This window comes from Candidatus Nitrosocosmicus agrestis (genome assembly GCF_008389435.1).
GTDB lineage: Archaea > Thermoproteota > Nitrososphaeria > Nitrososphaerales > Nitrososphaeraceae > Nitrosocosmicus > Nitrosocosmicus agrestis.
In genome coordinates, this window is the sequence record NZ_VUYS01000022.1 from 1 (window position 1) to 57,671 (window position 57,671).

The window sequence follows — 57,671 nt, forward strand, 5'->3', positions numbered from 1 at the left end:
GTAAATAAATTAGGAAGAAGGGTCAAGTTTCAATTATTACTTCTTCCATGTAAGAAGAACATAAAATCTGATATGATAAATTGGTGCAATCCATCGGTCGACTATTACAACTAGGAGTTTAAATCCCTTAACTGTATAAAGCCATTTGAACTAATGTAGATCTTTTATTAGCACATCAATGCTACAGCACTATATAGAATTGTATCTTACTAGAAATAAAACGATATTAGCCCAGCCATTTGTTATAGGAGATAAAAAAATAAAAAAAATAGAATTAAGGGAATATGAGATAGATAATTTCAGAGATAAAAGACATAAAGAATACTCCATTAAGATCTATCTTGAAACAGAGAATAATCAAATAGAAATGGATTATCTCGGTCATACTACAACTCAGTGGAATACATATGATGAAATTTCCAATTTTCTTGTCAACTATAACGGACTCACTTCCACAATTAACAGGATTCTTATCGAATTGGATGGAAAAATAAGACCACACATTGAGCATGGTTCATAAGAGACTAAACAATTGGTTAAGACTCATAATTCTAGGGAATGATTCAAGCCCTCTATTCCAGGGCTGATCAAAAACAACGATCCGTTTCGGAAACATTATCTCTTTGGCGTTTATAGGAGAATCATCTACTAGTAAGAAGAAAGGAAAACAACTCTTTGGAGCATCATCAAAGATAAAAATAATATCATTGAAGGAGATCTTATGAAGATCCAACCAATATGATACAAAAGGCATAGTTACACGCTCTCTTTTAGTAATGATAGAAATTCTAAATCCTTGTTCCATAAGACCATTTATTACTTTTGATACATCATTACTAGTTGGTGGAATATCCCTCCATCGGTTTTTCCATACGGATATAAACAATTCAGAAATCTGATTTTTACTTATAGGTAATACGTTGTGAATATGCCAATCAAAAATATCTTTCTTTCTAATGTTGGCATGGAAGACGATGTTATACTCTTCAACCCAAATTAACATTACATCTGCCAACACCGAATCAAGATCAAGAGCAATAGTTTTTTTGGGAAGCATCAACAATTAATGTATATTTTGATTAAATAAATTTTCAAAACACTAGTTTTTATATAATCACCATTAACCAACAGTTAGTTTAGCATCGGTTTTATAATTAACCGAGCTATTATGAATACCACCATTTCAAGATCATCGATATTTGTTAGATTTAAGACTCATAAGCATCAATCATGAGGACAAAGTGTTAGTTCAAAGTTTAAACATTTTATACAAACACAATCAAATCACTTATTTCAATCATAACAAATAAGATCATCAATATGGAATAATCTTGATAGGTTTTCTAATTCTCCCTTTAGTCGAAGCTTGCCCTTTTGGTCAAAACCACCTTCTTTTAAGTCTATCTCTTGAATAATTACCCATGGAAAGTACTAAACAAACAAGGAAGGCGGAATGCGAAGTATATAAATTTAGGAATCTGTTACGGTAAAGTTAATAACTAGATCAAATTTATGAATTTCATTTTTTAGGAATTAAAGATAACCGAAGAATTTGTCATATTTGGAACAATGTTTAACAATAAATAAAGTTATTAAGTGAATAATCATTTGATTATAACTATTGTTCAATTCATTGTTTAAACTCAGTGTGATTTACAAGAGTCCTGCCACTTTAGTTAAATGTAATAAGATTGATAAAATCTGAGGTTAACACAGTTCTCTGATTCTAAGGGTATAGAATCACAATATGAATGGAGAGATGACATTTTTTGGTATGACGATTGAATTTGCATTAACTAAATAACAGATCTTAATGCATTAATAACTAAACAAAAAATTGGAAAAAGGCTAAATCAAATCCAACAATGATTTTGCAGCGGTATATGCTCAACTTCAAATTTTTAAGAGGAATTGTGGATGTTGATGTCATTTTTGATACTTTCTGGATTAATAGTTATATCTTTTCCATAATGATAATTTCCTCTGTAAATATTACTTTGATTCAATAGAGTCCTATATCAGAGAATGTTCATCAGAAGAGAAGACATGGCAACTGAGGTCGGATCAGGCTCGGCATACATAGAATGCAAATATAGAAGAAAAAGACATAGGTAAAGGAAGGTAAGATAGTTTCCAATCTATTTCAAAAAGTAACCTTATCAATCATGTTCTTTTTACTCTATTGTAGAAGAGGGTTTAGGATTCCAGTTAATAACCACAAAATACAATTCAATAAAGATATATTTAATTTTGTAATAAAGACATTCAACCATAGAATGACAAAGAAAGAGATTCTAAAGATTTTTTTTATTGCCTTTATCACCGGTAATATCATGGGTATTGTAATAATCCAAATTTTTGAAACACTTACATTGATTAGTGTTATAATTCTAGAAATTTCACTTGTAATTACAATACTTTTGTTGTTTATCGCTAGTAAGGCTTGGAATAAGCACCTCGAAAAAACAAAACATGAAAGAAATAGTCAATAAGAATAAATAGTCTATAGTTTATAAGTTTTGGATCACATTTCAATTTTTCAGCAAGCATAAATTGACTAATTTGTCAATCAAGTATTATATACACAATTAATGGAAGAGCTTTCAAATCAACAGTTATTCTTGAGGTATTCTAAAATAAAAGGTTGCCCCAGAGTCTACGTTATTTTCAGCCCAAATCTTCCCACCATGAGCAATAATAATACTCTTTGAAATAAACAGTCCCAAACCTGTACCTTCAAAAGATTTAGAAGCAAATTTAGTAAAGAGTCTTGGTATTATTTCTGGATCAATACCATGCCCAGTATCCCTGATACTAGTAGTAACATAGTTATTACCATGTATGTCGTTCCCTAATTCTACAGAAATACTGATAGAACCTTTTTCAGTAAATTTAACAGAGTTACTAAGGAGATTAAAGATAACTTGAGTAATTCTGTTTTTGTCAGCAAATATAAAAACATCTTTTTGGACATAGTCAATAGATATATTTTCGAGTTGATCCGGATCACTACTAATAATTTGAGCTTTTATATCACTAATACATGAAATTATAATATCATTTAGATTGAATCGCTCTTTATTGAGTTTAAGAGATTGACTTTCAATTTTGGTGATGTCCAAGATGTCCGATGCTAATCTTCTCAATCGTTTGGCATTACGTATAATCGAACTTACTTGTTCCCTGTCAACTTTAACTTCAGTTTTCCCATCTTCAAATTGTTTTTCAAGAAAAATAGCATCACCAAGGATGGGCATGATAGGTGTACGCAGTTCATGAGCAGCTATGTTAATAAATTCCTTCTGCATTCTATCATGGATACTTAATTTTTCATTAGCTGATTCCAATAATTTATTATAATTTATCAATGAATTATTTGCATCTCTTAATTCAATTGTCCTTGCATTCACTGCTGATTCTAGCCTCTTGTTCCAAGACAATATCAAAAATGCTATCCCAAGTGCAACTGCTCCAATTATTAAAATCATCAAAGTGCTAAAATTCTTTTGATTATTGATTAGTACTCCGACTTCTGCGGCAAGTTGATGCGGTGAGCTAACAAATAAAGTCCAAAGATATTTACCACCAATAAATACAGGTTGATAGGTTATCGTAGTCTTGTTTCCACCCATTAAAATTAGATCTTCAGCTCCTGCAAATCCTTTCAAGGATCTCGCAAGAAGAGAATTATAAGGACCTCGAATTTCTTCAGGAACAAGTGATTGAAACTCCTCTCCGAGATAGTACTTTCCTATTAAAGATGGATTACTACCATAGATAATAACACCATTTTTATCCATCAATCCTACGTTACCAGCTACTTGAGGTGCTAATTCGCTCTGTAAAAATCTTCCAAGTTCATGGATTTTTATCGAAGCCACAATAACTCCCTTAAAATTATCAGCATCAGAATTATCCAATATTGGGAATGATATATATAATCGTGGAATCTTATCTATCGATTCAATGGCACTACTATAGTAACTTGCATGTGTCTCTTTAGGAATAACAAAATACTCCCTATTACTTAAATCAATATTACTATACGATTTTACGATACTAGAGTTAACATTGCTAATTGATACGATTCGCCCATTTTCATCTATCCAATAATATCCCTCCGTGAGTGATTTTGTGGAGTTTTGAACGGCATCGATTATAATTTTGGTTTCGTCGATATTACTATAATTTACTATCTTCGAAAGGATCTCCAAATTTGTAGAAACTGGATCTATAATGTGTAAGAGTGTCTTTGAAAGACCATCAGTTTCGATAATAGCATTTGATCGAATGTCACTAGATGCAATCTCACTTATCTGATCTGCTGTGAGACCAGAATAATGATAAGAAAGTATAGATAGGGATACACCTACGCCAATGACAAGTATTAATAAAAAGACATTATTCCGCGATAGTATTATGCTGAGCATTTAAAGTGATTTATTACCATTATACAGATCGGTATTTAAGATGCTAACATCGATTTAATCTTAAAAATTAAATCGTTCATATCTATTGGTTTAATTATAAAGTCTTTGACATCTATAGAGGGAAGTACTTTTGTAAACTCGTCTTTATTTATTTCAAAGGCAGTAATAAATGCAATTTTTGTGTCAGGTCGCATTTCTTTTATATTTCTATATAATTCAAATCCATTCATTCGGGGCATACGAATATCGGTGATTATTACATCATAATATCCAGACTCATGAGCCCTAAATGAATTTAATGCATCATGTCCACTAGAAAATATTTCAACTTGAAATTCGTTAGTTATCTCAAGATCTCTCTTAATAATCCTAAGAATATCTTTTTCATCATCTACGACCATAATTCTGGCCAATTTATTCTTGGAAGGATTGTTAATTTCAACTTCGGACGTCATGGATACTATTTTTACACTAATATTTAAGTAAATGAAATATATTAATTAGCATTTCTGAAGAATTAATAATACCTTTATTTAAGTGAAATAGCTACAAGTATTTAGTAATTTAATTCTAACAGTACAAGGTTTGGAAATCAAATTTTGATGTCAAAAAAAGTTGAAAAACATATCCAATCAAAAATGAAATAAATTTTGAATTACTTCTGATTAGATAATCCTACATCTAATATTGAAGATCAAATGTAGTTAGAACCTCAGGTTACAGCAGAATTTGATAATAAGTCACTGTTATTGACGAATTGCATATATATAAGTTAAACTCTAAACGAAATTAAAATTATAGATAAATGGCAAAGAATAATTTGATTAAAAAATATTAAATCGCTATATGATATCATTCTTAGTTAGAAGAATTAAGGAGGCAGATTTTGAAAATGGATTTTTTGAAACTCTTTCTAATTTAACTACAGTTGGAGATATTCGATTCAATGAGTATAGGATGGAGATAATTAATAGGATCTTAGGTGATCAAAATTATATTATCATAGTAGCTGAAGAGCAAGAAAATCACACTATAATTGGTACCGCGACTTTACTAATTGAGCAAAAATTTATTCATAACGGAGGTAGGGTTGGTCATATAGAAGATGTTGCTACGAGGGCAGGCTTTGAAGGAATTGGTGTAGGTAAGAAAATAATCCAAAAATTAATAGAAACATCTAAAGAACTACAGTGTTATAAGATAATCTTAGATTGTGATGACAAAGTAATTGGATTTTATGAAAAATTAGGGTTTAAGAAGAAAGCAGTTATGATGAGACTAGATTTATGACGCCAAATTTGGCGCAATTTATTTATAAAATGAATTCCTTGTTAATATATGGACGAAAAAGGGATAGAATTCACAAAGAACAGGCCACTTGAAAGGATCTTTAGAAATAATATAGCAAGAATAATTGATTTTTTCATCATTAATCAACAATTCCAATTTACTTCAAAGGAAATTAGTGATATTACCGAAATGCCTCTAAGATCGGTGCAAAGAATATTACCTCACTTAATTCAAACCAAGATTGTTAAAGCCAATAGATGTAATGGCAGAATCTTGGGTTACGAATTAAACAAGAATTTTCGATTGGTAGAGATCTTGAGTTCATACTCGATAGAAACAGTCAATATCTTCATAGATGAAGCAATTGATACAAACAAGAATGAAATACAACAAGTGAACAGCAAATTAATGAGTTAATTTATGGATTAATCAACGAAATCATTTAACCACAAAATATATAGAATATCGCTAAAACCTCTATCCAAGATGTCTTAAAATATACACATTGATTTGATAGAATAGATATGGAAGTCTAAATAAAGATTCATATGATTTGTTTCGAGCTTTGTACAACAAGTATTATAGTTTACTATACAGATTATTTTATAATGATTAGGATTAAGAATGCGACCTTCATGTGTCCGATAGAATTAAGTTTTTTACAACTTCAACACCGAATCATACCCTGTTAAACCACATTGGACTGTCATCATCCAAATGAGATTCTGTATATACATTGTCATATAGCCATATTAACACACATAACTTGGCTTTTGTGGTTATGGAACATATTACAATGTTTTTGGTATTCGAGTGGTGAGATTTTGTTATGCAGAATTTCCTTATATTGATAATTTAAACGAGGACATTGGATTTGATCGATTTTAAAAAATTTATTTTAGAAGCAAAATTCATCTACAGAGTCGCATTGATTGTGATATCCAGCGAACGTAATCCAATAATACTAATAGTTGTATGTTATTTGGTTACCATCATTCAAACCTATTTACCATTATTTCCTAATCCTTTGCATGCTTACACTCTTTTGGGGAAAATAGATGTAGTGAATAGTCAAATAACTCTTTTGGGAATTAAGATATGAGATACTTGCAAGTTCCTTACAAACGACAATATTCACCAGTATGTATACAGCATGGCATTAAGAATATGTTACATAAAGTAGATGTCATTACAATTTACTTCCTGGAACAGGATGGAATCAATGTCTAGAATAGTTTTCGCAATAGCAACCCTATTAACGATGACGTTGATATTCGGTTACATTAACAGCATTTCCATCGTGTTTGCTCAAAGTGAAATTGACAACAGCACTTCAACTGAAGCCGTAACCTCATCGTACGATGCCATAATTAAGGCAATTCTTATAATCTCCCAGCTCGTCATAGCAGGTTTGGCTTTTAATGAAATTTTATATATGTATTTGAAACAGAGTAGGATTACATTATTTAACAATAATGATACTTCAACATGGACAAGTCATTTTCAAGTGTCTGATCGATATTTGAATCTGATTATAATATTTTCCATCGTCATGGCAGCATCATCTACAACAATATTGCTAATCCAGGTTATTGATCTCGAAAAAGAATTAGGGATAGATATAACCACCGCTTTTAATATAATAACTTCTACTTCAGTGGGTGGGGTATGGATTACTAGGATAATTTGTTCGATAGTAATAATCTTGGCGGCGATAATTTATTATACATTGCTATTTAAAATAAAAAAAATCAAAAATAAAGAATACAAATTATCATTTACAAAAGGAAAGGGCCAAAAAGTAATTAAATATTTATTCCCAAGTTTAATTCTTTTTTCCATTTTGGTTAGCTTATACTCCAACAGTATGATAAGCCATAGTAACGCTCTATCTTCGTATTCAAAATTAGCAGTTTTTGTAGACTGGATTCATCTCACTGCTGTAGCCATATGGATTGGCGGATTATTCTATATTTACAGCATAATACTAAAAGACTGGAAAGTAAATTATGATGGTAATAGAAGTAAAAGAAAGGGAATCAGTTCTTTGGTCAGACTAGGTGAAATAAATGGCATAGATCGACAAACCATAGCGGCTAAATTCATTATGAATTTTTCATATGTTGCAATACTCTCACTGATTATAATAGGAATTACCGGCTTAATACTGGGAAGAATACATCTACAGAATATCTCTTCATTATTCCTTACTGTTTATGGAAATATTCTAATTTTAAAAATATGTCTTACATTACCCATGATAATTCTAGGAAAATATAACCAAGATAAAGTTGCGCATATGTCGAATCTGGAAATAAATCACGAGAATATCAATTTAGAAGAAAATTCTAAAGATATTGAAAACATCAGAAATTTTATCCTCAAAAAAGTCAAGAAATCTATTGGGATAGAATTATTGCTAGGCATAGCAATTGTAACGGTAGCTTCTTTTTTGTCAGTAACATCCCCCCCTTCACTTTCAACATCTAATGATAGTGATGCCTATCTGAATGTCAATCAAGAACCCATGTTAGCTTTAAGTTTTGGTGATGGCAATATGTTCACCTTGATTACAATACTGCTATCCAGCACAATAATTATAGCAGGTTTTGTCAATTTACGAAAGAACGCAAGGAAAATCAAAATAACATGGAAATAAGTTTCTTTAACAATTTATGTCATACGTAATCTCAAGATTCTATCCAAAACTTCTGTAAAAATACAGAAAAGTATAATCAGCACAAAATTTCCAAGACTTTTTGTGTTTAATTTTCAAACAACTACAATGTGAAATCCATATAATACATAAAAATATTAAAGTCGTTACAATATGATTCAAATATAATTCAAGATGATTCAGATAGATGAGCACAAAATTTTTGAAATTATTAGAGTTAAAAAACCAAAATCTGTTGCATTGAATGGTCCAGAGCCTTTATTACCAAAAATACAAAAAGTTTGTTGCAATATCGAGAAAGAATTCAATATAATTTCTTATATTATCGGCGATCGGAGCTGGGGTTCTTGTGATTTAAACACACAAGCAATGGAAATGCTTGATGCTGATCTACTATTTAATATAGGTCATACCATTAGTTTAGAAAGCTTTGGGAACAAAGTTTACATGATAAATGCCTATGATACAGTCAAGTTTGACTCGATAGCACTAAAATGTGCAAAGGAATTAGCGGGAAAATACAAAACAATCTCACTCGTTACAGACAGTCAACATCTTCATGAAATCGAACCGGTCAAAAGAATTTTTGAAGAGCAAGGATTTACCGTCGAGGTTGGAAAAGGAAAAGGGCAATTAAATGATGCACAAGTTTTTGGTTGTGAATTCCATCCAGTACATAGGATCAAAAATAGTATCGAAGCTTTTGTATTTCTTGGCCAGAGTAGATTCCATTCCATCGGGATTGCATTATCTACTGAAAAACCAACTTTTATGCTTGATCCTTATTTTGAGGAATTTATACCTATAGATAAAGAAGCTGAAATAGTCAAAAAAAGGGCAATTTTGTCAGTTTATAAGGCACTAGACGCAAGAACTATTGGAATTGTTATTGGTCTTAAAGAAGGGCAATTTGCTAAAATCAAGGCAATAGAATTTAGACGTGATTTAAACAAACTAGGAATTAATACCCAATTAATTGCAATGACAGAAATTTCCAATGAAAAACTTGAGAATTTTAAAGAAATAGACGCTTTTATACAATTGGCATGTCCACGTCTCGGAACGGATAACTTCTTTTCAAAACCAATGTTATCTGTTCCCCAGGGCCTCGCTTTGATCAAGTTACTTAAAAAAGAACCTATTGAGGAATTCTTTAGAATCCAGCATTGGTTATGAATCCAACCTAATGTTTCCATTCAAGTATAAACAGATAAAGATGAAATAAGGATATTATCGAGCGACATCCTTGTAAGAATTATATTTAATCTAATGTTAATATAAGCCAATTAATGGTAACTATATCAAAAAGGCTTTCATTGGTGATATTTTTTGTCGCGGGATTCATATTCATCGGAATAGGAATTGCCTCAATAATTGATTCAAATATTCCTAGGTATGTAGAGATATCAGAGAAGATAAACCCAAATCAATCAGGAATATTTACACCCGATATGAATGTAGGCAACATTGCAAACATTTATTTAAATGGCTCGCAGGCCACGGTTTTGGTAGTAGATCCTAACAACAAACTTATACTCAACAAGACAGATGTTTCAGGCATATTCAATCACACCATTAAGGCAGAGGTGAACGGTAAGCTTAAAATCCAAATTATCAATGATGGAGGATCAAGCCTAAATTTGAATTTAGGAGCATATTCAAAAGCAAGTCCTCTAGCATTTAGTGGTCAGATGATGCTCATCATTACTGGAATAGTTGTGATAGGTCTTGGATTGAGGACAAGAATGCAATCATAATCAGAATATTTCTGCTTTTTTATAAGATCCCAATAACTTAAAGAACTTGACTGAGGCCTTTATTGCTTGTAGAGAGTCCACAATGCTTTCTTCACTTGGATTGCCTTCAAAATCTACGAAAAAGTAATATTCCCATGGAATATCTTTCGTTGGTCTAGACTCAATTCGAGTTAGATTAATCTTTCTTAAAGCAAATTCTTTGAGTATTAAATATAGGGACCCAGGTTTATGGGCAATCGAAAATATGATGGAAATTTTATTATGGGTTTCATTGGGCTCATACAATCTTGAAATAATCAGAAAGCGAGTAAAATTATTGGAATTATCTTCAATATCCTGATCCGCTATTTTCATATCGTATATTTCAGAAGCGCGTTTACTGGCTATTGCGGCAGCTTGATATTTTGAATTTTCTTTGATAAATTTGACTGAACCAGCAGTGTCGTACATTGGAATAGCATCCAGATGTTTTGATTGAAGATATCTTCTACATTGAGCTAGAGCTTGTGGATGCGAATATACTAAAGAGATATCGTCCTCTTTCGAATTCTTATTTATAATAAGACAATGATGAATTTTTTGATAGATCTCTCCGATCACAAATAATGATTTTTCAACCAGAAGATCATATGTCTCGTTTATACTACCCTCGGTAGAGTTTTCTACAGGTACAACAGCTAAATCAATTATAGAATTTTCAACACCTTCAAATAATTCACGAAACGATCTAAAAGGAATAAATAAATTTCCTGGATCCGGAAATTTAATACTTGCAGCCGTTTCACTATATGATCCAGATTCTCCCTGAAAACCTATTCGTATAGAATTCATATTCTAAAACTGCATATCATATAATTGTGTAAATGATTGCTTGCCATAGTCAATCGAAACTTTCCTATCTTCGAAATTTCCACAAAAGTTACACTTCAATCCACCAGGAACTTTTGTAAACTCATTTCCACAGGAAAAACAAATAGTATACACCACGCCAAGATCTTTGTCTTCGAGTGATAGGTGGATAGAGGAGTTCAATAAGCTACAAACTCTTCCTCTGATAATATCCCCTACTTTGAACACATATTTTCCCTTATATCCCCTTTCACGCCAACTTGAACCATATCCTCCACTAGAAGCAGAAAAGCGTGTTGATGCAATAGCAGAAAATCCAGATTTTGAATATTTTTCATTGATATATACTATCCTCACAGAAATCATATTACCAAATAACATATCAATATATCCAACGACGATATCACCGATTTTTGGTATCATAGGAGGATTCTTTTGTTTAACATTTAATATTCTGTCTTGGAGGTTAATTGATGATCCTCCTATGGCAGATGATCGGATATCACCATCATCCACATATGTATTCTTACCCGCGTCATATTCCTCAATAACAGACAATAATTCACCAGGAATAATCTTATTAGTTTCACGAGTTTTCTTCAATTTGAATCAATCAATTTTAGAAGATTAAGGTTATAATTGTTACAATTGATTTATTTATTCTTATATAATAATTCCATCATGTCCAAAGCTTGTCGGGTCTCTTTTACATTATGGGTCCTAAGTAATGACGCTCCATTGATAGCACAGTGCATTTCCGCAATAATTGATGGGATAAGCCTCTCTTCGGCATCCAAATTAAACAAGGATTTGAGAAAGGACTTTCTTGAAATGGAAACACAAATAGGCATTCTTAAAAATTTTAATTTTTGAAAATTGGATATAATTTCCATATCCCGAACGTACCAATCTAATCCTTTTATTCTAGAATAAAATGGATTATTTCCAGTATTCCTAAAAAAACCGATAGAAGGATCAATTATTAGATTTTCGGTTTTTATATTAAATGCTTGAGCTATCCTGATGCTAGATCCTATTAGAGACAAAGTATCATGTATGTCCCCAAATATCGAGTATTGTTCAGTTTCGGAAGCATATGAACAGATAATAACTGGTAAATTATTCTCAAATGCAAGTTTTGGCATTTTTTTATCATATTTTAGTCCAGTGACATCGTTTATGGCATTAATGTCTAGGTTCAATAATCCCCGAACAACAGATGACCTCATTGTGTCTACTGAAATAGGAATATCACTAATTTGTCTAATAGCTGATATGGCCTCAAACAAGCGTTTTTGCTCCACATCTGCTGGAATCAATGTGTTTAGATAGGGAGCGGTAGACATTCCTCCGACGTCGATAATATCAACTCCAGAATTCTCCATTTCAATCACAGTATCCTGAATTTCATTTTCTTTTAGTTTAATTGAATTCCTATAGAATGACTCGGGGCTCAAATTAACAATTCCCATTATCTTTACATTCTTTTCATCATAAGTAATGGAGGTCTTGCCTATTGTTGCCAACAAACATGAGTACAAAATTAGTTTTAAAAACGTTAATGAATTTAATGATATATGGTTGTAAATTAATCAAATATAAAATATAACTTTTAGTTAACGATTTATAGTTCTCCAATATGGTATTCGACAAAAAGATCCAGCTATTTCCATACACGTTTGGTTTACAATTCTTTGACCTGAAAGGAAAGCATCATACTTTCAATTCTATCCTCTATACTACATCTTTCTCCTTTCTTTTTTCTAGGTTACTTTTCCTCTCCCTCTCTTTCTCTCTTCCCCCTTCTTCTGCTACTCTGCCTCTTTACCAAGTTTTTCTCTAGAATAGTGAATATGGTAGTAATCTATTTTAGAATTCGGCGTGCCTTTGGATACCAAGAACCACCACGTCCATTCTTAGAAACTGAATGCTTTTATGGGTCTTGACGAGGTCTGATAGAAAACTCTGGACAACAAACATGTTTTTTCTCTTTTTAGGTTTTTTAGCAAAAGTAGTGCAAGGTTCCACTTATTTTCTGATTCTATTGATAGCTATCTATAGCCGTATATATGACGAATCAACATGAGTAAAGTCTCGTCTAATATAAACACTGATATCTTTCTTTTTATATCCCAAAAAACTGGTCTTTGTACTTTTGTTGAATCCAGTTTTAGTGCGACATATTTCGTTTAATAAAACAGGTTGTTATCTTTCAGATGTTTTTCTCAAAGATGGGGCTGAAAAGGTACAAACAAAGACTTGATACATATGTACTTTTGATACGTTATGTTTATAGTATCCACAATTGGAATACCGTGTTTCTTCGAGCTATAGGTTTATCGTTAAATTAGCAGGACCGATCTTTGTACTGATAGTACAAAATTAGTTTTTAGCCGCTTAAGGGTTATAGATAAAAATAGGATATAAGGTTATTTGTTTTGAAAAAACTTTGAAATAATAGGCATAGCTTTTTCCGTAACTAAATAATCAAAGTCATCTGTTTCTGGATCCAAGGTGAAGATTAACAAAAACTCCAATCTATTTTTTTGATTGGTAACTGGTATAGTGATTCTCAGAATTTTTTCGTACAAAGAACAGGTATAGTATAGCTTTCCTAATAAATCCTGCCACCTTAATCTGGTATATTGCCTAGTTGAGGCTGTAATGGCATACTGTTCTGTTTCTTCGTCGTTTAACAAAGGGACTATATCTTTTCTTTCAGCAGTAGTAAGCATCATACCATGTTTATCTGCAACACCTACAAATCGTATCCTAGAATCAATTCCGACTAGATTATCACAAAGGCTCCTGAATTCAGCAACATGTTTCTCCATGACTATTGTTACTGGTATATAGACATGGCATTATTTTAATATTTTTCATAAAGAATCTCTCCATTTAACTCTATTCGTATAATCCTAGATGCCGGAATTTTCTGAAAATTCTCTGAAAGGACAATGAATTCATCCAATGAGACTTTCTTGTGGTTTTCAAAATCTCTGAATGTCAACTTGTACAGTTTAGGGTTATCAGCATACAAGGCCCTACTAAAGATCTCTTCTATTTTACCTTTTCCAACCATTATTTTAAAACTCAAAGTAAATAGGCTTGTCAGAGTATGATAAATTTTTTTGATACTGCACATGGTCTTGTCGATTTATTTACTATTCTTAAAGTATAACATGGACATCAAAACAGACCTTTATGATTGCAGAAACATCTAAAATACAATAAAGCGAATATACTCCTTATTTAATTAAATAGCAACAGGTTATTTGGCACCTGTCATCTAGGTTATTGCACAAGCATAAAAAACCGGATAACTATGTCACAAATTCAAAAGATTTAATATTCAACTTTGAAGAAAGATAACAGGCACACCTAGTATGACTCATTGTATAGCAATTCATTCTTATAAGGGGGGCACTGGCAAGACAACAATCGCTGCGAATGCAGCAGCATTACTTGTTATGATGGGTAAGCGAGTTGCTATACTAGATCTAGATGTATATGCCCCAAGCTTGCATAATTATTTTAAGATTAATCCAAAAAAATGGATTAACGATTTTTTGGATAATAATGCAGACATTGATGAAGCTATTGTAGATCTTACAGATACTCACCTTCCTCAATTAAGAGAAAAATCTCATTCAGAAGGCAGATTGTTTACAGGATTTTCTAATCCTAGCAGAGACGCCATATTCAAATTTGAGATGGGTAACGGCACAGACTATTGGAAAAAACAATTTAGAAAACTGGTTTTTCTCAGAGAACAGATAATCACCAAGCTTGACACAGATTTTATAATCATTGACACCAGCCCGGGAATTAGACATTGGTCAATTAATGCACTCTCAATAGCAGACAAGTTGATTCTTACAATGAAAATGGATGATCTAGATATAGAAGGAACTAAGAAACTCTTATTTGAGATTTATACAACGTTTGTCAGATTTGGCGCCATTTCATATATATTGCTTAATAGAGTATCAGGCTATTGCATTCCAGGTACTACTATGGATTCAGGTATGGAAAAAAATCAAGATCATAGGATGGTATTGGAGGAATTACACAAAGAGACTGGAGCTAATTCGTTAACTCCTTTGCCATGTTATTGCGATATACAGTTCAGTCCAAGGGAATTTCTAACGGTAATCAATAACCCCACCCATCCATTTTCACTAAAGCTAAAAAATATAATCAATGAAATGATAAACAATCAATAAGATTCACTACTATTAATTTTAAATTAGAGAAGAATGCATTTGAGTGTAATAGCATGAGTAAGAAGAAAAAAAACGCGGATAATGATGGTATCAAGAAAGATTCGATGAGCAAAGATAAGAGCAATGAGAATAGCTATTTTGCACGTGGAAGAAAGAAAAGAAAACAATATTTGAAGATTATAATTCCCAGTATTGTAGCAGTAATTATAGTTGGTATAGTATTGGCCATTCTCTTTCCAAGCGAGAACGTGGCAGCTAAATATGGCGCTTTAGGATCCGCACATGATCACGGTGCATTATTAATTAGCCTAAATGGTACGGACTTGGACCTTGCGCAGCAGAAATACATGGTTAGATCAAATTACATTCATGTAGAGAGTTATAACGGTACTCTTGATGGTAATACTATTCATAAGCATTCGATTAATGCACCATTGGGAGAATTCCTTAAAAGCCTAAGAATGGACATTTCAAATGGTTGTTTTATAACGGATACTAATCAGCGCTACTGTGATAACCCTGTTGATAAACTTAGCTTTTATGTAAATGGCAACAAGACAGATGATATTATGAACTATGTCTTAAACGATGGTGATAGGATGTTAATAACTTATGGAAAACAAAATTCAACAGAACTTGATAGAGAGTTCCAAAAACTAAATGAATTGCCAATAAACAGAAAATAAGATTGTAAACCTCACATCTTAGAGCACTTCAATGGGCAATTGCGGGTTATTTCCCCATTCATCCCATGAACCAGGGTACATTTTTACATTTTTGTATCCAAGATTTTTTAATACAATAATGTATTAGAAGTTCGACATCCCCCTTGACAATTAGTAATTATCCCGGTTTGTTTGGGTATGAAAAAATACAGTTCCTTTAGTTCACTAAAGTTTAAAAACTTTTTTGCAGGTTACGGACCCATCAATGTTTATTGATGTAGGAACATGTCCTCTATGATTTGCATGGGCTATACGACCACTATATTCAGCTTCGGATCTACAGTCAATAATAATAACCTCTTTTTCCCTCTTGATGCAATTAGCACATAATTAAAATTGGCTAAAACGCTATAATCTATAGTAAATTTGAATTTTTTATATTTAAATCGATTAGTAGATAAATCGATAGGTTAATCGAGATTCAATCAGTGCTTATTTTATCAGTCCAACATATATGCCCTTTTGAGGAAAAAAATATGTCAATAGTCAAACTCCACGAAAAGTAGAAGGTCCAGAAATCTTGTCGCAAAATACCACAGGATCAGACAAATCAACACCAATACAGTTTAATAACATATTCATGTGTCTATTGAATTGCAGGATTCCTTTTCGTGGTGTATCAATCTAATGAAATTGCATCAAATCAATATTAATTGCGCCTGATAAATGACCAAGCAAATAATCTTGAAAAGAGAGTATCGACGATTAGTAATTTAGGAGTCTCTACATATTGTATCTACTAAAGATTCAGCACTCATTGTAAAGCTCAAAGATGTAAATAATCAATGGTCAATAATTAAGAATTCTGTCACCTCCATTGAATTGAAAAAGTTTTTAATAAAAAGTATAAGAGTACATAGTAGGGCAAGATATGACTAAGAAAACAGCGAAGACTAAAACTGATGATAATGGACTCCCCGAATGGGCAGACAATGAATTGAAAAATGCAAACTTCCAAGAGCTAGATAGTATAAATCGAACAGGTTATTTTCTTGATATTAATTCACAAAACAATAAAGCTGACATTCAACTATACGAATCTTTGCCGGATGGAAGAACAATTGTTGAAGAAATAGAGTTGACAGACAATATAAAAACATCAAAATTAATGAAAGGATTTGTATATGAGTTTAAAATTAAGATCTCTAATGCAAAATTAAGTGATCAACTGCGGGAATTGTTGAAAACAAAGTACCAAATTGACATGGATGAGATTTTCAAATTCGATTTAGAAGGTGCACAAATGATGGATGTGGAATCGGACTACAGTCCAAGTACCAAAGAAGGGGATGAGGAGGAAGATGTTTAGGACAAAATTCAATTTTGTAATTTACGGAATTGGCGTTCGATTATAAAATTAACAATTGAGGGGAAAAAAAATTTGAAAGGCAACGCCAACCCCGCAATTGCAGGTACATACACTTGAAAAGAGCCCGACATCAAAGACTTTAGTATCGCTTTTGAGACCTGTTCAGGCTTTAATACATATTTCATTGGAATTTTATAATTAAAAGACTCGTTGTTAAAGAAATTAGTCTTCACCCCAATAGGGTTGACGACAGACACTTTTATACTTGTTTTCTTTAATTCTTGATTTAATGATTCAGAAAAACCCAGCATTGCGAATTTAGAACCACAGTAAGCGGCCATACCAGGTATGCCAAAGCTAGCAGCCAGAGATGCTACATTAATTATATGTCCACTATTTCGCTTAATCATGCAATCCAGAAAAACTTTTGTAAAATATATCATACCAAAGTAATTAGTATAGGTGATTTTTTCTATTTCCTCAATAGAGGTTTTTTCTACACTATTAAAGATACCAATGCCTGCATTATTAATTAGGCAGTCAATATAGCCAAACCGCTTGAGTATTTTGTCACCTAAATGCTTAACATCTTCCTTGTTAGATACATCACAAGACATAGTAATAACCTCAACGTCTTTTCTCTTGACTTCTTCAGAACATTTATCTAGACGATACTGATCTCTTGCAACCAAAATTAGCGATTTAATTGGATATTGAGACAAGTCATTTGTAATACACTTACCTATTCCACTTGAGGCACCAGTGACTACAAAGATCTTATTTTTGAGTAGACTGTGTAGAGCATCCATTCATAATAAGTATCATTATATTTATTTAAAATATAACTAGTAATAAGAAATCCAGACTTTTTTATGAAGTAGTTGAAGTTGATGAAGAGGAGGTGGAGGAGGAGGAGGAGTAATTGATCTTTAAAGTTAATCTCATTAATGCAATCCACATAATTACAAGTGGAATATAATAAGAAGCAATTCTCCATGCAATTATAACGTTTAATTGATCTGTATCATGCATTATATTCCCAATTTGTGAAACATCGTTAAGGTGATTGATATAGCCCCATAATCCCCATTCAGCTAGTCCAGAACCACCAATTGTAATTGGTAGTGTACCTAAGATTGTGGATGACGATGTAGCCATAAACGAGAGGAACAAACCTATAGTGGTGTCAACCGAGTGCGTCAAAACCAGAAAAGAAAATCCATGAAAAACAAATGCGATTAACGTAATCGCTATTCCTACCGAAAATATTTTCACAGATTTTAGCGACCCAAAGTTTTCCCTACTCATTACACACAAGTCATCTAAGGCCTTATTAACAGAGTTAATTCCACGTTTGGCTTTATCTTCAGAAACAAATTTCCTTGTCAGATTATAAGAGAATGCAGGTAATTGAATATTTTTCTTTGCAGAATAAGCCAGTATGAAAAACCAAAACCCAAATGTCGGGGTAGCAATAGATATGACAATCAAACCAATTAGTAAAGATCCATTAAATATTGCTATGAAGCCCGCTATAAAGGCTAAAATGGTCCCTACGAACACATCGGCTATAATTTCCATCGTTGTTACCCAAGCAGCTCTTCCTGCGGGAACACCACTTTTAGTTAAAAAGGCTATTCGAACAAGTTCTCCCCCGATATATGAAGGAGTTGTTTGTGTGACAAATTCACCTGCCAAGCGAGCATATATAATTTTCCAGAATGAACTAACATTCTTACCAATAAATTTTCTAACAAAATAATAAAATCTAACTGCTTGAAGAAAGATCCTCGCCATAGTGGCGATAAATGAAATCAAAAATGGAATTATACCTACAGACAAAACATCGTTAAGGGAAACGGGAGTAAATAGAAAAATGAGCAACATTGGTATAACACTTACCGTTATGAAAATCACCCGCCAATTCAAGGTATAACAAGTAATTCAAAAGAAGGAATATAATAATCATACAAATATAACAATAAAATTAGAATAAAGTATAAAATGTACGATAATGTATGCTATTTTCGTTACTGGAACTGCAGGCTCAGGCAAATCACTTCTAACCGCTAGATTATTAGAATGGTATCATAGCCATGATGTTTCACCAATTTCCGTCAATCTGGATCCTGGTGTATCCAAATTACAATATGATCCGGATGTAGACGTCAGAGAATTAATTGATTACTATTCTATTATGGAAGATTATAATTTAGGACCAAATGGTTCGCTCATTCTAGCAAATGATCTGATATCAACAAAAATAGGCGAAATTCAAGACAGAGTTCAAGAATTAAATCCAGACTATGTTATAGTCGATACGCCCGGTCAAATAGAATTATTTGCATTCAGATCTAGCGGACCGTATTTTATCTCGAATTTTTACTCAGACATCAAAGTTGCTTTGTTTACTATGGATGGAACATTGGCTACCTCTCCAATAAGCTTTGTTTCGCTAATGTTTTTGTCACAATCAATTAAATTACGTTTGAACATCCCTCAAATTAACGTACTAACTAAAAGAGATAAAATTATTGAAAAGTTGCCCGAAATATTAAGATGGTCTAACTCGATTATCTCTCTTCAACAATCTTTAGATTTGGAAAAGGAAATTGAACAATCATTGATAAGTAAGGATTTAATCCGAACACTTTACAAGAGTGGAAATATGATATCCCCCATTGCAGTGTCAAATATGACCATGAATGGAATGATAAATTTATCTGCAGCATTATCAAGGATACTAACTCATGGAGAAAAGGAGTAGACAACAAGTGAAATTGAATCAGAACGGAAATGAGTCAAATTATGAAGAATGTACCGCTAGTGCGTCTGCTTCTACAGCAAATTTGGGTCCGGGGTATGATATATTTGGATTGGGTTTGGACGTATTAGAAGACATCGTTACTGTGAAAATCAAAAAAAGAGCGGTAAAAAGTAAAAATAATTTAAAAATAATAATCAAAGGTGATGAAGCTGAAAGTATTCCAAAAAAACCCGAAGCGAATACTTCAGGATTAGTAGCAAAAAAAATGATTGCAGAATATAACCTTTATAATTACAACTTTCTAATAGAAATTGAAAAAAATATTCCCGCAGGTTATGGGATGGGAAGCAGTGCCGCATCAGCGGTAGCAACAGCAGTCTCAATAGATTCTTTGTTTGAGTTCAATCTTGATCAAATAAAGTTAATGGAATATTCTGCCGAAGGGGAATTGGCCAGTGCAGGGGTAAAGCACTATGACAACATTTCAGGTGCACATTTTGGAAACTTCGTCATTGTAAAGACATATCCAAAGCTAGATTTCATTAATATTAAATCACCCAAGGAATTGATCTTGGTTGTTTGCGTTCCTACAATCAATGTTCCTAAGAAAAAAACAGAAATTTCACGTGCAGTTCTTCCCAAAAAGATACCATTACAAAATATAGTTTATAATATGTCCAATGCATGTTCTTTAGTTGCAGGATTTTACAAGGGTGATGTACAGATGATTTGCGATAGTATTAATGACTGCATAATAGAACCATACAGAAAAAAGATGATTCCAGGTTATGATATTATCAAAAATGCATGTTTACAAGAAGGTGCAATGGCGTTCACAATAAGCGGAGCTGGGCCATCCACCATCGCATTCATGAATACAAAGAAAACAGCACTTCATATATCAAAAGTGATGAGAGAAGAGCATGAAAAGTTAGGCATAGGGTGCAAAACTTTCTTAACAAAACCTAGCTCTGGTTCAAGAATACTTTCTTTAAAATAAAAGGGTTAAATCATTATTTCTTTGAACTTTTGTTAAGAAATGCAGACATCATGGTATGTCGATCTTCATGAGCAAAGCAAAGTGCCCAACCATATATTTCTAGCCGTAGCCCCGTATCTATATCGGCATCCATACCCTTATTAATTAACATTTTACTAATTTTTACAGCATTAAAGCTATTTCTTGTAATCTCTTTGGCAAAATTTATTGAATAGTCCAAAAGTTTTCGATTTAGTAGTTTCGAAAGAGCAATATTTCTTTCCTTTTCATTATTTTCATCAACAGAAGAATTCAAGTTTGATTTTTCCTCGTCAGTCAAAGAAATCACATTATTAACCAAACCAATATCTGCCGCTTCATGTGAAGAGATCATCTTTCCAGTAAAAATCATTTCTTTTGCTTTTGCAGGTCCTACTACTCTCAATAATCGCTGTGTTCCTCCCCATCCAGGCGGGATACCAATAGTAGCTTCAGGTTGACCAATTTTTGCGTTTTCGGAAGCGAATCTAATATCACAAACCAGAGAAAGCTCACACCCTCCACCTAACGCAAAACCGTTTATTGCAGCGATTACGGGTTTTTCCATTTTCTCAATCTTGTTTAACATATTTTGAGCAGATGATGCATATCTTTCGGCAGTTACTGCATCAATATTGACCATATACGAAATATCAGCACCTGCACAGAATGAACGTTCCCCTGCTCCGGTTATTATCAATACTTTAATTCCCTCGTCGGCAGAAATTATGTCTATTGCACGGCTCAATTCAGATATTACATCAAGGTTCATTGCATTTAGAGCCTCAGGCCGATTAATTTTAAGAACTGCAATATCGCTGGATAAATCTATTTGAACATACTTCATCGAAGACATAAACAGAGTTTTATAGTCCTTTAAATTAAATCTTATTAAATTCTACTCCATAGAGTCATATTCGTCTTTGATTTCATCGCCTTTCTGTAAGAATTCTCTTCTAGCATTATTCATAAGTTTGAATAAGGATTCGAGTGATTTGATGTCAACACTAGGACTATTAGGATTCTTCATTTCCCTGAGCTCTTTTGTAAATTTTTTTGCAATATCATATAGGTTTATCTTCTCTGCAAGGCTAATGAATTCCTCCTTTTCAAAAGGTTTTGGTAGTACTTCAGGAACACTTTTTAAGGTGGATACATACTCAACGAATGCTTTTTTTGGCCATGCAGAGGCAAACATTATTCTTTGATCATTTTTTAATTCCAAGATCTCTTTGGCAATAAGTAATCCGTTCTGATGCGCTGCCGCTACATTCTTGGAGGGTAGATCATAATCCAGCACAACTAAATCGAACGAACCATTGTAAGGTTCATATTCATCATTAGTTTTTTGGATGGATTTCTCATATTCTTGAATTCCATCTTCATAATTTTTCGCAATAGTGTAATCATGTCTATTTTCTTCCAACCATATAGAATATAATTGACAAATGTCATCGTCATCTTCGATGATTAGAATATTCAAGATAACCCAGTTGAACCGAACAAATAATAAAATTTTACTATTTTCGTTTTAAAAATTAAGTAGACTGTTCGTTTCTGAGAATCTTCACAAATGAGCTAACAGAAAAGGGTTTGAATATGAAGTGATCATACATTAAATTATTGTTCAGTGTTTCCATTGCATCTCTATTTATTTTATTTGAGGACATAAAATATCCTTTTATCTTTTTATCCCTCTTTTTGAGATCATCGTATAGATCAAATCCATCTAACCCTTGAACATTAATTCCGAGAAAAACCAGAGAATATTTTCCAGGGATAAAGCTCTCAATTGCTTTGTATGGGTCGTCAAAATAATCGACTTCGTAGCCCAAATCTATGATTTCCTGTTTAATGGATTGCAAGTTTTCGGAAAAATCTTCTATAATCAATAGTTTGGTATTGCTTACAGAATCAAGTTCAGTTAAATGATAAGATATATCGGGGGCTTTTAATGGTATTTTAATTAGAAACTTTGCACCAATATCATCAACTCTATTTTCAACTACTATACTACCACCATGAATTTCAATTATTTTTTTTGAGATAAATAATCCAAGTCCTGCACCGCCAGAATTTGGATAAAACTTGGTAAATATTCGTTCAGGGTTTTCATCAGGTATGCCTGGACCTTCATCTTCTATTAAAACAGTTGCTTCGCGATCTTCGTCGTGTCTAATTGCACTAATCATTATTCTGTTACCCCCATTTTTCTTTGTAAAAAAGTATGAATTGTTGAGGATATTCTCAAAAGCTTGTTTGACATATTCTTTATCGGCTTCTATAAAAAGCTGACGAGAAGATTCCTGAAATAAAAATCGAATTCCAGACGAATCCTTACTTGAAAATTGATTATAATCCCTGGTGATATTGTCAAGTAGTTCACACAAATTGAAATTCTCAAAAAAAAGTTTTGATGGATTTGCCTCAATTTTAGAAATATCGAGTATATCATTAGCGATATTTTTCAGTTTTTCTGCATTTTTTATTATAATGTTAAGATAATCTACCATATCAGGATCGCTAATTTTGGATTTCAAAGTCTTAGAAAATCCAATTATGGGCAATATCGGATTCCTTAGTTGATGGGAAGCAATGTCGACAAAGTCTTGTTGAAATATATTTCGTTTTTCAAGAATGCTATTTTTGTCCAAAGCATTCCAAGCATTATCAAATAACCAACAAAATAATCGGACTTCTTCTCCTTCCAATGGATCTGATAATTTACCCGAAAAAATACGATCACTTGTTTCGTTACTTATCTTATAGAAATAGATTCGAGATCGTTGAGATATTATTGTTATCATGTGGTCATCGGAATCGAAAAACAAAATAGCATTTTTGATAGAAATATTTTTGAATGGTTTAAAAAAATCTACTATAGATTCATACTGATCACTGGTTTTGCAATTAATCAATATACGTATTGAAGGCGATTTTAAGGACGCAATAGTTTCATGAATCGAATTTTTTTTTAAAAAAATAAAAGAGTAATAGGAATTTAATGCTAAATCGATCGGTTGTTGATCTGACTCCTTCAATACCTTAACGAGGTCGAAATCCATGTAATTTTGAGTGTGTATTTACTTGATTATCTTCTTTTTAGTATCGAATACATCATCCAACATTATTTCAAGATCATCTTCAAATTTCTTTAAAATTCTTCTTAAGCTTTGTTCCAGTTCTTTAACTCGTTTTTCTGTTTCGAGTTTAAATATTTCTCGAGATATAGCAGAATATACATGAAAATGTCCACCCTCTTTCAAGGTTCGGCTTTCTTTTACACATATCCCCAAACCTGTTAATTTCTGTAAAGACCTAAAGACAGTACTTTTGTCTCGGTTTACAGCTTTAGACAAATCCTCCAAAGTCATTTGTTTGTTATTATGTGCTATTAAAGTAAGCAAAAGATCCATATCTAATGGAGACAAATCATAGATATAAATAAAGAGATCCTTAAGTGTTGCACTCATACGTGTTATTGCATTTATTGATGATGACGGCATTTTACATTATATAATACAGTTTCAAGCTATTTAAAATTTTCTACAAAAACATATGGAGAAATCAGTTTAAAACTATTTTGAAGGCTACAAAATACTGTTACTAAAATAGGTTAACCTAAAAACTAATAAAAAATTTGGGATTTTATGCTCCTGCCATACCGTTTCTTAGTTCAATACCTTTGTGGTTTGGATCAGATTCGGCTTCTGCTGCTGCTTTGTGCATCTCAGACATTGCACAACCCATTTGAGCTTCTGGTTTTCCTTTTCGCATAATACCACGATATAATCCTGCTTCTAAAGTCTGTCCATGCTCCTTTTCCCATTCTTCGACTGGAATACTATATTTCTTTTGTATTCGATCACGATACCACTCAGGAATAACATTAAATGCACAGAAAGGTACGATACGCAGGTCCGGTGTAAGATAGTGTATATCACATCTTTGTAACCTCTCCAGATCTTCATTATACTTGTCTTGAAAATGCATCATTCCAAGGAACAAAGAGCGAACATGCCATGATCCAACAGAATCAAAGTTCTGTTTTAGCAAAATACTAGAAAACATGCGACCCAGGTCTAGTCCATAAGGCTGTTTACTACGGTCAACAAACTGATTAAGTTTTCTTATTACCTCTAGCATTGTCCAATACCTATTTGATCCAGACTTTATTTCTTCAGTCTTCTCTTCGAAGTACTCCAACATACCCTTTATATCAACAAACGATGTTAGTGGAGTTAGTTTCTTTGTTTGAACATCCTCAAAAACATATGTACCTGCCCCACATGCGAAATGAATTGACAATTCATACTTTGGTTTTTTGCTAAATGCCTCTATTACATTTGTTAAAGGCATACAAGAAGGCACTGGGAACCACCCATCTTTGGATATCTCACCATTAGTTTGCTCTTCAATTCTTTCTATACAATCAGGTATGGTGATCCTATATTTCTCTCGCTCTTTTTTGCTCATTCGTCCAGTTAATGAGACAGGTTGAAAGTTTACGGCATGAACAACATCCATATTCTTTTGTGCGAATCTGATTATCCCACCCAATTCATGATCATTGATGGATTTTATCACAGTGGGTACAAAAACAACTGTCATACCACATTTTCTGGCTGACTCTAGTGTGTAAGGAACTTCCCAATGATTTTTGGGGTTTGTTCTTGCAGTAACACCGTCGAAAGACAGATAAAGATTACTAACTCCTGACATTCTTACCTGTCTCATTGTTTCAGGGGATAAAGCAAGTTTAATTCCATTCGTATTTAACTGAACATGATCTACACCCTCCTCTTTCATAATTTTGATTAATTCGGTAATATCATCACGCAGCATGGGTTCTCCTCCGGTAATCTGAATTGAATTGCCTGCAATTGGCCTCTCAGCTTTTAATGTTTTCATCATTGCACGAACTTGTTCATGAGAGGGTTCATATAGATATGCACCTTCCAATCCTTTTTTTACGTAAAAGAAGCAGTACCAACATGTAAGGTCACATCTATTTGTAACAATCATATTTGCTAAGCCAGAGTGAGAAAGATGATTCGTACATAATCCACAATTAGTAGGACAGGCACATTTATCTACCATTACATTTGGTGATTGTGCACCTTTTCCATCCATCCAATATGTACTGAATTTCTTGTACATTTCGTATGAGCCAAAGTATAATTCCTCACATTCGCCATGGCTAGGACAGGTCTTTGTCATAAAAACTTTCCCTTCCCTTTCAAATACCTCAGCGTCAAGAATCATATTGCAATCTGGGCAAATACTTTGAGTATACCTAATGGTACGCTTTGCACCAATAGTCTTACTAGTTAAATTGGAAATTTGTATTAGATCCATAATGTTGACCTTTAATACTAAATTTAATTGACTTTATAAACATGATCTCACAAATCCTACGGTGTTTAGTTAGTAAATCAAACTGAGATGAAAGATTTAATATTCAAGGTTAGAGTAGTGACATAAAGCTATGGAAATAAGTGACAAGGCCAAAAAATCTATGGAAAGCCTTGGATTGACAAACTACGAGATTAGGGTATACACCTCATTATTATTCGCAGGATCTAATACGGCATCAGAAATTAGTAAGAAATCGGGTGTTCCCTACTCAAAGATTTATGATGTTTTAAATAGTTTATATGTAAGAGGATGGATTTATTCGGATAATCAAAGGCCCCAAAATTTTTTCCCCAAATCACCATCAAATGCAGTGGAAGCAATGATGATTGAAATGGAAAACAATCTTCGTAGTAATAAAAACATCATAATTAATGAACTGATGCCTATATACGAAAAAACTGGATTAAAAGAAAAACCAGACATCTGGGTGGTAAGCGGCCTATACAATATAGCAATCAAAGTGACAGAAATAATACAATCAACTAAGGAAGAACTTTTGATTGCAATTCCTAAGATTCCAGAAAATGTCGTAAGGTCTATTCAACCAATCTTGCGCGATCTGTTTGACAAAGGAGTAAAAATCACTATACTTGCATCCGATGAAACTAATGGTGAAACTGTTAAAGCAATGTCTAGAGTAGCAGATGTTAGATTAAAAGATAATATGTTTGGTGGTGGAGTCATTGGAGACTCTAAACATGTTTTAATCCTCCTAGGTGAAGGCAAGGCTGAGGCATCGAATAATTCAAGCTATGATACTATTGCTATATGGGCAGAGCATACAGGATTAGCAAGTTTTGCGAAAGACTATTTTCAGTATTTATGGCAGGATGCAAGAAGCAATCCATCCAAAACTTTATAACGCAACAATACAACCCTATAAAGGACAAACAATGACATAAAAAGCCCTACTGAATTGATGAAGAAGATCTTGAGTGAAGAGTTTGTCCAATATGCCCTTGTAAATTATTGTTAAGGAACTATTATTCATGTATATGAGTAGGTCTATAAGAAAAATAGTGGTTGACACAAAGATTACATCTTTTCAAGTAGTTTTGTCAAATTAGATTTTAATAAAGGAGATAAATACTTATTCCTATAATAATTGATACCTATATCCCTATATATCATCTGAAGAAGAAAATGAACAAAAAAGTATTTGTGTTGGAACATTCAACATATGCAAAGAAAACGAGGAGTTTGTAACTATAAATGGCATGAAGACATTAGGACTGGGTGTTCATCTCAGCAACACGAAGGCATTGGTTTCCAATTAAGACAGATTAATAAGCAGAATGAAAAAGTCAAGAACGAATTTTAGATGGATCCTTATCAACCCTCATAGTAGAGAGATCAACAAAGCCGTGATCAGAACAATTCCAAATCTCTCAAGAATATAAAATACAAAGTTGATGGATTATATGAATATCGAAAAATGAAATTTACCAAATCCAAGGATTCAGAAAATAGGACAATCATAGTATTAGAAGAACCTGATGACCTTTTTAGTTTGAGAAGAGTCACTGAAGTTGGCGATAACGTCATAGCTGATACAACTAGGGTGCTAAAACAAGATAAAGAACATGCAAGACCAGATAAGGGTGAAAGAATTAAAATTAGAGTATCTTTACGAATTGAAAAAGTTGGCTTTGACGGTGCCATTGATCGTTTAAAAATTTCAGGAACCATAGTTACCTCGAATAACGAGAATGTACCTAAAGGATTGCATCATTCTATTAATATAAGAATTGGTGATACAATAATCTTAGAAAAATCGGATTGGAATGAAAGATATATAAAGATATTAACAAGATCCACTTTGCAATTCAAGTATATACTAGTATCAATAGATTCTCAGGAGGCAGCTATTGCAAGATTAATAGGAACTAACTTAAAAATTACACCGAATATATACTCAGGAAAAAGTGGGAAGAGATATTTTACCGATCAAAAGAATGATTCTAGCAATCGTAGCTATTTTGAAAGCATAAGAAAGGGGTTAGATATTTGCATAGAAGATCATGCATTAAAAATTGTAGTCTTTGGTCCTGGAGAGACAAAAAGAAAATTAATTAACTATTTAAAGGAAAAGAATGAATCCTATCAAAATATAGATATTGACATAGTTGAAGGTATTGAGGCATCAGGTGAGGATGGAATTTTTGTTTTTTTAAGATCTCAATCTATGAAAGACATGATGTCAGATAGCAAAATTAGTATGGTTTCAGATATACTGGATAATATAATGAAACAAGTAAGCAAAGGAGAAAGCAAATATGCAATTGGATTTAACGATATAAGCTATGCGAACTCAATTAATGCCGTTGACTCTCTTGTTTATTCAGACAAAGTATTTGCAGAGGTAGACGAATCAGAATTTATCAAATTTCTAAACGATTTAGAGAACAAAAACATAAAGATATTTGCTACAGATTCAACGACAGATATGGGATTAAGAGTATCTTCTTTGGGTGGAGTTGTTGCTCTATTACGATATCAAATAAAATAGATAAACGCCTCATCACCGAAAATTACAACTCTAAACAGGGTTAACAATTGATGTCAAAATAGAGTGTAGGAATTTCAAACAAGTCACAGATTATCAAATCAACCTAATAGCATGATAACTATGTTTCATCATTATTCTATTTTGTACTATCAATTAGCCAATTTAAATAACCATGCGAAACGTCTTTCATGGTTAATATAACAACTTCAGGTATTTCGTAAGGATGTTTTTTCAAAATTTCCGTTTTTAATTGTTCAACGCATTTCGATGTTGTCTTGTATAAAGCAAGAAATTCGCTTTCTTGCTTTAAATCATTTTTCCACATGTATAGAGAATTTATTCGGGCGTAGTTCACACATGCACAAAGTTTCTTGTCCTTGATGAGTGTTTTAGAGAGATCTATCAAACTCTCTTCATCAGGAAAAGTAGAAAGCAAAATTAGACCATTGTCTATTTCTTTATTGATTGTCAATTTATACCAACTAAAAATATTAACGAATTTATTAATAAACTTAAGAAATTCGCACGAATAAGAATATTGATACTTAATATAAGGATAAAAGATCTTTTTGCGGTACCAAAATGCAAATACAGATAAGGTCGGTGACGTTCAAATGAATTTAAACATACTTTATGAAAATAGACAACATTAGAAATACCTTAGAGAAGGCCCATGTAATTCAAACTGAAGAGAGGTTTTTGCAGTTTGCACCGTTAGAATTTAATTCATCTATTATTGAAGAAATAACTAAAATAAAAATTCAAGAATGTCAATTATTTTAGAGATTTGACCCCGCTTAAGATTTATTTCTGGCCTCATTAAAAACTCCAGGTAACGACAAGTTAAAAGAATTGGAACAAAAGGTACATGAAATAAGAAATACAAAAGTGGTTGACAAGAGATACAAAATAGGAGATAATCATATAAATTGGAGCAATTGGAGACAATTCAATGCAACTGAAAGTAATCCTCAAAATAGAAAGAATGTTTTTAATTGTTTCGCTGATAAGACAAGTATGCTGGAACCAAGTATTGATGATAGATTTACCAAAATAAGGGAAATTTATGAAATAGAAGGTAGAATGAATCCATTCGAGGGCTAACGGGAAAGTGAAAATATATCACTTTCATCATTAACAGAGTTTATCGAAAATCTAGTAAACCACATCAAAAAGATGTTTGAAGAACAGATCATCACACTATCAAAAAGAATGCTAGGTAGAAGTGTCGAATATTTTGACGATTTTTACCATTTTAGGAATCAAATTTTTAAGGAAATATCTTCTGAATTTGAATAAATAGATTCTATACTATCTGTTATCAATACACTAAGAGATTTGGGAATGGGTACAAGCAAAATATCTTACGGAACTGTCAATGATAGAACAAATATCCTTTGCCAATATGTTTGTTTGTTGAAATTCCATCAGACATCAGAATTCTCCATAGAGAAGAGTCCGTATTTTGACTTTCAAGGGTGTTATAAGGAATCAGGTCATGTAATGCATACAACACCTATTAGACCCGAACTTGAGTATGAAAAAAATATCATATTCTAATGGGTATTACAGAAATATTTTTGATCTTCTTCGATATATTATCCAGAAATAAATCATAACTACAAAAGAAAATAAATATTTCGATTGATCAGAATTAGGAAAGATAATTGAGTTAAACAAATCTCATAGAATTATTCTTCATAGTTTTTATTGTGTTAATTCGCTAACGAAAGTTATTTTGGGATGAAAAATTATCGATTAAATGTATCAATAAGAATTATTCCAAGTTGATAAAAAATATTCAGACATTGAGATGTCAGGACAATATTGGGATATTACCTCATATAATGCCTCAAACGATAATGTATGTACCAAGTTATTTACTGGCTACTGTTAGAGCGTTCGAACTGGAGAGAAGAATAGAAGAGAAGTTTGGACAGAATTGGTAGCAACTAAAAGAGGCAGGAACTTATCTAAATCAATCATGAAAGAAGGAGTAGCCAATGAACTAAAGGAATTCTCCAAATTGGATTCACAAGTGTTATTAAAGGATATAACTTGACAAGATAGTGAGATTCAATAAGTAAAAGAATTCATATTAACTTGTTTAATTTGCACAACAGAGCCTTATTATGAGCAATACGTGGTCCTAAAGAAAGGTTAGATATGGAATTTTAGTAGTCAAATATATCAGGCGAGTTTTGTAATTCAAATAAAGGAATTTTAGATGTCGAGTTGATTCCAAAAGATAATTGATGATTGTTCCAAAATAAAATAGGGTTCCAACTTTTTAAAAAGTACAGGCAATCATAGATAAAACGATATTGATATTGATTCCACTTTACCTTCGACCTAAATAGATGCAATATATTTAGAATGGCTCCTCATGTAACAAAGATGACAATAGAGCAGCTCGTAGTTCCTTTCCGTAAGAAGCCTGTTTAAAGTAAAGTGCATTCGGTGTACTATCAATTGATGGCGATATTTCATCCACACGTGGCAGCGGATGAAGTATGGAAATATCAGATTTTGATTTTGCCAAGATCTTTTCATCTATTGTATAGAGTCCCTGTATTTTGTTATATTCTTGCAAGTCAGGAAAACGCTCTCTTTGGATGCGAGTTACATAAATAACATCTAATTTATTCAAGAGTTCATCAGATAATTCAACGTGATTATGCATATCCACCTTATTTGTAATATCATATATCGATTCGTCTCGAATTTTCAATATTTCAGGCGATATTAGATGAATATTGACTTTGAAATTAGATAAAGCATAGATTAACGAATAAACAGTTCTTCCATATTTTAGATCTCCAATTATCCCAATAGATAAACCATCAATTTTCTTCTTTTCTTTGAATATTGTATAAATATCAAGCATTGCTTGAGTAGGATGTTCCTCACTGCCGCTTCCCCCATTTATTACGGGTTTATCTGATATCTCACACGCATATCTACTCGAACCATCAGATGGATGACGTACTAGTACCACATCGGAATAAAGAGAAATGGTCTTTACAGTATCAGCATAACTCTCACCTTTCATGATTGATGAGGAATCCACATCAGAAATTCCTAATGAACGACCTCCTATAGAAGCCATTGCGGATTCAAAGCTTAACCTTGTTCTTGTGCTATATTCATAAAAAACATATCCAAGTATTAATCCTTTAGCTATTTCCCCTCGTTCTTTAGACTTTAATGTTTGAATCTTGTCCGTAATATCAAAAAGATACGAGAAATCCTCGGAATTAAAATCTCGGATGGAAACTACATTACGATTAAAGAACTTATTTTTAGCCATGAATAGTTACATAACAAAAACTGAAATGATATACAAATGTTTTTAATTTAACTAATAAAAAGATTAGCCTGAACCGCAGCTACTAAACCCGCATTCTATGCACATGTTACAACCCTCAGTAATAATCAAAAAGTTCTTGCATACAGGACAAGACTCTTTATTATTTTCTACTCCCCTAGGTTGAGAGTTAAGGTACAAGTCGGTATTGGTATTAATAGATATGCGACTGGATCCAAGAGTTTCGGATTTGGACGGAGCATTACCTTCATCGTCTGTGTTAATTCTGTGACTGTTGTTTATGTAGTCCTTGAATATTGGCATGACTTGATCAAGTACATACGGTTCATGAATATTAGAAATAATGAAATCGTGCAAGTATTTACTAGGATAAACCTGGAACCTTTTTTCACGATCATTTCCAGTTATGTGCAAGACTTGTTCATTCCTAGAGCCATCTCTATAAATAGTCACACCTTTTAATCCAAACTCATGAGCTAGGAGATATGCACACTTTACATCTTCTACGGTAACGTCACCGGGCATGTTGATTGTCTTAGCAATAGCGTTACTAATCCATTTTTGCCATACAGCTTGAGCCATGATGTGATCGGTCCAATGGATGTCAATCGCAGTAACAAATAGATCTTGCATCCATTGTGGGATTTCATCAATTCCACGAACGGATCCATAGTTATTTGCGATCTTTAATAATATTTCATCAGTATAAAGTCCATTTTCTTTTAGGGCTGACTCAAATATTTTATTTGTATAGAAGAATCTACCAACTGTTACACGTTTCTCAAATACCAAAGCAAAAACAGGTTCAACTCCATTGGACACATCAGCAATCATAGATAAGGTGCCTGTAGGTGCGATTGTTGTAGTCCAGGAATTCCTGATTCCATAATTTTTGATTTTTCCTATCAAGGAGTCCCAATCATAACTATGAAGATCTTTAGGAATTTCATAGTATCCAGCTAACGGAATTTCACCTTTCTTATAGCTTGTTTTTTCAAACAATGGAAAAGCACCTCTAGATTTGGAGAGAACTACACTTTCATCCATGCTAAAATATGACAAGGTCTCGGCTAATTTGCTCATGAACTCATATCCTTCTTTAGAATCATATGGAATGCGCAACAAAAATAAAAGATCGGCAATACCCATAATTCCTAGGCCAATACGTCTTGTTAGTTTTGTATTGACATCAATTTCCTCCACTGGATATTTATTAACATCAATAACATTGTCCAAAAATCTTGTAGCAGTTCTTATAGATTGTTCATATTTAGGCCAGTCAAATTCATACAATCCATCAGCCTTTCGTTTTACAAATTTTGACAAATTAATCGATCCTAGATTACATGACTCATATGGATACAGAGATTGCTCACCACAAGGATTAGTTGCCCTTAGAGGTCCCCCTTTAGCATCGATACAAGGATTGTATTGGTTAATATTATCAAAGAAGATTACACCGGGTTCAGCACTCTTCCAAGCGCTGAGAGCTATTAACTCCATCAATTGATGTGAGTCGATATTTTTCATAGTTGCTTTAGTTCGAGGATTTTTCAATGGATAACGATGATCTTCTTTATTTACTAGTGATTTCCAAAAATCGGACCAAATTCCTACACTTACATTAAAGTTTTCATACATTCCAGGTTTAGTCTTCATTGTGATAAATTTTTCAATATCTGGATGCCACGATTCTAATATACCCATGTTAGCTCCCCTGCGTTTCCCCCCTTGTTTAACTACATCAGTTATAGAATCAATTATCTGCATAAAGGAAGTTGGACCTGATGCAACTCCACTTGTTGAAGCAACAATATCACCTTCAGGTCTAAGGTCAGAATAATTTATTCCAACACCACCTCCAGATTTGAATATCATTGCAGCATCGGTGGATGATTTCATTATCGAATACATGTCATCAGGCATATCAAGTACAAAACATGCAGACAATTGACCCAGCCTGGCACCGGCATTCATAAGCGTAGGAGTGTTTGGAAGAAACTCATTTGAAACCATCAAGTTATAATATTCAAGCAAGCGATCTTGATGGTTAGCCATCTGACCTTCTGCAATTAATCGCAACAAATCCTTAAAACTTACTTTCATTCGTCCGAATTTTACTTCATCAATATATGCTCGAATAAGAGATTCAAAATGATATTTATTTAAGTAGTATTTTCCAATCTTTAATTTACTGTCAAAATCATCAACTTTATTATAATAATTTTCTGCCTCGGATATATTTTGGGAATAATTACCTTGAAAGTCATAGACACGTGGATCGTGTATAACATCAGAAATTGCAACTAAAATTGCAACTCTTTCAAATAATTGTTTTGGGCCCTCTGTTATCTCTCCGTTATTGTCCCTCAAAAGATACCTGGAAGAGAGAACCCGAAGCGAATTGATGTCGAGCGATTTGTCAACCTCGTCAAGATCCCTTTTGTTTAGGATCTTCATTTTAGTCTCCCTTAGTTTGCGTCTTTCATGACGATATAAAATATAAGCCTTAGCAGTTTCAGCTAAACCTTCCTCAATTAATATAGATTCCACCATGTCTTGTACGTCTTCGACACTCAGTGCATGGTCTTTGTGAATTGATTCTAGATAACCACTTTTAATAACTTTGTTAACTAACTTTGATGCAAGAAATTCAGCTAATTTATGATCGGGTTTACCAGCTGCAACCAATGCTTTATAAATAGCATTTGAAATTTTAGATTGTTCAAAATCTACTATTGTACCGTTTCTCTTTTTAATATGTACAATTGTTTTGCTTTTTGACTCAGAAAGATCAGTTTCAGCCATATAACATTTATATATTAAATATAGATCGCTTATATTAATTTCGATATTCATTTTACAATACAATGATGCAAATATTTTATCCAAAGGCAGGCAGGTGCATATAAGATGTACGATTGTTCAAGTTTAACCAAAGCAAATTAATGTGGTAGTATTGCCAGAAATGAGAACTGACTACAAATTATAATACTATGATGATCACTATTTAGTCATAAAAATTCCATCACAACAAATCTGAAAGGATTTCGTGATCATTTACCTCTTTTAATGGCAAACTATCTACCAAAGAATATATAGATGAATGCATTATCTCCAAATTCCATTCACAAAACAAATAGATAGATACAATGGAACTGAATATTCAAACTATCTCAAGGATAGTACTAGATCCGCATGAATTACAAATACTGTCTGTGACATCGTGGCTCCCACAGGCTGAGCAAATTAGGTTTTTTTCAAATAGTTCAAAGTGAGAAATATTGTTGATAGTTTTGGATAAATAATCTGGAATTTCGTCTTCAGAAACATCAGAGACATCGAATTTGATATGTAATCCCCCAGTCACCAAGTTATCTAGTTCCATTATCTTCTTAAATAATGAATTTCCGTCATCAAACGCACTCTTTGTAATTGTTATTCCTTGTGAATAAGAGGTAAAGTCATGAGTTAGTTTGCCGAATTTATTAGAATCCAAATCAACAAATCTAGTAGAACTCGAATCATTAATCAAAGATACTCCAAATTTATGGGAGTTTGATTGATCGAAATTATAGAGTACATCATTGGCTGTTTTGATTACCTTTTTGATGACATCAAAACCATCGTCCCCAGAATATCCTAATATATCGTAAATACTCTCATTCAAGCCAGTAAGATTAACAACAATAGAAGTGGCACCTGTTAATGGATAACGAAAACCCTTTGATAGTGCAGGTAATAATTCTTGACGAATATTCTCAAGTAAAATCTCTTGTTTTAATATCAACGCGCTCGCAGAGGGTTTCATTATTAATGCCAATTTAGTTCTAAAATAAGTTTCATCCTTATTCGATTGGTACGCCAAACGAGGCAAATTTATGGATAATGAATTGAGCACCAAAATTGGATGTCCGGTATTTGCATCTATCTTACGTATACCATTAGAACTAAATATCGATTGTTGTGAAAGAGAGATTTTCCCACCATGTTTTATAATTTTTCCTACTAAAGACAGAAGGTCCTTTGACAACATTTGCCCATGGTTCAAAAATAATCTAAAATGAGGTAGTGCTACATTTTCAATATATATTAAATAACCATTTAATATTCCAGTCAATATTTCCTCATTTTCCTTTCCGGACAAAACCAAAGTGACTGATGGAAGATTCACTGTTTGCAATGAAAGTGTGGCAGAAAGTAAAGATAGTGAAAAATAATTGGAGATTTGATCCATGCGATATTCTGCAAAAATTTTTTCCACATTTTCCATTACAATTTCGCGTGAAACTTCTCGTTGCAATAATGAAATTAAGATAGGTATAATTAAATTTAGATTTCCCAAATTAAGAGTACGAGGTAAAAAGAGAAAATTACCTTTTAGATCAAAGTCCCTCTTGAGTTGCTCAACATCAACAAATACAATATCTGGACCAATTGCCCAATGTCCCAATGCATCAAGATGGATTTCACCACTATAGTGCATATCCAGTATATCTTTTTGAAAGTTAGATGAGAAATAATCAGAAAGCACTTCTTGCGACAAATTGACTACGAGATCATGAATACCATTTTTGAGCCTGTCATCACTATTCTTAAGTTTTCTATTTAAATCAAAGATAGGAACGCCAATCCTGATTAATTTATTGACTTGTTCCTCTAACCCATGGTCAAGCAACACATTATTTACACAATCTCTTAATAGTCGTGACGTTAAATAAGAAGCCGAGAGCTTGTAAATTTTGTTTTCTACTTCCTCAGTAATTTTGGTTGCTTGTTCCAAAGACATATTCGCCTCCCTAACAAGACTTTGGATTATCTTGTGAGAATTAAATTCTTCAATTGTTTGATGACTTGTTCTAACATACATTTTGCCACTTTCAACAATAGACTTTTCTTCGATTTGCCTAGCCAAGTTCAAAACTAATTTACCAAGATTTGTGATAGTGTAACGTCTCTCTGCTTTATTCAAGCCAACAAGAGATTGCTTTAACAATTTACGTAAATGATAAGCAAATTTTCCCGATTCTTTCTTTGACTTAAATCCAGCCAAAGATTTTAACTCAGAATATGTTAGCGGTCCTTTATTGTTAAGAATACGTAAAATATCAATTCTATTTGGACTGGCCATAACTGAAAAGATCATTCTAACTCGCTTGGAGGTAGATTCCAAAACTCCGCGTTTAGCCTCAGAAGGGGGCAAGTAAGTAAACCTCAATTAGAAAAGCAGTCTGATTATTAGTATATAAATAAAACTACTAGATGAAAGACTGCCAGGTTTGACTGCGGTATTTATTAGCCTTCTAACAAAACTTGACCATTGTTTAAGATATCGTCTTTCAAATTAATAGAAGGTCTTTTAGAAATAACAGATACTGGAACCTCAGGCAGTTTCTCTTTTGCTTCATCTTCCAGACTATTTTGAACATCACTTAGTATGGCCAAGGCATCTTTATCGACAACAGATCCAACCTTGCCAGCATCAGCATCAATATTAGAATTGATTAATACATCCCCTGTCAAAGAATGGATTTCAGTCAGGACGTTGGTTGCTGAGGGCACAGCCTTTGAGAGATCCTTTTGTATATCTTGTAACATTTCAACTGTAGGGTTAATAGTATCCATAATTGCTGAAAATTCGTTTATAGTGGTAAATCTAATTGCAACTACTTCTAATGCTAAACTTGCATTTTGAGTGTTCTTTCTAAGACGCCTCATAGCTGATAACTCGTTTGCTATAATATTGGCTCGAGCATTATTTCCCGTTTTTATATTTTGGGTTATTTTAGAGGTAAAACTAGCATCAATGTTTGAAAATTTTTTGTCTATCATCCTAAGTTGTGAAATTTGTGTATTTATCACTGATACAGCACTATTCACGTCATAATACAATTGGCCACTTTTTTCCATCTCATGATTTGTATTCATAACATTTGTTAAAAACAAATGTTAAACTCTATAAACAAAAAGGAAGATTAATTTTAGCTTGCTAGTAAATCAAGTTATTAGTCCTTTTGTAGGATTAGTCCATGGTTATCGTGAAAATCAACCACTTTAATTTTGGTCCCAATAGGCAAGTCTGAAGGGGAGGATATATCGGGCAGAAATCCAGAAACGTTAACATCGCAATCATCTAGTTTAAAAATTACCCATGCATATGAATTTGCATCTTCAAATCCCTCAGGGACAACTGATTGAATTGTGTAAGTAACTACTTTTCCCTTTCCTTTATACGGCATTTGTTTAAAAGTCTTGGCAAAGCATTTATCGCAGTAATAAACAGTTTCCAGCACGATATTATTGCATTTGGTGCATTGATTAAGTAGTATTTCGCCATTCTTTGCATATTTTATAAAGAGTTCACGAGGACTCAGACTTTTTGACTTTGACTCGCCCAATTAAATATCACACACAAATTATTTAATTTTCTTAAAAATATGAACTGCTGCGCTTGCTCCAGTTGCACCAAAATTGTGAGTCATGGCTATCTCGGCATCTTTAACAGTTCTCTCTCCAGCTCTATTAGTAAGCTGTTCAAAAACTTCAACAACTTGACCAACCCCAGTTGCTCCAATAGGATGTCCTTTCGATTTTAATCCACCAGACGGATTAACTGAAATCTCTCCGTTTAATCTAGTTCGTCCTTCCCTCACCGCCTGAGCAGCTGATCCTTTAGGAAAAAAGCCCAGGTCTTCTATATCGATTAATTCAGCTATAGTAAAACAATCATGAACTTCTACAAAATCGATATCTTTTGGAGTCAAGTTGGCCATTTTATACGCCTGTCTTGAAGCTTCTACGGTACTTGGAATTGTAGTAATATCCTTTCTAGACTGTACGGAAGCAGGAGAAGCGCCTCTTCCTGAGCCAATTACTTCTATGTATGGATTACCACTCTTTTTTGCGAACTCCTCGTTACACAATATTACAGCAGATGCCCCATCCGAAAAAGGACAGCAATCATATAGTTTTAGCGGTGACGCTACAACGGGGGACTTTAATACATCTTCAACAGTTATCTTCTTCTTAACGTGTGCCTTTGGATTCAATAACCCATTTTCATGGTTTTTGACAGCAACTCTAGCCAAGTCTTCCTCTGTGGCATCATACGTTGCAAGATATGCACGAGCCATTGAGCCAAACAAACCAGGAAATGAAGCGCCATTACCACCTTCATAAAAGAAATCAGAACAATAAGAAAAAAGGGTAGTACTTTCAACAGTACTAGTATGAGTAACTTTTTCAACCCCCAAGGCTAAAACACAATCATAGAATCCTGCAGATACATTTGCAAATGCTTCTCTAAACATTACAGAGCCTGATCCGCATGCCGATTCGATAGTTAATCCTGGAACGTCTGGGATCCCAAGGTTGCTCATTATTACGGGAGCCATATGTACCTGTTTGTCTGCTACACCAAAAACGTTTGAAATATACCCGGCCTTTACATCTTTTGGAGTTATGCCTGCCGAATCGATGGCGTCTCTCGAAGCATTCAAAGCTATTTCAATGATACTCTCATTTAGTTTACCATATTTTGTGCTTCCAGCGCCAAGAACATAGACCTTTTCACCCATATATATTATAGAAAAAGGCTTTAGCATAATAAAAATGTAAAGTGCTTCCATAAAACAACAATCTACAGTTCTAGATTAGTAGCTTTAAATGCATTAAAATACTGCAATAAGTATTATGTATTCATTGCAGTATTTTATCACCAGAAATCTTGCAAAAATTGATTACAAGTTTTCAATATTTCCGGTATAGACAATACACACATATCAGAACAAGGCCATTTTTCTCGTTCTTGCCAATATTTGTACTTATCCAATAGTATCAAACCTAAATGTAGTAATTAGAGATTATGTTAGCTTATACAAGTCTTTACGTCTATTTTTAAGCAAAGGCAGATTATTTCTGGTGGAATCTATCCTATCTAAATCCAAGTCAACGATCTCAAATCCTTCTTTATTGCCCATATCCACAACTACCACACCAAATGGGTCTACTATCAAGCTTCTACCACAAAAAATATTTCCAATTTGGTTTGGTGCGATCAAATAAACACCGTTTTCTATTGCTCTTGCTTTACACATTATTAACCAATGATCTTCTTTCATAGTGCCTTGAACCCAACCAGATGGAGCAATAAGGGAAATAGAGCCTCTAAGTGTAAGTATTCTAGATAATTCTGGAAATCTCAAATCATAGCACACCAAAGCCCCAATCTTGCCCAAAGGTGAGGAAACAGGAGCAAATAACTTATTTCCTGCCATCAACTTGTTGGATTCTCTGAATCCTAACGCATCATAAAGATGCAGTTTTCTATAAGACGAAATCAATTTACCTTGATTATTTATTAATACTACGGTATCGAAGACACGAAATGAATCTTTAACAGACTCTCTTTTCTTTTTTACAACTCTTGAACTGATAATATCTTTTTGATTTGCGCGTTCATAAATTGAGGCAACAACAAAAATATTATTATCTTTTGCACTCTTTTTTAGTTCGGAAACAAAATTTCCATCTATAGATTCAGAAATTGAAAATAATTCTTCACCGGTTTGGGACGAAGGAGAAAAAGCCATTTGAAATTCAGGAAAGCATATGATCTTGGCAGAATTTTTTGCAGATTGATTAATTTGTTCAAGAGAGTATTGCAAATTTTTCTCTTTATCTTGAGAAGACATCATTTGTACTATCGAAACCTTAACCATAATTATTGATGATAAAATCAAGCAAATATTAAATTTAATCACAAGGTTTAAGTTTCATGGAATTAAAAATCATGCAAATCAAACAGATTAAAGACAAAATAAAAACATATCAATAAAAATTGCTACCTTATTTCTTCATAGAATATCATGTAAAAAGAATAAGAAAAACATGTGCTATAGTATGGGTGACCAATTGGAGTAAGTTTATTCTGTGGGATAATGTTTAATTATTTTTAAATAAGATTCATCGTATGAATGACTTAGAAAGTGAAATTGAAAGCCTGAAATATTGGAAAAGAGTAGATAATAAATTACAAAGAGGTCTAAAATTTAAGGACTTTGTGGAAGCTTTTGGATTTGTTGCAAAGGTAGCTTTGATTTCTGAAAAAATGAATCATCATCCGGACCTACGGATAGTATATAATAATGTAGATATCGAGTTAACAACACATGATATCAATGGTATCAGCAAGAATGATATAACTTTAGCAAGAAAAATAGATGAACTAATGTAATTTAATGATTTTCTCTGATCAATCCAACAATAATTAATATAGAAAAAGAATGTAAATATATAGTCCGGGCTACAAGAAAATAAAGTAATGAGCGCGAGTCAGGTCTCAAAGGAAATCTTAAGGCATGAGCCTCGAATAAATTTTGTTAGCATAACAAAAGATGGTAGTCAAGATACAAGCATCAGTCAACATAATAAGATTGATGAAAATGAAATAAAATTAAGTATTAACCAAACGCCTCATTTAATAGAAGCCGGTAAAAGATTTACTGATTTAGGAACTCTAGAATCAGTGGTATTTAATTACGAACAATTAAAGGTAGTGAACTTACCGTTAGCCTCGGAATTAATCATATGCGGAGCCAGTAAAGATCTCAATACTGATGAAATTAAGGCAATTGTTTCCGATCATGTGTCAGGATATGATTTCATAAAGAAAGTAAAGTATGAAGACAAAAAACACGAAACTAGAAGTGAATTACATGAAAAAGGCAATATTGAGGATCAGACTGTAAAGAATCCATATGAAAATCCGATTCAGACTTATGTTCTTACCATGATAGAATTTTGGAAAGAATTTTCGATTAATTCTATAAAGATGAACGAAAAATTTGTAAAAGAATTTTGGAAGACTTTCAAGGATATATAAAAGATCCTTTAAAATATTGATTTCAATTATTTGGCAAGTTGTTAAATGTCAGGGTTTTAGTTTGTATGGGATTAATACTAGTCCATTCGGGTAAAAGAAAGAAATTAAGTAAATAATTACCAAACACAATAGTATTGGCATTAGTATTGCAATCTAAATTTGGGTGAACTAGTGTTAATATAGGATAGCTATTACGAATGCCATTAGACATTTGTAGAAGATCATGAATTTCCCCTCCACGAATTCGAGGAATTTTTGTGCTTGATTTAACTTGAATTAATAAAAGTAAATCATACCGTTTTGCAACTATATCAGCAGGTCCTCTACTTCCTTTTGAAAAAAAAACTAACCAATCATTATTGGAAAGAAATAGTCCGGTAATATACTCTGCTTCCCGTCCAAATCTACTGCACGACAAAACTAGAATTATTTAGTAAAATAATATATAATAACTTTTTATATACAAATAGAAAAGAGAATCAATTTTAGATATATTTTTAATCGAATAAAATCTAAAAAAAGTATTGGAGAGAGGTTTGTACATTGGCAGATTCCAACCACTACACATAGGACATTTTCATTCTCTCAAATGGTGCTGTGAGAGGACAGATGAGTTAATTGTAGCTGTTGGAAGTTCGGACAAGAGTTTTGAGTACAGAAATCCCTTTACGGCCGGAGAGAGAATTGAAATGATTAGAAAAGCCATAGTGGAAGAGGATCCGGAAAATTTGAATAAAATTATTGTGATACCTGTACCAGATACAGGAACACATGCACTTTGGACTCGCCATGTGGATTTATTAGTTCCTAGTTATGATATGGTATTCACTAATGATCCATTTACTTATATGTTATATGACCAGAGAGGAATGAAAATATTTAGGCCAGAAATGATAAATAGAGAAAATATGTCGGCCACTGAAGTAAGGCAACGAATAGCAAAGGATCACGATTGGCAAGAGCTTTTATTAAATTCAACTATAAATTTGATTGATTCTTTCAAAGGTGTAGATAGGATAAAGAAACTATATGAAATGGTCGGAAACAAATGATGTACTGGAAGATAGTAAAATAACAAAAAATACTACTGCATGTACGTGATTAAACCCATCAGATGAATAATTAATATGTTATCAATAGATGGATCAATAGGAGAAGGTGGGGGCCAAATCCTCAGAAGTTCCACCACGATCTCCGCATTGACAGGAATACCGATTGAAGTATCCAATATCCGAGCTAATAGGAAGGATTCTGGATTAAAACAACAACATGTTAAAACTATCCAATTACTTTCTGAAATATTTAATATATGCACAGAGAATGTGAAACTGGGCGCACAATGGATTAAATTCAATTCCACCATGAAAGAAAAACCGGATACTGAAAGTAAATTTCAGAATAACACATTGACAATGGATATAGGAACAGCTGGAAGCATACCACTATTGATACAATCAATAATTCCGGCCATAGCCATTTCAAAAAGAGATCTAAAGATACGATTAACTGGGGGTACAGACGTAAAACATAGCCCTACTATTGATTATGTCCGTTATGTACTAAGAGACGCATTCTTAAGGATCGGGATTGTATTTGATTTAGATGTACAAAAAAGAGGATATTATCCTAAAGGTCAAGGAATTGTAGATGTTGAAATAAAAAAAGTATCAGAAGATCTTCACTCTATAGATTTTTGCAATTTCAAAGAGACTGAGCCAAGCATTATAAGCACCGCTAGCAATTTGCCAAGACATGTCCCGGAAAGACAGATAGAATACGCAATTACAACATTAGAGAAAAAAGGAATAAAACACTTTAAACATAAATCAGGGTTGGAGAATTCAAGTAGCCCGGGATCATCGATATTAATTTATAGCAGCTCGGAATCCGGTATTTATCTGGGATCTGACTCGATAGGCGAGAAAGGCATAAAGGCAGAAACAATAGGATACAATGCGGCAGCAAGATTCATTTCAAATTATGAATCCCGTGCCTGTATTGATCCGAATTTAGCCGATATGTTGGTTCTACCATTGAGTTTTGTTAAAGGAACATCTCGATTCAAAGTGTCAGAAGTTACCCGACATCTAGTTACTAATCTTGATTTGATAAAAGTAATTATAGATATTTCATATAAAATAGAAAAAATTGCTGAAAAGGAGTATATCGTTACTGTTACAGGTAATCCAATTATTTAAAAAATTTTTTTGTTTCGCCCAGTGTCATCATATCAACCGAATTCACTTTTACAACCATGGGTAGATTTGAAACGGCTTTACCTATAGCCAAGCAGTTGCGATGGGATAGGGTCTTGACTAATGATTTGATGGTCGAGCTATCCAGTAGAGATACTTTAGATATTTTCTCCAAGTCTGCATCATTTGTAAAATTAAATAAAAAAATATTATCGACTTGTCTGTAGATAGTGTCATTGATCGCATCAGGTTGATTTGTAATAAATGTCGAATATATACCAAAATGCCGCATTCGCGTTATGAGATCCTCCCAGTATGTATCTCGAATATATAATTGGGCTTCTTCGGCGAAAATGAAAACAGGCGGGATGACTGAGCCTTCCAACAATTCAATAAGCTTATTCATTACCAACTCTACGATCATCCGTCTTACTACCGGAGAGATTCGACTCATATTGATGATTAGTGCTGCGCCTTTAGGATTGCCTTTGATAATATCCTCAAATCTAAACCCCTTCTCATTAACCGAATTTGTTGTGGAAAATAATCTGGATGAATTAATAATATGAAATCTAGATAATAAGGCATCCCTAACCAATTCGTTTATTGTCCAGGAACCAAAAGCTTTTCCCAATTCAGGAATACATAACACTTTTTTATTTTCTAGAGAATCCCAAATCCTAAAAAACTCTCTAAGGGATGCGGAGGGCATATCCAGAGCATTTCTTAACATATTTGATATTGATGGTTTACCAAAATATGTCAAATTGAATTTTAACTCTTTTCCCGGGTTTAACAAGAACAACTTTTTGCTGATAAATGAAGGTTTACCATCTAGATTGCAAGATAAACCGCTGTATTCATTATTTAGGTCGAAAATTATTACATATGCACCATATTGAACCAAAGACTTCATTAATATTTTTGAAAGATGAGACTTGCCTGTTTCTTTTTTGCCTGTTATGATGTTCAGCTTCCCATCTAAATCCTCGGCAAAAATCTCAAACTCCTCATTATTAGCGCCACATTTTCCTAGTGAAATTGGATATTTCATACTTTTATTTAAAAGGGAATTTATTTCTTTTAGACCGATCTTTACAATATTTGAATTTACCCGGGATGGGACCCAATCAACGTCTGTTGATAGCTGGTTCATCTCATTAATAGATCCTCTGATCTTTGTTTTAAAGATCCTAACATCCCTTATTATCTGAGAAAGATTGTTGATTTCCAAAGGATCGAAAATATTCTCGGAGCTGAATTTTGAAATGACTTCGTCTTTTATTATTTCATCTATTAAGGTGGACGATGAAAAATATTCTTCATCGTAAAATTGCACTAGTAATTTCTTGTTTGCAATTATGTCTTCAATAATAAAATAATCACCCTTGTTAGCAAAATCATTAGTTACAGCTAGTAGAAGGATTTCATCTCCGTTCTTTGAGAGGATTTTCATCTCCAGGCGGTTCCTAGCACAGAGGCTCTTGCATTTTCATGAGCGATTTCTTTGACACAGTAATTTGATTTGATAAAACTCTTAATACTGGCCAATTCAGTATTAGAAAAAATTGAAACATGATGTGAAAGATAGAGCGAACTAGGATAGCCCTTACTTATTAGCTCATTGTAGAGTAACGTTCCTAAAGTATTATTTAGATCGTTATCGAATGAAACTACATCTGCCCTTAAAATATTAGAATATTCATTACTGGATAACTTGACTAAAAGATGTTCACCATGAGATTTTGAAATTAAACTTCTAATAATTGAATTGATTTCCACATAAGAAGAGATACTTGATTTAATGAGAGGATATGACATGTATTTTAGTATCTTAATTTTAGAGCTTTTACTAATACCTACTATGGAGTTTCTGTTAAGAACTGAATTTTCAATTATTTTAGAAATGTTGTAGAAATCATTTTCAAATACAGACGATTTTAATGATCCATCAACTAATATAATTGATCCTGAAACTAGTTTTGTTATCCAGTATTGGATATATCTTTCGATATTAACTCGTAGAAATTTTTTTGCATAGTCATCGTTAAAAAGGATTAATTTAGAAATATTGTGATCAAAACGCAAGTTACTAAGGACTTCTTCATTTATATAAAACAATAATGGACCAATTTTCAAATGTGCAATAGGTTTTCCTTTAAATGATATGCAAATAGCCCCCTTTACGGCGTACAATCCTCCATCTTCAACTTCTGCGATTTTAATGCAACTTGAATCAATTCCAAAAATTAGTTTTTCGACACCTATTGGTTCAATTCTGTGGAATTTAACATTGGTATACTTTTCTGAGTGGAGCCCCCAGTTCTGGATCGGGATACTTTCCTCATCATCAATGAAAACTAATTTCTTATTTTCAATTAAATTTTTATAATCTTTGCAAAAATACGAATTGCTGAAGCTATTGATCAACGACTTTTTCATAGATTCAATATTTGATTCTAGATCATGAAGATTTAATTGATTATTCATGTTGTTCAACAACAATTGCATCCTAATAAATGTTGTTCATGTTGTGCATGTTGTCCAACAACACGTTTATCAAGTAGTATGTGCATATTTAATATTGGTATGAGTGAAGCCATGTCAAAACTGTCTTTAGAAACAAAGATAAAATTAAAGTACAAAGACTGGGAGGTTGAAATCACATGTACTGAAGACAAAGTCAAGAGCGTGGTTGAAAATGTACTTACTGGTATAGACATTGCTTCACTTGCTGGATCAGATACAAATACAAATAAAGAAATTGAAAGGCTAAGAATTGAATTAGATAATTTGAAATCAAGAATTGAAAACAACATTGATGGTGCTTTATCGAGTAATAACCAAAGGAGAAATGGTATATCTTTAAAAGAGCTAGCCAAAAATGGGAATACTTGCAGGAGTTTAATCGAAAAGATGTTTTATGAAAAGTTTTTTGAAAGTGAGCGATTACTTATCGAAGTTCATCAAGAGTTATCAAAAATGGGATATAATTATGATAAAACTGCTGTATCACATTCTCTTAGTGATATGGTTAGAGAAGGGATACTAAGTAGAGTAGGAACTTTAAGAAATTATAGGTACATACAGAAAAAACCATTATTTGAGAAATAAGCGGTTATTTTGGACTTATTTTTTTACTTATCACATCGTTTAACCATTTGATTCCTATTGTAGTTATAGAATATCCCACAGATTCTGATTGCGACTCCTTGTTTGTAGTTTTAGTTACATATCCAACCTTAACTAATTCGGACAATCTGGAGCTTATTGATTTTGGATTTAAATTTGTGCTTGATTGGATATCGGAAATAGGAGATGATTTATCAGATACCTCGCCTAATTCATGAGCGATTTTTGACCCCAACAGATATAGCATGACAATTTCTTTATCCGAAAATTTTTTACCATGTATTTCAGACAAATTGGGCAAAATCTTGGGACCTTCGGGTGTTATTTTGATAATGGAAGAGTATTGATCAATTAGCTCTGAGATAGAATAATTTAAGGAAATCTTCTGAGCTAGGCGAAGTTCGGGTATGTTTTTTGTGAGGAAGGTTATAGTCGAGAGTAGAACATTTTCTGGTTCTCCGCTGAATTGGACTCTAATATCATTAAATTGAACAGATACATTTACAACGTTGTTATTGCTTGGATTATCGGAGATCATTAAATATAATCAATAAAGTGATAAAATATTATAAACTTATGAATGTATATCTAGATTTTAATGTCATTCATAGGGATAATTCGATCAATACCAGCAGGATGAAAAGTAAATTAAAGGATGAATTGCCAAAATTTATAGGTCAAGTCGTCAAGAATGGATAAAGATAATAACAATAAAAATAGTTTTATTAAAACAGGTTTTTCTAAATTATTAAGGCCTTTCGAAAACTCTATGAATGATGTAGAAAAAATCTCAAAGGCTTTTGGTTTAGCTTTGAGGGTCCATAGCGACATGACAAGAAAATATCAATACGACAAGATTGAACCTCAAATAAACCATTCAATAAGGGTCGCTTTAATTCTCAATGAAGAAATGAAAGAGGGTGACTCGGAGTTGGTATGTGCCGCACTTGTTCATGACTTGTCCATTAAACACGACATAAATAAAGAGACGAAAGATTACATAAAAGCAGAATTAGGAGAAAAAGCTTTCAAAACGGTTTCTTTTTTTAGCAAATACTACAGTCAGGAGCGCACTAAGAGCGAGGAGCAAAAAATAGAGAAGCAATTTAACATGATAAAGCAAACAGATAGTCTGATCAAGAATATTATTTTAGCTGAAAGATTAGACGACCTTAGATCGCTAAAGAATTCAAGAAGAAAAGATAAAATAGCAAGAACAAAGGAAGAAACACAAAAATACTTTATACCATTGGCAGAATCCATCAATGAGAAAATACTACTAAAGTTGGTAATTGCATTGTATGAATTAAAGTGATATGAATATAGAAGCAGTTATTGTTTATTGCATAATCCATTGTTTTCCTTATGTCCTCTCCAGTGAGAAATACATCCAAACAAAGAGTGTCCAGTACATCCACAAATAATGCATTTTTTTGTTTCTTTGGTATTTTTATCGTTGTTAGCGTCATTGCTGTAGCTATGGTTTGAATTATTCATTTTATTTTATTTATCGCGACAACATAGTTAAGCTTATTTTTTATATTTATACAAAAGATAAATTTTGCGACTTGTCGAGTAATACAGAGATATTTGACTAATTGTTTTATGGTCTGATTGCATTCATTTCTATCTCTCTCTAGTCTATTATCATATCGGATTTTATCTTCTGGGACTTGCCATGCCAGTCTCGATATAATTGACTGAATCCGCTATATAGCAAGCATGATCAGAAATGCGTTCTAAATATTTCAATATCAATGCATTTGAGATATTACATCTATTATCAGAATAATTGTTTGGATGTACAAATTGAGATGATTCACGCAAACTTTTACGATATAATACATCAACCATTTCCTCCATTTCATATATTTTATTCAGATTAGAGTTATCTCTAAGTCTAAGAGCCGACACCCCAAGGTTCATCATTTCTAAAACAAGCTTGGACATTCTAATTACAGCTGATTTATCGCAATGTTGCAAAGGACCCAAAATTTCTAGCACAGTTATTATGTCATAAGCATATCTTCCAAATCTTGAAAAACCATAAGAAAGCTCCATACAAGATTTTATATACCTTAAATCAGTTGCGACAGGTTGAAACCTAGCGATAAGTTCTATTGTCAATTCAGATACTTCATCTTGAAGGAATCTGAGTTTGGCGGATGATTCAAAAATTTCCTTTTTTGTTGAGGTATCATCATCGTTGTAAGAAGTAACTGCTTTAGTTACAGTGCCTTCAGCCAAAATAGCCATATCAAAGACAACACTGCTAACCTTGGTTAGCCCTAAATCAAGTAGTCTCACCACTTTAACCAAAAATTAATTGAAATGCTTTTTAAAGTAGACTATCCGAATTTGCCTGAGATATACCTCTCAGTCAATTCTTTCTTTGGATACTTGAATATTTGATCTGTAGTACCAAATTCAATTAATTCGCCCAAATACATAAACGCAGTATAATCTGAAACTCTAGCTGCTTGCTGCATATTATGCGTTACAATAACTACGGTCAAATTTTTCTTTAATTCGTGTATTAATTCTTCAATTTTTGATGATGCAATTGGATCTAGTGCAGACGTTGGTTCATCCATCAATAATATCTCGGGTTGCATCGCCAATGCTCTTGCAATACATAGTCTTTGTTGTTGACCACCAGACAAGCTTATACCGGGTTTATCAAGATCATTTCTTACTTCTTCCCATAATGCGGCGCCTTGCAGACTATCATGAACAATATCTTTGATAAGATTCTTGTCTTTAACACCGTTTAACTTCAAGCCGGCTGCAACATTATCGAATATACTCATGGTAGGGAAAGGATTTGGCTTTTGAAATACCATACCCATTCGTCTTTTGATAAGAACGGGATCTGATTGCTTGTCGTAAATGTCTATACCATCTAGAACAATTTTTCCTTCTGCAGTTGCATTTGAAGTCAACTCGTGCATCCTATTAATGCATCTTAAGAGCGTTGTTTTACCACATCCTGAAGGACCAATCAATGCGGTAACACAGTTTTCTTTTACGTCAAGATTAATACCATTTAAAGCGATTTTTCCACCAAAGTATGCCTTTAGGGATTGAACAGATAATTTTGGATTATTTATTTTGAGATCAGCGATATAAGTTCTTTCAGATTGAGATTTGGATTGGGAAGGAATATTAGCGTTAATTTCAGAAGATTCGCGTCTAAATTCAGAATTAATAACAGGAGATGATGAAGAGTTAGATTCTTTATTTATAGGAGACTTTAAAAAATCAATCATATTGCCCACGAGACACTCTATTTAATCTCAGAAATTCATAATAATCCTTATCTATACGAAATATATAGAATTATATAGAAAAAGTAGATTATGTTGTTGACTTAAAGGTTATGCGTCTTTGTTGTGCAAACATTCTCAATATGATACTTAATGATAATACTATTAATATCAATAGCAGTGCGGCGCCCCATCCTTGTTCATGTGCAGACGGATATGGTTGGGAAGCAAGTCTCCATATTCTCAAAGGTAGTGCGTCAACAGGAGAATTAAATCCGCTAAAGAAAAGACTGGTTCCTAATATAGTCATGATCAAAGGTGCTGTTTCTCCAGTGATTCTGGATATAGCAAGTACTATTCCAGTTAATATACCGCTTTTAGAACCTTTAATTACAACATGATATATGACCTTCCACTTTGGAAGTCCTAACCCATATGCAGCTTCTCTCAAATTATTGGGAACAAGTTTAAGCGTTTCTTCAGAAACTCTTGCAATAATTGGAATCATTATAATAGACAAAACAAACGCGCCCGCCAAAATAGAAAATGAACCCAATGTAAGGACTAGTGTAATGTATCCAGTTATACCAATTACGATCGAAGGAATTCCTGTCAAAACATCATTAAATAGTCTAAGAACGTAGGCAAAGGTTCTGCTAGAGTCAGAATATTCAGATAGATATACACCTGCCAATACACCCACTGGTGCCCCAATCAGTGTAGCAAACGCTACAACAAGCAACGTTCCCTGAATTGCGGGTCCAATTCCACCGCCTCCGGAACCTATTGAACCCGGAGCTTCAAATAGAAATTCAAAGCTAAGAGCACCAACACCATTCTTGATAATCTCTATTAAGATGGATCCTAATGGAATAATGGCTATTACTACGAAACAAAATAACAGTACTGTAATTAGATTATTCTTTGTCTTTCGACGAGATGCATTTTTCGAGATGGTGTCTTGAATAATTGACTTGTAGTTTTTTCTTTTGTTACTATCGTGTTTGCTCATATTATTCCCTCAAATTAGAATAAGACTTTGAAACTCGTGAAATAATGAAAATTGCCATGATGTTTATAAATATCGTAATTATGAAAAGGACTAGCCCCAGACCAATCAGTGCCGAAAGATGCAGATCGTTTGCAGCTTCATTAAATTCATTTGCAATAATACTTGATAGTGTTTGACTCTGTGAAAACAATGACGTAGGAATAGCAGCCAAGCCAATCGCATTTCCTATAACTAAGGTAATTAGCATAGTTTCTCCAATTGCTCGACCTAACCCTAGAAAAGAAGCACCCATTAAACCAGTCTTTGCAGGAGGTAAAATAGCAGCTTTTACCATTTCCCATCTAGTAGCTCCCAAGGCATATGCAGCTTCCTTCTGTGAATGAGGAATGGCCTTTATGACCTCTCGTGAAACCGCAGTAATAATTGGAATAATCATGATTGCCAAGACTATTCCAGCAGTAAACACATCCAAACCAAATGGTGCTTTTGCAAATGAGGGTATAACATGCCCCAATGAGTTGTGAAGTGGTTCTTCAACGAAATCCCTTATCCAGAACCTAAATACAAATAATGCCCAAAGTCCATAAACAATGCTTGGAACAGCAGCCAGTAATTCAACTACAAATGCTAAAACGATACTCATCTTTTTTGGGATCATTTCGTTTATAAATATCGCTATTCCTATGCTTATTGGGACTGCAATGGCCATAGCAATAGCGGAGCTAACTAGTGTACCTACAATGTATGGTAGTGCACCAAATGACTCACGTCCTTCTACCGCATTCCAATTAGTTCCTATAACAAAATTAAATCCTTCCTTAACGAAAATCGGTAATGAACCGTCAACCAAGGAAAACAATACTAAGGCAACCATTAACAAAGTATAGAGCGAGGCCCCTATGACCAACCCTTTAAAAAATTTGTCTCCAAAAAAAGACTTCTTTTTTGTTCTTAAATCGAGTTTTTGGACAAGATCAGCGTGACTATATTTAGATTCTTTCAGAGGCAAGGTATATCATTAAAAGAAAACTATTTGATAATATGTTTTACATATATAATTAATATAGACTATATTATACTATATAGAAAAAAATAAAAAAATTAGCTAGTAGAGTTTGAGAGAATTGGAGTTCCTTTAAAGGTTAAAGATTTCAATGTTTGTTCATTGATATCTACAACCGATTGAGGCAAAGGCACGTAACCAAGCGACTCTGAGAATTGCTGTCCGTCGGTTATAGCCCATTCAACAAAGTCTACTAATGATCTTGCTTTTTGTTCATCTACCGAAGGATTAGTGCTTAGGTCTTTGTAGAGCAAAAGGTAGGTCAGGCTAGATATTGGATATGAATTTGGACCAGATGAATCTGTTAGTGTCACGTTAGTCCACGATTGTGAGCCTTCAGGCAATGTTCCTGCTGCTGAGCTTACTGCATCCATGGTTGAATTAAAAGAGGGAGCAATAAAGTTACCTTCCTTGTTTTGTATTGATGCATAAGTCATTTGAGTAGTAAGTGCATAAGCCAATTCCACATATCCGATCGAATAAGGTGAACCTTGAATTGATGCTGCTACACCTTCATTTCCTGGTGCACCAATTCCACTTGGCCATTGAACGGATTTTCCTACTCCAATACTGTCGTGCCATTCTGGGCTTACTTTGGACAAGTAATCTGTAAATACGAATGAAGTGCCTGAACCGTCAGACCTGTGGACAGATATAATGTCTTCGGATGGCAAGGTTACTCCAGGATTAATTTCTTTGATTTTTGTATCATCCCATTTTGTGATTTTTCCCATAAATATGTCAGCAATGACTGGGCCGGTTAGTTTAAGTGGAGTGGTAACTTCCGGCAGATTATAGGCTAAAACTACTGAACCAATTGTTTCAGGAATATGAACTGCATTACCTGCTTTCTCAAATTCAGAGGCAGAAAGCGGAGCATCAGTTGCCCCAAAGTCTACAGTTTTTTCAATAAACTGTTTAATACCGCCACCACTTCCTATTGAAGCATAATTAATATTCACATCCGGATTGACATTTTTATATTCAACTCTCCAAGTATCTATTAATGGAAATGGAAAAGTAGCACCCGCTCCATTTATAGTTACTTGTGCATTAACAGAGTTTGTATAAACCGGAATTAAAAGTGATAAAGCCAAAATCGATACACCTAGTATCGTACAGTTTTTTAGATTAACCATCGAAATTGTATAAGAATATGACTATTAATCAATTTACTATATATTGTCCATATACTATATAGTATAAATTAATCTATCACAATTAAGAGACTTCAAATGAAAATCAAGAATTAAGAATTTTCTTGAATGTATGGTTTTAAATAATTTGAAATAGAATGCTTATCCATTTATGATAGTTTTTGCAACCAAATAATTGTTAAGTCCCTTCTGAGGTAACGAATTGGAAGCATAGTCTATATAGATGATTATGACAATTTTTAAGTTCATCAACTGAAAACTAAGATTACTCTTTTCTATCTATGACCCAGTGTTCATTCATCGGTATTGATGATGGACATCGGTGTCATTTGTATAGATTACAAAAATAATAACTAATAAAAGTATCAATCTATAAATTATTCGCGATTAAGGTTGCATTATCGCATGGAGTTTTGTAAGAATACAAAAAGCGCTTATTCAAGATAATTAGATCATGCATTTTATAACAACTATATAAAGAATAATTATATTCACACATTCTCAATACAAAATTAAATTGGCAACGTACACATCGCAATTGATGTAGATGGTTCACCTTCTGGATATATTTCGTGCACAATCACTTTCAAAATAAGAGCAAGATAAGGACATTAAAGCCATATAAGAAGAACGAACGTTTTGGGGTTCAAAGAATGTAAATGTTAGCTGTATATGTTGCAATTTCTGACAATCTTAAAACAATTAGAAAAAAGTTCAAAAGAAAAGGTAAGAAAAAAATAATAGTTATTAGAAGTGATTCAAAATCAGCAATAGAACAATTAAACAGAAAATCAAAAGTAAAATACGATATCATTAAGCGGATCTATAATTCAATAATTAGAATAATGGAAAAGATTTCATGTGTATTGGTATTTTATTATCTAAGAAGAAATAACAACAAAGCAGGTAAATTGTTAGAAATACTAAGAAAAGAGAACAAGTTGAGAGAACCCACTACTTTATTGAACCATGTTATTATAGAATAACGGTCTTTTTTTTATCTTTTTTATTGTTAGATTGAAACTAAATAAGACATGTGGGTTACAACACGGTCAAAAAATAGTTAAAAGTTTTCTCAGATAAACAATGCAGCCAAAGATGTGTTTATGAGAATGCTGAATCTAGTCGCACCAATACATCTTCGATGTATTCACCAGTTTTAAAATAGATATACAAGAATTTGTTTTTCAATTCATTTATGGGCATGTAGGCTAAAAACATATCATCATTTAGGTTAATGAGTCTAAACAATACTTGATCGTCAACCAGACTGGATTGCAAAGACACAATACTTTTTATGTTATTTACTGAAATATTCTGTTCCTTAAAAATAGCTTTACCATATGTTTTAGTATTTCTTTGTAGATATTTATTTTTTCTTTTTTTGTAAATATCATGATAACTAAATTTATTTCTCGATTTTCCAACCAAAAGTTTGCCATTCGAATCCATTATGCCAGCAAATTCGATAGAAATATCAACCTGTAGTGCTATCGCGCACAATTTATGGAGAAATTGTCTTTCTTCCATACTTGTCTTAAATATCTAATATATTAATCAGTTATCTAAATGTTAAATATAGTTAATGGATCTGCTTTTGATGTTTTTCAGCATCTAGCCCAAACAAGCAGTTGAGAAAAATGGCCGTTTCAATATCTTTTGATTTAATCAATCAAAGGTATAGGTAGCTCGACGATTGTCTAAACATGTGAAATGTCCAAAAAATTCCGTTAGCTAAATTTTTGACTCCGAGTTTCAAATTATACTCACTTTCGAATTATCATTAAATCAATTTCTTAATTCACAGTAATGCAAATTAGTATATTGTGCAAATGAAAAAGTATTATGCTTTGAAAACATATAGTAAAATATCTATTTTGCCAATCCAAAAGTTCGAAAGTTAATCATTGATTAGAACAAGATTTAACTTTAATTCAACTCTATAGATCTTTATAACAAACATTTAATGTAATATTCTATTACTGAAAAGTAATTGTCCATGGTTTGGAAATTCTACTACCCATGAACAGTGGATTATATATAATAATTCTTTTGTATCAATATAGAGATGCATTTTTACTTCACAGAGTAGTTATTGATAGTTATGTGAATAGTATTGTTTTAACAGACTTTTGAGACTACTTATAAAAATCATTCGAGCAAATTTCACTGCAAAAAGAGATACAGTCAAAGCATGGAATAAATCAACAAAATCGCTCCTAACGCTAGACAATAATAAGCAAAATAATACAATTTGCCTCTGTTAATGATATCTATGAGTAGTTTTATTGTAATATATCCAACAATTGCTGCGGATAAAAAGCCAACAATGTACGATGATATATGAATATCATTGATAGTAGATAATTGAGCATCATCCATTAGTACAAAATCAAATACCGAACCTCCTATGATTGACGGAATAGATAAGAGAAATGAAAATTTAACCAACTGGTAATGGTCTATTTGCCTCATCATTCCTAATGAAATAGTAATACCACTTCTAGAAATACTAGAGAATACAGAGAAACCCTGGGCTATTCCTATTAGAAAAGCATCGAATTTTCCAATACTTTTTGAACCCTTTTTAAAGAATTTAGTTATAAAAATAAAAACACCACTTATTAAGAATCCAACAGATAGTAAAAAGAAATCATAAAATGAAAATTCAAATAACGATCGTAGTGAAAAAGCAACTATCGCTGTGGGAATGGTTCCAATAATTATTAACATCAATAGATTACGATAATATTTAGCTTCCTCGGCGTTTAATGAACGTGGATATACTACTGACTTTAAAATCTTCAAAATATCAGTTCTGTAAAAGCCTATGACACCCGCTAAGGTTCCTATATGAAGAATTAAATCAAAGAAAACCGGCACTTTAATATTAAAGAGCAGTTGTGTGAGAGCAAGATGTCCCGAACTTGAAATGGGAAGCCATTCAGTTATGCCCTGTACTATACCCAAGATAAGGGATTGAATAACGTCGACAGTCATTGCTGATACTTGCAAATTAGATTAATTTATTGATATAAAATGCTTCTTACCTGATGCTTATGGATTGACTATTTCTTTTCACCAATAATAAAGAAATTAGTGAAGATATTCTAGCATGAAAGAAACGATTCTAGTTATAATGCTAGGGTACAGTAGGAAGCGAAGTTGTCAAACAATTATCCAGGGATTCTGCAAACTTTATTCTAAGAGCTGCGGTTCATTCGATTGAAAATGCTAAAAAGATAGGCTTTCCAGATGCAGAAGTAATGCAAATTGACTATAATAAACCAGAGTCTGAAAGATTTTAGTAATACTGATAGACTTTTTCTCCTGACTCAACTTTCACCTAACATAGTCGAACAAGTATCAAATATGATCAATGAGGTCAGGAAAGCATAAATTATACATGTTGTAAAGCAATTGGCAATGGGGGCAGACGATATTAATTCAAATGTACAATTGCTTCATATCCATCGTCAATCAGAAAAAATCATCCAATAATCCGAAGTAGAGTATATACCTTCCTTCGACCAAATGAATTTATGCAGAACTTTATAACTTTTTATAGTTCTGTCATTAAGAACGCTAATGTACTCTATCTTCCCATTGGAAACGCAGAAGTTAGTACCATCAATGTTCATTGATATAGAAACACAAGGA

Annotated in this window: 59 protein-coding genes; 23 read left to right on the plus strand and 36 right to left on the minus strand. The window is 33.0% G+C overall.

Translation table 11 applies throughout. From position 1 onward, the window contains the following. Positions 1 to 178: 178 nt before the first annotated feature. Positions 179 to 520, plus strand: coding sequence for a hypothetical protein (locus F1Z66_RS12820; protein WP_149864026.1), 342 nt, complete (start codon positions 179 to 181; stop codon positions 518 to 520). Here F1Z66_RS12820 and F1Z66_RS12825 read toward each other — a convergent pair. The 3 genes from F1Z66_RS12825 to F1Z66_RS12835 all read right to left on the minus strand — a co-directional run bounded on the left by F1Z66_RS12825 (position 515) and on the right by F1Z66_RS12835 (position 4,885). Continuing rightward, the gene (locus F1Z66_RS12825; protein ID WP_149864027.1) at positions 515 to 1,057 is read right to left on the minus strand and encodes a 5' nucleotidase, NT5C type; all 543 of its coding nucleotides are present in this window, start codon (positions 1,055 to 1,057) and stop codon (positions 515 to 517) included. The two genes, F1Z66_RS12820 and F1Z66_RS12825, sit on opposite strands and share 6 nt — an antisense overlap. Before the next feature lie 1,558 nt (positions 1,058 to 2,615). Further along, positions 2,616 to 4,430 carry a sensor histidine kinase gene (locus F1Z66_RS12830; protein WP_149864028.1) on the minus strand — a complete coding sequence of 605 codons (1,815 nt, stop codon included), beginning with the start codon at positions 4,428 to 4,430 and terminating at the stop codon, positions 2,616 to 2,618. Positions 4,431 to 4,465: 35 nt separating this feature from the next. After that, entirely contained in the window at positions 4,466 to 4,885 is a 420-nt protein-coding gene (locus tag F1Z66_RS12835) for a response regulator (protein WP_149864029.1), read from the minus strand. 391 nt (positions 4,886 to 5,276) lie between these two features. On the opposite strand from F1Z66_RS12835, the gene F1Z66_RS12840 reads away from it, so the two are divergent. The 6 genes from F1Z66_RS12840 to F1Z66_RS12865 all read left to right on the plus strand — a co-directional run bounded on the left by F1Z66_RS12840 (position 5,277) and on the right by F1Z66_RS12865 (position 10,154). Further along, a complete protein-coding gene (locus F1Z66_RS12840; protein WP_149864030.1) occupies positions 5,277 to 5,720 on the plus strand; it encodes a GNAT family N-acetyltransferase in 444 nt (147 codons plus the stop codon). Positions 5,721 to 5,768: 48 nt separating this feature from the next. Beyond that, positions 5,769 to 6,137, plus strand: a complete 369-nt coding sequence (locus F1Z66_RS12845) for a hypothetical protein (protein WP_149864031.1) — start codon at positions 5,769 to 5,771, stop codon at positions 6,135 to 6,137. Positions 6,138 to 6,594: 457 nt separating this feature from the next. Further along, entirely contained in the window at positions 6,595 to 6,822 is a 228-nt protein-coding gene (locus tag F1Z66_RS12850; RefSeq protein WP_149864032.1) for a hypothetical protein, read from the plus strand. A gap of 120 nt (positions 6,823 to 6,942) precedes the next feature. Next, a complete protein-coding gene (locus tag F1Z66_RS12855) occupies positions 6,943 to 8,379 on the plus strand; it encodes a copper resistance D family protein (protein WP_159357594.1) in 1,437 nt (478 codons plus the stop codon). A gap of 192 nt (positions 8,380 to 8,571) precedes the next feature. Continuing rightward, a complete protein-coding gene (locus F1Z66_RS12860) occupies positions 8,572 to 9,573 on the plus strand; it encodes a diphthamide synthesis protein (protein ID WP_149864034.1) in 1,002 nt (333 codons plus the stop codon). A gap of 113 nt (positions 9,574 to 9,686) precedes the next feature. Further along, entirely contained in the window at positions 9,687 to 10,154 is a 468-nt protein-coding gene (locus F1Z66_RS12865) for a hypothetical protein (RefSeq protein ID WP_149864035.1), read from the plus strand. On the opposite strand, the gene pheA is transcribed toward F1Z66_RS12865, so the two are convergent. From pheA to F1Z66_RS12890, 5 genes are all read right to left on the minus strand, one after another. Next, positions 10,155 to 10,985 (minus strand): prephenate dehydratase, encoded by an 831-nt coding sequence (pheA, locus tag F1Z66_RS12870; RefSeq protein ID WP_149864036.1) that lies wholly within the window; start codon positions 10,983 to 10,985, stop codon positions 10,155 to 10,157. Positions 10,986 to 10,988: 3 nt separating this feature from the next. Continuing rightward, entirely contained in the window at positions 10,989 to 11,606 is a 618-nt protein-coding gene (locus F1Z66_RS12875) for an exosome complex RNA-binding protein Csl4 (RefSeq protein ID WP_149864037.1), read from the minus strand. Positions 11,607 to 11,656: 50 nt separating this feature from the next. After that, positions 11,657 to 12,532 (minus strand): dihydropteroate synthase, encoded by an 876-nt coding sequence (gene folP, locus F1Z66_RS12880; RefSeq protein ID WP_149864038.1) that lies wholly within the window; start codon positions 12,530 to 12,532, stop codon positions 11,657 to 11,659. Positions 12,533 to 13,432: 900 nt separating this feature from the next. Then, a complete protein-coding gene (locus tag F1Z66_RS12885; protein ID WP_149864039.1) occupies positions 13,433 to 13,837 on the minus strand; it encodes a hypothetical protein in 405 nt (134 codons plus the stop codon). 35 nt (positions 13,838 to 13,872) lie between these two features. Then, positions 13,873 to 14,085: a DUF504 domain-containing protein gene (locus tag F1Z66_RS12890; RefSeq protein ID WP_149864040.1), complete on the minus strand. Its 213-nt coding sequence runs from the start codon at positions 14,083 to 14,085 to the stop codon at positions 13,873 to 13,875. A 304-nt stretch (positions 14,086 to 14,389) separates the two neighbouring features. Here F1Z66_RS12890 and F1Z66_RS12895 point away from each other — a divergent pair, with 304 nt between their 5' ends. After that, a complete protein-coding gene (locus F1Z66_RS12895; RefSeq protein ID WP_149864041.1) occupies positions 14,390 to 15,229 on the plus strand; it encodes a ParA family protein in 840 nt (279 codons plus the stop codon). Positions 15,230 to 15,282: 53 nt separating this feature from the next. Next, a complete protein-coding gene (locus F1Z66_RS12900) occupies positions 15,283 to 15,915 on the plus strand; it encodes a hypothetical protein (RefSeq protein ID WP_149864042.1) in 633 nt (210 codons plus the stop codon). 204 nt (positions 15,916 to 16,119) lie between these two features. Here the strand turns inward: F1Z66_RS12900 and F1Z66_RS16475 are convergent, their stop codons facing one another. Continuing rightward, positions 16,120 to 16,269, minus strand: a complete 150-nt coding sequence (locus F1Z66_RS16475) for a rhodanese-like domain-containing protein (protein ID WP_149864081.1) — start codon at positions 16,267 to 16,269, stop codon at positions 16,120 to 16,122. Between the two features lie 556 nt (positions 16,270 to 16,825). Between F1Z66_RS16475 and F1Z66_RS12910 the strand changes: the two genes are divergently transcribed. Next, entirely contained in the window at positions 16,826 to 17,263 is a 438-nt protein-coding gene (locus F1Z66_RS12910; RefSeq protein WP_149864043.1) for a hypothetical protein, read from the plus strand. 8 nt (positions 17,264 to 17,271) lie between these two features. Here the strand turns inward: F1Z66_RS12910 and F1Z66_RS12915 are convergent, their stop codons facing one another. Further along, positions 17,272 to 18,072: an SDR family NAD(P)-dependent oxidoreductase gene (locus tag F1Z66_RS12915; RefSeq protein ID WP_149864044.1), complete on the minus strand. Its 801-nt coding sequence runs from the start codon at positions 18,070 to 18,072 to the stop codon at positions 17,272 to 17,274. Positions 18,073 to 18,133: 61 nt separating this feature from the next. After that, positions 18,134 to 19,180, minus strand: a complete 1,047-nt coding sequence (locus tag F1Z66_RS12920; protein ID WP_255437926.1) for a lysylphosphatidylglycerol synthase transmembrane domain-containing protein — start codon at positions 19,178 to 19,180, stop codon at positions 18,134 to 18,136. Between the two features lie 97 nt (positions 19,181 to 19,277). Between F1Z66_RS12920 and F1Z66_RS12925 the strand changes: the two genes are divergently transcribed. Both F1Z66_RS12925 and F1Z66_RS12930 read left to right on the plus strand, forming a co-directional pair. Further along, the gene (locus F1Z66_RS12925) at positions 19,278 to 20,030 is read left to right on the plus strand and encodes an ATP/GTP-binding protein (RefSeq protein WP_149864046.1); all 753 of its coding nucleotides are present in this window, start codon (positions 19,278 to 19,280) and stop codon (positions 20,028 to 20,030) included. Positions 20,031 to 20,037: 7 nt separating this feature from the next. After that, positions 20,038 to 21,030 (plus strand): homoserine kinase, encoded by a 993-nt coding sequence (locus F1Z66_RS12930; protein WP_159357593.1) that lies wholly within the window; start codon positions 20,038 to 20,040, stop codon positions 21,028 to 21,030. A 13-nt stretch (positions 21,031 to 21,043) separates the two neighbouring features. Here F1Z66_RS12930 and F1Z66_RS12935 read toward each other — a convergent pair whose 3' ends face one another. The 5 genes from F1Z66_RS12935 to tes form a co-directional block, all read right to left on the minus strand. Further along, positions 21,044 to 21,904 (minus strand): enoyl-CoA hydratase/isomerase family protein, encoded by an 861-nt coding sequence (locus tag F1Z66_RS12935; protein ID WP_230207562.1) that lies wholly within the window; start codon positions 21,902 to 21,904, stop codon positions 21,044 to 21,046. 42 nt (positions 21,905 to 21,946) lie between these two features. Further along, positions 21,947 to 22,531, minus strand: coding sequence for a response regulator (locus F1Z66_RS12940; protein ID WP_159357592.1), 585 nt, complete (start codon positions 22,529 to 22,531; stop codon positions 21,947 to 21,949). Between the two features lie 55 nt (positions 22,532 to 22,586). Further along, positions 22,587 to 24,089 carry a hybrid sensor histidine kinase/response regulator gene (locus F1Z66_RS12945; RefSeq protein WP_159357591.1) on the minus strand — a complete coding sequence of 501 codons (1,503 nt, stop codon included), beginning with the start codon at positions 24,087 to 24,089 and terminating at the stop codon, positions 22,587 to 22,589. Positions 24,090 to 24,131: 42 nt separating this feature from the next. Then, on the minus strand, positions 24,132 to 24,554 hold the full coding sequence (locus F1Z66_RS12950; protein ID WP_149864050.1) for a helix-turn-helix domain-containing protein: 423 nt from the start codon (positions 24,552 to 24,554) through the stop codon (positions 24,132 to 24,134). 142 nt (positions 24,555 to 24,696) lie between these two features. Further along, on the minus strand, positions 24,697 to 26,406 hold the full coding sequence (gene tes / locus F1Z66_RS12955; RefSeq protein WP_149864051.1) for a tetraether lipid synthase Tes: 1,710 nt from the start codon (positions 26,404 to 26,406) through the stop codon (positions 24,697 to 24,699). Positions 26,407 to 26,536: 130 nt separating this feature from the next. On the opposite strand from tes, the gene F1Z66_RS12960 reads away from it, so the two are divergent. Both F1Z66_RS12960 and F1Z66_RS12965 read left to right on the plus strand, forming a co-directional pair. Beyond that, entirely contained in the window at positions 26,537 to 27,328 is a 792-nt protein-coding gene (locus tag F1Z66_RS12960; RefSeq protein WP_149864052.1) for a TrmB family transcriptional regulator, read from the plus strand. Positions 27,329 to 27,901: 573 nt separating this feature from the next. Beyond that, positions 27,902 to 28,975: a pelota family protein gene (locus F1Z66_RS12965; protein WP_149864053.1), complete on the plus strand. Its 1,074-nt coding sequence runs from the start codon at positions 27,902 to 27,904 to the stop codon at positions 28,973 to 28,975. Positions 28,976 to 29,111: 136 nt separating this feature from the next. Here the strand turns inward: F1Z66_RS12965 and cutA are convergent, their stop codons facing one another. After that, a complete protein-coding gene (cutA, locus tag F1Z66_RS12970; protein WP_159357590.1) occupies positions 29,112 to 29,447 on the minus strand; it encodes a divalent-cation tolerance protein CutA in 336 nt (111 codons plus the stop codon). Between the two features lie 380 nt (positions 29,448 to 29,827). On the opposite strand from cutA, the gene F1Z66_RS12975 reads away from it, so the two are divergent. Both F1Z66_RS12975 and F1Z66_RS12980 read left to right on the plus strand, forming a co-directional pair. Continuing rightward, positions 29,828 to 30,079: a hypothetical protein gene (locus F1Z66_RS12975; RefSeq protein WP_149864055.1), complete on the plus strand. Its 252-nt coding sequence runs from the start codon at positions 29,828 to 29,830 to the stop codon at positions 30,077 to 30,079. A 240-nt stretch (positions 30,080 to 30,319) separates the two neighbouring features. Then, positions 30,320 to 30,535 (plus strand): hypothetical protein, encoded by a 216-nt coding sequence (locus F1Z66_RS12980; RefSeq protein WP_149864056.1) that lies wholly within the window; start codon positions 30,320 to 30,322, stop codon positions 30,533 to 30,535. An 811-nt stretch (positions 30,536 to 31,346) separates the two neighbouring features. On the opposite strand, the gene pyrB is transcribed toward F1Z66_RS12980, so the two are convergent. The 7 genes from pyrB to F1Z66_RS13015 form a co-directional block, all read right to left on the minus strand. After that, complete coding sequence (pyrB, locus tag F1Z66_RS12985; RefSeq protein ID WP_149864057.1) at positions 31,347 to 32,285, minus strand: aspartate carbamoyltransferase; 939 nt, start codon at positions 32,283 to 32,285, stop codon at positions 31,347 to 31,349. A 63-nt stretch (positions 32,286 to 32,348) separates the two neighbouring features. Continuing rightward, positions 32,349 to 35,111, minus strand: a complete 2,763-nt coding sequence (locus F1Z66_RS12990) for an adenosylcobalamin-dependent ribonucleoside-diphosphate reductase (RefSeq protein ID WP_149864058.1) — start codon at positions 35,109 to 35,111, stop codon at positions 32,349 to 32,351. Between the two features lie 358 nt (positions 35,112 to 35,469). Further along, on the minus strand, positions 35,470 to 37,449 hold the full coding sequence (nrdD, locus tag F1Z66_RS12995) for an anaerobic ribonucleoside-triphosphate reductase (protein WP_438502949.1): 1,980 nt from the start codon (positions 37,447 to 37,449) through the stop codon (positions 35,470 to 35,472). Positions 37,450 to 37,598: 149 nt separating this feature from the next. Beyond that, a complete protein-coding gene (locus F1Z66_RS13000; protein WP_149864060.1) occupies positions 37,599 to 38,231 on the minus strand; it encodes a Snf7 family protein in 633 nt (210 codons plus the stop codon). A 77-nt stretch (positions 38,232 to 38,308) separates the two neighbouring features. Then, entirely contained in the window at positions 38,309 to 38,701 is a 393-nt protein-coding gene (locus tag F1Z66_RS13005) for a Zn-ribbon domain-containing OB-fold protein (RefSeq protein ID WP_201448630.1), read from the minus strand. Positions 38,702 to 38,719: 18 nt separating this feature from the next. Then, entirely contained in the window at positions 38,720 to 39,931 is a 1,212-nt protein-coding gene (locus F1Z66_RS13010) for a thiolase domain-containing protein (protein WP_230207563.1), read from the minus strand. Positions 39,932 to 40,165: 234 nt separating this feature from the next. Beyond that, positions 40,166 to 41,023, minus strand: a complete 858-nt coding sequence (locus F1Z66_RS13015) for a carbon-nitrogen hydrolase family protein (RefSeq protein ID WP_149864061.1) — start codon at positions 41,021 to 41,023, stop codon at positions 40,166 to 40,168. Between the two features lie 251 nt (positions 41,024 to 41,274). Between F1Z66_RS13015 and F1Z66_RS13020 the strand changes: the two genes are divergently transcribed. Then, positions 41,275 to 41,538, plus strand: a complete 264-nt coding sequence (locus F1Z66_RS13020) for a 4a-hydroxytetrahydrobiopterin dehydratase (protein WP_149864062.1) — start codon at positions 41,275 to 41,277, stop codon at positions 41,536 to 41,538. Between the two features lie 87 nt (positions 41,539 to 41,625). Next, entirely contained in the window at positions 41,626 to 42,186 is a 561-nt protein-coding gene (locus F1Z66_RS13025; protein WP_149864063.1) for a hypothetical protein, read from the plus strand. Positions 42,187 to 42,208: 22 nt separating this feature from the next. Here F1Z66_RS13025 and F1Z66_RS13030 read toward each other — a convergent pair whose 3' ends face one another. After that, complete coding sequence (locus F1Z66_RS13030; protein ID WP_159357589.1) at positions 42,209 to 42,604, minus strand: hypothetical protein; 396 nt, start codon at positions 42,602 to 42,604, stop codon at positions 42,209 to 42,211. A 118-nt stretch (positions 42,605 to 42,722) separates the two neighbouring features. On the opposite strand from F1Z66_RS13030, the gene F1Z66_RS13035 reads away from it, so the two are divergent. Next, positions 42,723 to 43,238: a nicotinamide-nucleotide adenylyltransferase gene (locus F1Z66_RS13035; RefSeq protein WP_159357588.1), complete on the plus strand. Its 516-nt coding sequence runs from the start codon at positions 42,723 to 42,725 to the stop codon at positions 43,236 to 43,238. Between the two features lie 75 nt (positions 43,239 to 43,313). Beyond that, positions 43,314 to 44,384: an RNA 3'-terminal phosphate cyclase gene (gene rtcA / locus F1Z66_RS13040; RefSeq protein ID WP_149864066.1), complete on the plus strand. Its 1,071-nt coding sequence runs from the start codon at positions 43,314 to 43,316 to the stop codon at positions 44,382 to 44,384. On the opposite strand, the gene F1Z66_RS13045 is transcribed toward rtcA, so the two are convergent. Together F1Z66_RS13045 and F1Z66_RS13050 are read right to left on the minus strand one after the other, a co-directional pair. Beyond that, entirely contained in the window at positions 44,377 to 45,837 is a 1,461-nt protein-coding gene (locus F1Z66_RS13045; RefSeq protein WP_149864067.1) for an ATP-binding protein, read from the minus strand. The two genes, rtcA and F1Z66_RS13045, sit on opposite strands and share 8 nt — an antisense overlap. Next, the gene (locus tag F1Z66_RS13050) at positions 45,834 to 46,871 is read right to left on the minus strand and encodes a DNA double-strand break repair nuclease NurA (RefSeq protein ID WP_149864068.1); all 1,038 of its coding nucleotides are present in this window, start codon (positions 46,869 to 46,871) and stop codon (positions 45,834 to 45,836) included. The genes F1Z66_RS13045 and F1Z66_RS13050 overlap by 4 nt, the downstream gene beginning before the upstream one ends. 111 nt (positions 46,872 to 46,982) lie before the next feature. Between F1Z66_RS13050 and F1Z66_RS13055 the strand changes: the two genes are divergently transcribed. Beyond that, on the plus strand, positions 46,983 to 47,495 hold the full coding sequence (locus F1Z66_RS13055; RefSeq protein WP_149864069.1) for a hypothetical protein: 513 nt from the start codon (positions 46,983 to 46,985) through the stop codon (positions 47,493 to 47,495). A 4-nt stretch (positions 47,496 to 47,499) separates the two neighbouring features. On the opposite strand, the gene F1Z66_RS13060 is transcribed toward F1Z66_RS13055, so the two are convergent. Then, complete coding sequence (locus F1Z66_RS13060) at positions 47,500 to 48,051, minus strand: hypothetical protein (RefSeq protein WP_149864070.1); 552 nt, start codon at positions 48,049 to 48,051, stop codon at positions 47,500 to 47,502. A gap of 153 nt (positions 48,052 to 48,204) precedes the next feature. Between F1Z66_RS13060 and F1Z66_RS13065 the strand changes: the two genes are divergently transcribed. Next, complete coding sequence (locus F1Z66_RS13065) at positions 48,205 to 48,828, plus strand: HD domain-containing protein (RefSeq protein ID WP_149864071.1); 624 nt, start codon at positions 48,205 to 48,207, stop codon at positions 48,826 to 48,828. Positions 48,829 to 48,845: 17 nt separating this feature from the next. Here the strand turns inward: F1Z66_RS13065 and F1Z66_RS15665 are convergent, their stop codons facing one another. The 6 genes from F1Z66_RS15665 to pstS form a co-directional block, all read right to left on the minus strand. Then, on the minus strand, positions 48,846 to 49,010 hold the full coding sequence (locus F1Z66_RS15665) for a hypothetical protein (RefSeq protein ID WP_154670567.1): 165 nt from the start codon (positions 49,008 to 49,010) through the stop codon (positions 48,846 to 48,848). Between the two features lie 162 nt (positions 49,011 to 49,172). Further along, positions 49,173 to 49,823 carry a phosphate signaling complex PhoU family protein gene (locus tag F1Z66_RS13070; protein WP_149864085.1) on the minus strand — a complete coding sequence of 217 codons (651 nt, stop codon included), beginning with the start codon at positions 49,821 to 49,823 and terminating at the stop codon, positions 49,173 to 49,175. A 38-nt stretch (positions 49,824 to 49,861) separates the two neighbouring features. Continuing rightward, positions 49,862 to 50,782, minus strand: coding sequence for a phosphate ABC transporter ATP-binding protein PstB (gene pstB, locus F1Z66_RS13075; protein WP_149864072.1), 921 nt, complete (start codon positions 50,780 to 50,782; stop codon positions 49,862 to 49,864). An 88-nt stretch (positions 50,783 to 50,870) separates the two neighbouring features. Further along, positions 50,871 to 51,791 carry a phosphate ABC transporter permease PstA gene (pstA, locus tag F1Z66_RS13080; RefSeq protein WP_149864073.1) on the minus strand — a complete coding sequence of 307 codons (921 nt, stop codon included), beginning with the start codon at positions 51,789 to 51,791 and terminating at the stop codon, positions 50,871 to 50,873. Between the two features lies 1 nt (position 51,792). After that, positions 51,793 to 52,800 (minus strand): phosphate ABC transporter permease subunit PstC, encoded by a 1,008-nt coding sequence (gene pstC, locus F1Z66_RS13085; RefSeq protein WP_201448628.1) that lies wholly within the window; start codon positions 52,798 to 52,800, stop codon positions 51,793 to 51,795. A 92-nt stretch (positions 52,801 to 52,892) separates the two neighbouring features. Then, a complete protein-coding gene (pstS, locus tag F1Z66_RS13090; protein ID WP_159357587.1) occupies positions 52,893 to 53,951 on the minus strand; it encodes a phosphate ABC transporter substrate-binding protein PstS in 1,059 nt (352 codons plus the stop codon). 719 nt (positions 53,952 to 54,670) lie between these two features. Between pstS and F1Z66_RS13095 the strand changes: the two genes are divergently transcribed. Continuing rightward, a complete protein-coding gene (locus F1Z66_RS13095) occupies positions 54,671 to 54,997 on the plus strand; it encodes a reverse transcriptase-like protein (RefSeq protein ID WP_149864075.1) in 327 nt (108 codons plus the stop codon). Positions 54,998 to 55,115: 118 nt separating this feature from the next. Here the strand turns inward: F1Z66_RS13095 and F1Z66_RS13100 are convergent, their stop codons facing one another. After that, complete coding sequence (locus F1Z66_RS13100) at positions 55,116 to 55,541, minus strand: hypothetical protein (protein ID WP_149864076.1); 426 nt, start codon at positions 55,539 to 55,541, stop codon at positions 55,116 to 55,118. A 657-nt stretch (positions 55,542 to 56,198) separates the two neighbouring features. Then, a complete protein-coding gene (locus tag F1Z66_RS13105) occupies positions 56,199 to 57,011 on the minus strand; it encodes an undecaprenyl-diphosphate phosphatase (protein WP_149864077.1) in 813 nt (270 codons plus the stop codon). Positions 57,012 to 57,671: the final 660 nt, after the last annotated feature.

Coding starts and splice junctions, on each gene's coding strand:
- F1Z66_RS12890 (WP_149864040.1), bottom strand. CDS start 14,085: ATGGTTGGAAAAGGTAAAATAGAAGAGATCTTTAGTAGGGCCTTGTAT.
- F1Z66_RS12845 (WP_149864031.1), top strand. CDS start 5,769: ATGGACGAAAAAGGGATAGAATTCACAAAGAACAGGCCACTTGAAAGG.
- F1Z66_RS12860 (WP_149864034.1), top strand. CDS start 8,572: ATGATTCAGATAGATGAGCACAAAATTTTTGAAATTATTAGAGTTAAA.
- F1Z66_RS13020 (WP_149864062.1), top strand. CDS start 41,275: ATGAATGACTTAGAAAGTGAAATTGAAAGCCTGAAATATTGGAAAAGA.
- F1Z66_RS13065 (WP_149864071.1), top strand. CDS start 48,205: ATGGATAAAGATAATAACAATAAAAATAGTTTTATTAAAACAGGTTTT.
- pstA (WP_149864073.1), bottom strand. CDS start 51,791: ATGAGCAAACACGATAGTAACAAAAGAAAAAACTACAAGTCAATTATT.
- F1Z66_RS12925 (WP_149864046.1), top strand. CDS start 19,278: ATGTATGCTATTTTCGTTACTGGAACTGCAGGCTCAGGCAAATCACTT.
- F1Z66_RS12820 (WP_149864026.1), top strand. CDS start 179: ATGCTACAGCACTATATAGAATTGTATCTTACTAGAAATAAAACGATA.
- F1Z66_RS12840 (WP_149864030.1), top strand. CDS start 5,277: ATGATATCATTCTTAGTTAGAAGAATTAAGGAGGCAGATTTTGAAAAT.
- F1Z66_RS15665 (WP_154670567.1), bottom strand. CDS start 49,010: ATGAATAATTCAAACCATAGCTACAGCAATGACGCTAACAACGATAAA.
- F1Z66_RS13055 (WP_149864069.1), top strand. CDS start 46,983: ATGTCAAAACTGTCTTTAGAAACAAAGATAAAATTAAAGTACAAAGAC.
- F1Z66_RS13060 (WP_149864070.1), bottom strand. CDS start 48,051: ATGATCTCCGATAATCCAAGCAATAACAACGTTGTAAATGTATCTGTT.
- F1Z66_RS12965 (WP_149864053.1), top strand. CDS start 27,902: ATGAAATTTACCAAATCCAAGGATTCAGAAAATAGGACAATCATAGTA.
- F1Z66_RS13045 (WP_149864067.1), bottom strand. CDS start 45,837: ATGAAAATCCTCTCAAAGAACGGAGATGAAATCCTTCTACTAGCTGTA.
- rtcA (WP_149864066.1), top strand. CDS start 43,314: ATGTTATCAATAGATGGATCAATAGGAGAAGGTGGGGGCCAAATCCTC.
- pyrB (WP_149864057.1), bottom strand. CDS start 32,285: ATGGCTAAAAATAAGTTCTTTAATCGTAATGTAGTTTCCATCCGAGAT.
- F1Z66_RS12830 (WP_149864028.1), bottom strand. CDS start 4,430: ATGCTCAGCATAATACTATCGCGGAATAATGTCTTTTTATTAATACTT.
- F1Z66_RS12950 (WP_149864050.1), bottom strand. CDS start 24,554: ATGCCGTCATCATCAATAAATGCAATAACACGTATGAGTGCAACACTT.
- F1Z66_RS12855 (WP_159357594.1), top strand. CDS start 6,943: ATGTCTAGAATAGTTTTCGCAATAGCAACCCTATTAACGATGACGTTG.
- F1Z66_RS13100 (WP_149864076.1), bottom strand. CDS start 55,541: ATGGAAGAAAGACAATTTCTCCATAAATTGTGCGCGATAGCACTACAG.
- F1Z66_RS12910 (WP_149864043.1), top strand. CDS start 16,826: ATGACTAAGAAAACAGCGAAGACTAAAACTGATGATAATGGACTCCCC.
- F1Z66_RS13015 (WP_149864061.1), bottom strand. CDS start 41,023: ATGGTTAAGGTTTCGATAGTACAAATGATGTCTTCTCAAGATAAAGAG.
- F1Z66_RS12885 (WP_149864039.1), bottom strand. CDS start 13,837: ATGGAGAAACATGTTGCTGAATTCAGGAGCCTTTGTGATAATCTAGTC.
- pstB (WP_149864072.1), bottom strand. CDS start 50,782: ATGATTGATTTTTTAAAGTCTCCTATAAATAAAGAATCTAACTCTTCA.
- F1Z66_RS12895 (WP_149864041.1), top strand. CDS start 14,390: ATGACTCATTGTATAGCAATTCATTCTTATAAGGGGGGCACTGGCAAG.
- F1Z66_RS12980 (WP_149864056.1), top strand. CDS start 30,320: ATGGGTACAAGCAAAATATCTTACGGAACTGTCAATGATAGAACAAAT.
- F1Z66_RS13025 (WP_149864063.1), top strand. CDS start 41,626: ATGAGCGCGAGTCAGGTCTCAAAGGAAATCTTAAGGCATGAGCCTCGA.
- pheA (WP_149864036.1), bottom strand. CDS start 10,985: ATGAATTCTATACGAATAGGTTTTCAGGGAGAATCTGGATCATATAGT.
- F1Z66_RS12865 (WP_149864035.1), top strand. CDS start 9,687: ATGGTAACTATATCAAAAAGGCTTTCATTGGTGATATTTTTTGTCGCG.
- F1Z66_RS12935 (WP_230207562.1), bottom strand. CDS start 21,904: ATGTCTTCGATGAAGTATGTTCAAATAGATTTATCCAGCGATATTGCA.
- F1Z66_RS13000 (WP_149864060.1), bottom strand. CDS start 38,231: ATGAATACAAATCATGAGATGGAAAAAAGTGGCCAATTGTATTATGAC.
- F1Z66_RS12825 (WP_149864027.1), bottom strand. CDS start 1,057: ATGCTTCCCAAAAAAACTATTGCTCTTGATCTTGATTCGGTGTTGGCA.
- F1Z66_RS12915 (WP_149864044.1), bottom strand. CDS start 18,072: ATGGATGCTCTACACAGTCTACTCAAAAATAAGATCTTTGTAGTCACT.
- F1Z66_RS13095 (WP_149864075.1), top strand. CDS start 54,671: ATGTTAGCTGTATATGTTGCAATTTCTGACAATCTTAAAACAATTAGA.
- F1Z66_RS13010 (WP_230207563.1), bottom strand. CDS start 39,931: ATGGAAGCACTTTACATTTTTATTATGCTAAAGCCTTTTTCTATAATA.
- tes (WP_149864051.1), bottom strand. CDS start 26,406: ATGGATCTAATACAAATTTCCAATTTAACTAGTAAGACTATTGGTGCA.
- F1Z66_RS12835 (WP_149864029.1), bottom strand. CDS start 4,885: ATGACGTCCGAAGTTGAAATTAACAATCCTTCCAAGAATAAATTGGCC.
- F1Z66_RS13105 (WP_149864077.1), bottom strand. CDS start 57,011: ATGACTGTCGACGTTATTCAATCCCTTATCTTGGGTATAGTACAGGGC.
- F1Z66_RS12960 (WP_149864052.1), top strand. CDS start 26,537: ATGGAAATAAGTGACAAGGCCAAAAAATCTATGGAAAGCCTTGGATTG.
- F1Z66_RS12900 (WP_149864042.1), top strand. CDS start 15,283: ATGAGTAAGAAGAAAAAAAACGCGGATAATGATGGTATCAAGAAAGAT.
- nrdD (WP_438502949.1), bottom strand. CDS start 37,449: ATGATCTTTTCAGTTATGGCCAGTCCAAATAGAATTGATATTTTACGT.
- F1Z66_RS13050 (WP_149864068.1), bottom strand. CDS start 46,871: ATGAATAATCAATTAAATCTTCATGATCTAGAATCAAATATTGAATCT.
- F1Z66_RS12990 (WP_149864058.1), bottom strand. CDS start 35,111: ATGGCTGAAACTGATCTTTCTGAGTCAAAAAGCAAAACAATTGTACAT.